This is a genomic window from Paraburkholderia rhizosphaerae, assembly GCF_004366595.1.
Classification (GTDB): domain Bacteria; phylum Pseudomonadota; class Gammaproteobacteria; order Burkholderiales; family Burkholderiaceae; genus Paraburkholderia; species Paraburkholderia rhizosphaerae.
The window spans coordinates 1-54,918 of the sequence record NZ_SORE01000022.1 but is presented as its reverse complement, the minus strand read 5'-3'; the positions used below and the strand labels follow the sequence as shown (position 1 = coordinate 54,918).

The 54,918-nt window shown below is 62.2% G+C and carries 58 protein-coding genes and 2 pseudogenes (1 of these 60 only partly in view); 28 read left to right on the top strand and 32 right to left on the bottom strand.

Annotated features, from left to right (window positions below; translation table 11 throughout):
- Positions 1-449 carry the 5' portion of a hypothetical protein gene (locus BX592_RS24995; RefSeq protein WP_134195641.1) on the bottom strand. It extends 340 nt beyond the left edge of the window, so only the first 449 of its 789 coding nucleotides appear in the window; the start codon lies at positions 447-449; the stop codon falls past the left edge of the window.
- A 429-nt stretch (positions 450-878) separates the two neighbouring features.
- On the opposite strand from BX592_RS24995, the gene BX592_RS24990 reads away from it, so the two are divergent.
- Positions 879-1,970, top strand: coding sequence for a hypothetical protein (locus tag BX592_RS24990; RefSeq protein ID WP_134195639.1), 1,092 nt, complete (start codon positions 879-881; stop codon positions 1,968-1,970).
- A 173-nt stretch (positions 1,971-2,143) separates the two neighbouring features.
- Here BX592_RS24990 and BX592_RS24985 read toward each other — a convergent pair whose 3' ends face one another.
- From BX592_RS24985 to BX592_RS24970, 4 genes are all read right to left on the bottom strand, one after another.
- Positions 2,144-2,365 carry a hypothetical protein gene (locus BX592_RS24985; protein ID WP_134195637.1) on the bottom strand — a complete coding sequence of 74 codons (222 nt, stop codon included), beginning with the start codon at positions 2,363-2,365 and terminating at the stop codon, positions 2,144-2,146.
- 225 nt (positions 2,366-2,590) lie between these two features.
- Positions 2,591-3,322: an SDR family NAD(P)-dependent oxidoreductase gene (locus BX592_RS24980; protein WP_134195790.1), complete on the bottom strand. Its 732-nt coding sequence runs from the start codon at positions 3,320-3,322 to the stop codon at positions 2,591-2,593.
- Positions 3,323-3,336: 14 nt separating this feature from the next.
- Entirely contained in the window at positions 3,337-4,650 is a 1,314-nt protein-coding gene (locus tag BX592_RS24975; RefSeq protein WP_134195635.1) for an MFS transporter, read from the bottom strand.
- 61 nt (positions 4,651-4,711) lie between these two features.
- Positions 4,712-5,239, bottom strand: a complete 528-nt coding sequence (locus tag BX592_RS24970) for a 2,4'-dihydroxyacetophenone dioxygenase family protein (protein ID WP_134195634.1) — start codon at positions 5,237-5,239, stop codon at positions 4,712-4,714.
- A 243-nt stretch (positions 5,240-5,482) separates the two neighbouring features.
- Between BX592_RS24970 and BX592_RS24965 the strand changes: the two genes are divergently transcribed.
- On the top strand, positions 5,483-6,064 hold the full coding sequence (locus tag BX592_RS24965) for a gamma carbonic anhydrase family protein (protein ID WP_134195632.1): 582 nt from the start codon (positions 5,483-5,485) through the stop codon (positions 6,062-6,064).
- A 24-nt stretch (positions 6,065-6,088) separates the two neighbouring features.
- On the opposite strand, the gene BX592_RS24960 is transcribed toward BX592_RS24965, so the two are convergent.
- Together BX592_RS24960 and BX592_RS24955 are read right to left on the bottom strand one after the other, a co-directional pair.
- Positions 6,089-7,033 (bottom strand): DMT family transporter, encoded by a 945-nt coding sequence (locus tag BX592_RS24960; RefSeq protein ID WP_134195630.1) that lies wholly within the window; start codon positions 7,031-7,033, stop codon positions 6,089-6,091.
- Between the two features lie 119 nt (positions 7,034-7,152).
- A complete protein-coding gene (locus BX592_RS24955; RefSeq protein WP_134195628.1) occupies positions 7,153-8,061 on the bottom strand; it encodes a LysR family transcriptional regulator in 909 nt (302 codons plus the stop codon).
- A 209-nt stretch (positions 8,062-8,270) separates the two neighbouring features.
- On the opposite strand from BX592_RS24955, the gene BX592_RS24950 reads away from it, so the two are divergent.
- The 4 genes from BX592_RS24950 (at position 8,271) to BX592_RS24935 (ending at position 11,223) form a co-directional block, all read left to right on the top strand.
- Positions 8,271-9,008 carry an SDR family oxidoreductase gene (locus tag BX592_RS24950; RefSeq protein ID WP_134195626.1) on the top strand — a complete coding sequence of 246 codons (738 nt, stop codon included), beginning with the start codon at positions 8,271-8,273 and terminating at the stop codon, positions 9,006-9,008.
- A complete protein-coding gene (locus tag BX592_RS24945; protein ID WP_243849719.1) occupies positions 9,005-9,313 on the top strand; it encodes a tautomerase family protein in 309 nt (102 codons plus the stop codon). The genes BX592_RS24950 and BX592_RS24945 overlap by 4 nt, the downstream gene beginning before the upstream one ends.
- Before the next feature lie 270 nt (positions 9,314-9,583).
- The gene (locus tag BX592_RS24940; RefSeq protein ID WP_134195624.1) at positions 9,584-10,672 is read left to right on the top strand and encodes a catalase family peroxidase; all 1,089 of its coding nucleotides are present in this window, start codon (positions 9,584-9,586) and stop codon (positions 10,670-10,672) included.
- Complete coding sequence (locus BX592_RS24935; RefSeq protein ID WP_134195622.1) at positions 10,669-11,223, top strand: cytochrome b; 555 nt, start codon at positions 10,669-10,671, stop codon at positions 11,221-11,223. The genes BX592_RS24940 and BX592_RS24935 overlap by 4 nt, the downstream gene beginning before the upstream one ends.
- Before the next feature lie 57 nt (positions 11,224-11,280).
- Here the strand turns inward: BX592_RS24935 and BX592_RS24930 are convergent.
- Positions 11,281-12,162 (bottom strand): annotated as a pseudogene (locus tag BX592_RS24930) (sterol desaturase family protein); the annotation flags it as partial.
- A 370-nt stretch (positions 12,163-12,532) separates the two neighbouring features.
- Entirely contained in the window at positions 12,533-13,144 is a 612-nt protein-coding gene (locus BX592_RS24925) for a histidine phosphatase family protein (RefSeq protein ID WP_134195620.1), read from the bottom strand.
- A gap of 371 nt (positions 13,145-13,515) precedes the next feature.
- Between BX592_RS24925 and BX592_RS24920 the strand changes: the two genes are divergently transcribed.
- On the top strand, positions 13,516-13,950 hold the full coding sequence (locus tag BX592_RS24920) for a carboxypeptidase-like regulatory domain-containing protein (RefSeq protein WP_134195618.1): 435 nt from the start codon (positions 13,516-13,518) through the stop codon (positions 13,948-13,950).
- A 34-nt stretch (positions 13,951-13,984) separates the two neighbouring features.
- A complete protein-coding gene (locus BX592_RS24915) occupies positions 13,985-14,380 on the top strand; it encodes a hypothetical protein (RefSeq protein ID WP_134195617.1) in 396 nt (131 codons plus the stop codon).
- A 52-nt stretch (positions 14,381-14,432) separates the two neighbouring features.
- Here BX592_RS24915 and BX592_RS24910 read toward each other — a convergent pair whose 3' ends face one another.
- Positions 14,433-15,317 (bottom strand): DUF2182 domain-containing protein, encoded by an 885-nt coding sequence (locus BX592_RS24910; protein ID WP_134195615.1) that lies wholly within the window; start codon positions 15,315-15,317, stop codon positions 14,433-14,435.
- A 3-nt stretch (positions 15,318-15,320) separates the two neighbouring features.
- On the bottom strand, positions 15,321-16,109 hold the full coding sequence (locus BX592_RS24905; RefSeq protein ID WP_134195613.1) for a DUF899 domain-containing protein: 789 nt from the start codon (positions 16,107-16,109) through the stop codon (positions 15,321-15,323).
- A 131-nt stretch (positions 16,110-16,240) separates the two neighbouring features.
- Here BX592_RS24905 and BX592_RS24900 point away from each other — a divergent pair, with 131 nt between their 5' ends.
- The gene (locus tag BX592_RS24900; protein ID WP_134195611.1) at positions 16,241-17,452 is read left to right on the top strand and encodes a helix-turn-helix domain-containing protein; all 1,212 of its coding nucleotides are present in this window, start codon (positions 16,241-16,243) and stop codon (positions 17,450-17,452) included.
- 82 nt (positions 17,453-17,534) lie between these two features.
- Here the strand turns inward: BX592_RS24900 and BX592_RS24895 are convergent, their stop codons facing one another.
- Positions 17,535-17,909, bottom strand: coding sequence for an ASCH domain-containing protein (locus BX592_RS24895; RefSeq protein WP_134195609.1), 375 nt, complete (start codon positions 17,907-17,909; stop codon positions 17,535-17,537).
- A gap of 326 nt (positions 17,910-18,235) precedes the next feature.
- Positions 18,236-18,970: a GNAT family N-acetyltransferase gene (locus tag BX592_RS24890; RefSeq protein WP_243849718.1), complete on the bottom strand. Its 735-nt coding sequence runs from the start codon at positions 18,968-18,970 to the stop codon at positions 18,236-18,238.
- A 321-nt stretch (positions 18,971-19,291) separates the two neighbouring features.
- Here BX592_RS24890 and BX592_RS24885 point away from each other — a divergent pair, with 321 nt between their 5' ends.
- On the top strand, positions 19,292-20,554 hold the full coding sequence (locus BX592_RS24885) for an MFS transporter (protein ID WP_134195607.1): 1,263 nt from the start codon (positions 19,292-19,294) through the stop codon (positions 20,552-20,554).
- A 215-nt stretch (positions 20,555-20,769) separates the two neighbouring features.
- A complete protein-coding gene (locus BX592_RS24880; protein ID WP_134195605.1) occupies positions 20,770-21,405 on the top strand; it encodes an outer membrane protein assembly factor BamB family protein in 636 nt (211 codons plus the stop codon).
- Between the two features lie 204 nt (positions 21,406-21,609).
- On the opposite strand, the gene BX592_RS24875 is transcribed toward BX592_RS24880, so the two are convergent.
- Together BX592_RS24875 and BX592_RS24870 are read right to left on the bottom strand one after the other, a co-directional pair.
- Positions 21,610-22,515 carry a TauD/TfdA dioxygenase family protein gene (locus BX592_RS24875; RefSeq protein ID WP_134195603.1) on the bottom strand — a complete coding sequence of 302 codons (906 nt, stop codon included), beginning with the start codon at positions 22,513-22,515 and terminating at the stop codon, positions 21,610-21,612.
- A 233-nt stretch (positions 22,516-22,748) separates the two neighbouring features.
- The gene (locus tag BX592_RS24870; protein WP_134195601.1) at positions 22,749-24,509 is read right to left on the bottom strand and encodes a SulP family inorganic anion transporter; all 1,761 of its coding nucleotides are present in this window, start codon (positions 24,507-24,509) and stop codon (positions 22,749-22,751) included.
- 684 nt (positions 24,510-25,193) lie between these two features.
- Here BX592_RS24870 and BX592_RS24865 point away from each other — a divergent pair.
- Positions 25,194-26,354: a YncE family protein gene (locus tag BX592_RS24865; protein WP_134195599.1), complete on the top strand. Its 1,161-nt coding sequence runs from the start codon at positions 25,194-25,196 to the stop codon at positions 26,352-26,354.
- Positions 26,355-26,560: 206 nt separating this feature from the next.
- The gene (locus BX592_RS24860) at positions 26,561-27,502 is read left to right on the top strand and encodes a histone deacetylase family protein (RefSeq protein ID WP_134195597.1); all 942 of its coding nucleotides are present in this window, start codon (positions 26,561-26,563) and stop codon (positions 27,500-27,502) included.
- A gap of 36 nt (positions 27,503-27,538) precedes the next feature.
- Here the strand turns inward: BX592_RS24860 and BX592_RS24855 are convergent, their stop codons facing one another.
- Positions 27,539-28,519: a hypothetical protein gene (locus BX592_RS24855; RefSeq protein WP_134195595.1), complete on the bottom strand. Its 981-nt coding sequence runs from the start codon at positions 28,517-28,519 to the stop codon at positions 27,539-27,541.
- 287 nt (positions 28,520-28,806) lie between these two features.
- On the opposite strand from BX592_RS24855, the gene BX592_RS24850 reads away from it, so the two are divergent.
- Positions 28,807-29,559, top strand: coding sequence for an SDR family NAD(P)-dependent oxidoreductase (locus BX592_RS24850; protein ID WP_134195594.1), 753 nt, complete (start codon positions 28,807-28,809; stop codon positions 29,557-29,559).
- A gap of 67 nt (positions 29,560-29,626) precedes the next feature.
- Here BX592_RS24850 and BX592_RS24845 read toward each other — a convergent pair.
- Positions 29,627-29,815 (bottom strand): annotated as a pseudogene (locus tag BX592_RS24845) (LysR substrate-binding domain-containing protein); the annotation flags it as partial.
- Positions 29,816-30,074: 259 nt separating this feature from the next.
- The gene (locus BX592_RS24835) at positions 30,075-30,965 is read right to left on the bottom strand and encodes a LysR substrate-binding domain-containing protein (protein WP_134195593.1); all 891 of its coding nucleotides are present in this window, start codon (positions 30,963-30,965) and stop codon (positions 30,075-30,077) included.
- Between the two features lie 173 nt (positions 30,966-31,138).
- Between BX592_RS24835 and BX592_RS24830 the strand changes: the two genes are divergently transcribed.
- Together BX592_RS24830 and BX592_RS24825 are read left to right on the top strand one after the other, a co-directional pair.
- Positions 31,139-31,531, top strand: coding sequence for a tautomerase family protein (locus tag BX592_RS24830; protein WP_134195592.1), 393 nt, complete (start codon positions 31,139-31,141; stop codon positions 31,529-31,531).
- Between the two features lie 15 nt (positions 31,532-31,546).
- A complete protein-coding gene (locus tag BX592_RS24825) occupies positions 31,547-32,155 on the top strand; it encodes a DUF4865 family protein (RefSeq protein ID WP_134195591.1) in 609 nt (202 codons plus the stop codon).
- Positions 32,156-32,217: 62 nt separating this feature from the next.
- Here BX592_RS24825 and BX592_RS24820 read toward each other — a convergent pair whose 3' ends face one another.
- Positions 32,218-33,153, bottom strand: a complete 936-nt coding sequence (locus BX592_RS24820; protein ID WP_166676454.1) for an AraC family transcriptional regulator — start codon at positions 33,151-33,153, stop codon at positions 32,218-32,220.
- Positions 33,154-33,482: 329 nt separating this feature from the next.
- Complete coding sequence (locus BX592_RS24815; protein WP_134195589.1) at positions 33,483-34,358, bottom strand: MarR family winged helix-turn-helix transcriptional regulator; 876 nt, start codon at positions 34,356-34,358, stop codon at positions 33,483-33,485.
- 363 nt (positions 34,359-34,721) lie between these two features.
- On the opposite strand from BX592_RS24815, the gene BX592_RS24810 reads away from it, so the two are divergent.
- Together BX592_RS24810 and BX592_RS24805 are read left to right on the top strand one after the other, a co-directional pair.
- On the top strand, positions 34,722-35,978 hold the full coding sequence (locus tag BX592_RS24810; RefSeq protein WP_134195587.1) for an oxalate decarboxylase family bicupin: 1,257 nt from the start codon (positions 34,722-34,724) through the stop codon (positions 35,976-35,978).
- Positions 35,979-36,035: 57 nt separating this feature from the next.
- A complete protein-coding gene (locus tag BX592_RS24805) occupies positions 36,036-37,349 on the top strand; it encodes an Nramp family divalent metal transporter (protein WP_134195585.1) in 1,314 nt (437 codons plus the stop codon).
- Between the two features lie 40 nt (positions 37,350-37,389).
- On the opposite strand, the gene BX592_RS24800 is transcribed toward BX592_RS24805, so the two are convergent.
- Entirely contained in the window at positions 37,390-37,638 is a 249-nt protein-coding gene (locus tag BX592_RS24800) for a hypothetical protein (RefSeq protein WP_134195583.1), read from the bottom strand.
- 106 nt (positions 37,639-37,744) lie between these two features.
- Here BX592_RS24800 and BX592_RS24795 point away from each other — a divergent pair, with 106 nt between their 5' ends.
- Positions 37,745-38,623 carry a LysR family transcriptional regulator gene (locus tag BX592_RS24795; RefSeq protein WP_134195582.1) on the top strand — a complete coding sequence of 293 codons (879 nt, stop codon included), beginning with the start codon at positions 37,745-37,747 and terminating at the stop codon, positions 38,621-38,623.
- A gap of 13 nt (positions 38,624-38,636) precedes the next feature.
- On the opposite strand, the gene BX592_RS24790 is transcribed toward BX592_RS24795, so the two are convergent.
- From BX592_RS24790 to BX592_RS24770, 5 genes are all read right to left on the bottom strand, one after another.
- Positions 38,637-39,749: a malate/lactate/ureidoglycolate dehydrogenase gene (locus BX592_RS24790; RefSeq protein ID WP_134195580.1), complete on the bottom strand. Its 1,113-nt coding sequence runs from the start codon at positions 39,747-39,749 to the stop codon at positions 38,637-38,639.
- Between the two features lie 196 nt (positions 39,750-39,945).
- Entirely contained in the window at positions 39,946-40,248 is a 303-nt protein-coding gene (locus BX592_RS24785) for a carboxymuconolactone decarboxylase family protein (protein WP_377681597.1), read from the bottom strand.
- A 265-nt stretch (positions 40,249-40,513) separates the two neighbouring features.
- Positions 40,514-41,623 carry a porin gene (locus tag BX592_RS24780; protein ID WP_134195578.1) on the bottom strand — a complete coding sequence of 370 codons (1,110 nt, stop codon included), beginning with the start codon at positions 41,621-41,623 and terminating at the stop codon, positions 40,514-40,516.
- A gap of 302 nt (positions 41,624-41,925) precedes the next feature.
- Positions 41,926-42,879 (bottom strand): LysR family transcriptional regulator, encoded by a 954-nt coding sequence (locus tag BX592_RS24775; RefSeq protein WP_243849717.1) that lies wholly within the window; start codon positions 42,877-42,879, stop codon positions 41,926-41,928.
- A gap of 103 nt (positions 42,880-42,982) precedes the next feature.
- Positions 42,983-43,510, bottom strand: coding sequence for a winged helix-turn-helix domain-containing protein (locus tag BX592_RS24770; protein WP_166676453.1), 528 nt, complete (start codon positions 43,508-43,510; stop codon positions 42,983-42,985).
- 401 nt (positions 43,511-43,911) lie between these two features.
- On the opposite strand from BX592_RS24770, the gene BX592_RS24765 reads away from it, so the two are divergent.
- The 5 genes from BX592_RS24765 (at position 43,912) to BX592_RS24745 (ending at position 46,897) form a co-directional block, all read left to right on the top strand.
- A complete protein-coding gene (locus BX592_RS24765) occupies positions 43,912-44,454 on the top strand; it encodes a DUF2589 domain-containing protein (protein WP_134195572.1) in 543 nt (180 codons plus the stop codon).
- A complete protein-coding gene (locus BX592_RS24760; protein WP_208327970.1) occupies positions 44,451-44,726 on the top strand; it encodes a hypothetical protein in 276 nt (91 codons plus the stop codon). The genes BX592_RS24765 and BX592_RS24760 overlap by 4 nt, the downstream gene beginning before the upstream one ends.
- On the top strand, positions 44,723-45,289 hold the full coding sequence (locus BX592_RS24755; RefSeq protein WP_134195570.1) for a hypothetical protein: 567 nt from the start codon (positions 44,723-44,725) through the stop codon (positions 45,287-45,289). The genes BX592_RS24760 and BX592_RS24755 overlap by 4 nt, the downstream gene beginning before the upstream one ends.
- Before the next feature lie 148 nt (positions 45,290-45,437).
- Positions 45,438-46,133 carry a DUF2589 domain-containing protein gene (locus BX592_RS24750; RefSeq protein WP_134195568.1) on the top strand — a complete coding sequence of 232 codons (696 nt, stop codon included), beginning with the start codon at positions 45,438-45,440 and terminating at the stop codon, positions 46,131-46,133.
- A gap of 113 nt (positions 46,134-46,246) precedes the next feature.
- A complete protein-coding gene (locus tag BX592_RS24745) occupies positions 46,247-46,897 on the top strand; it encodes a glycoside hydrolase family 19 protein (RefSeq protein ID WP_134195566.1) in 651 nt (216 codons plus the stop codon).
- A 93-nt stretch (positions 46,898-46,990) separates the two neighbouring features.
- Here the strand turns inward: BX592_RS24745 and BX592_RS24740 are convergent, their stop codons facing one another.
- The 3 genes from BX592_RS24740 to BX592_RS24730 form a co-directional block, all read right to left on the bottom strand.
- Positions 46,991-47,404 carry a 2-oxoglutarate dehydrogenase gene (locus tag BX592_RS24740; protein ID WP_134195564.1) on the bottom strand — a complete coding sequence of 138 codons (414 nt, stop codon included), beginning with the start codon at positions 47,402-47,404 and terminating at the stop codon, positions 46,991-46,993.
- A gap of 69 nt (positions 47,405-47,473) precedes the next feature.
- Positions 47,474-49,294, bottom strand: coding sequence for a S10 family serine carboxypeptidase-like protein (locus tag BX592_RS24735; RefSeq protein ID WP_134195562.1), 1,821 nt, complete (start codon positions 49,292-49,294; stop codon positions 47,474-47,476).
- A gap of 477 nt (positions 49,295-49,771) precedes the next feature.
- Positions 49,772-50,191, bottom strand: coding sequence for a zinc-binding dehydrogenase (locus tag BX592_RS24730; RefSeq protein ID WP_243849716.1), 420 nt, complete (start codon positions 50,189-50,191; stop codon positions 49,772-49,774).
- Positions 50,192-50,253: 62 nt separating this feature from the next.
- Between BX592_RS24730 and BX592_RS34005 the strand changes: the two genes are divergently transcribed.
- Positions 50,254-50,499 carry a hypothetical protein gene (locus BX592_RS34005; protein ID WP_243849715.1) on the top strand — a complete coding sequence of 82 codons (246 nt, stop codon included), beginning with the start codon at positions 50,254-50,256 and terminating at the stop codon, positions 50,497-50,499.
- Positions 50,500-50,512: 13 nt separating this feature from the next.
- Here BX592_RS34005 and cobF read toward each other — a convergent pair whose 3' ends face one another.
- A complete protein-coding gene (cobF, locus tag BX592_RS24720; RefSeq protein WP_134195559.1) occupies positions 50,513-51,286 on the bottom strand; it encodes a precorrin-6A synthase (deacetylating) in 774 nt (257 codons plus the stop codon).
- Between the two features lie 109 nt (positions 51,287-51,395).
- Between cobF and BX592_RS24715 the strand changes: the two genes are divergently transcribed.
- The 3 genes from BX592_RS24715 to BX592_RS24705 are packed head-to-tail and all read left to right on the top strand — an operon-like array spanning position 51,396 to position 53,593.
- Complete coding sequence (locus tag BX592_RS24715) at positions 51,396-52,637, top strand: alkaline phosphatase family protein (protein ID WP_134195557.1); 1,242 nt, start codon at positions 51,396-51,398, stop codon at positions 52,635-52,637.
- On the top strand, positions 52,634-52,885 hold the full coding sequence (locus tag BX592_RS24710; protein ID WP_134195554.1) for a hypothetical protein: 252 nt from the start codon (positions 52,634-52,636) through the stop codon (positions 52,883-52,885). Before BX592_RS24715 ends, BX592_RS24710 begins: the two co-directional genes overlap by 4 nt.
- Positions 52,886-52,894: 9 nt before the next feature.
- A complete protein-coding gene (locus tag BX592_RS24705; protein ID WP_134195552.1) occupies positions 52,895-53,593 on the top strand; it encodes a hypothetical protein in 699 nt (232 codons plus the stop codon).
- 188 nt (positions 53,594-53,781) lie between these two features.
- Here BX592_RS24705 and BX592_RS24700 read toward each other — a convergent pair whose 3' ends face one another.
- A complete protein-coding gene (locus tag BX592_RS24700; protein WP_134195550.1) occupies positions 53,782-54,669 on the bottom strand; it encodes a DMT family transporter in 888 nt (295 codons plus the stop codon).
- Positions 54,670-54,792: 123 nt separating this feature from the next.
- Positions 54,793-54,918 (bottom strand): AAA-associated domain-containing protein (locus BX592_RS24695; RefSeq protein ID WP_134195548.1); only part of this gene is annotated, 126 nt, incomplete at its 5' end.

The window sequence follows — 54,918 nt, the reverse complement described above, 5'->3', positions numbered from 1 at the left end:
GCTCGCGCCAACACGGTTTCCGCGTAAGCCGGATCGCGCAGGCGGCTATCGCCGCAACGGAGCGTCGCGTCGTGTACCTCGACTTGCCGGCAAGCGTCGGCCCATGCGGCGGTCTCGAACAGACCCTCGGGATCTTTCCGGCTCGCCAGCGAATCGAACACCGGAAATTCCATCGCACGTTGATACGCTTCCGATAGCGTGGCACTTTGCGACGTCGCAGCCGGTACCCAAGGCGTCGCGCGCGGCGCGGCGAGTTGTTCCAGCACGTCCACAGTTGCTTGCCGCCCGAACAGCGCCGCGCCGGCCTGATCTGCGCCGGGGAAAGCGCGCGGCGACACGATGCCCGACGACGCAGTTTGCCACGCGGGTTGCGCACGATTGCCGGGCGCCCGACGCTCCATCCACAACGTTGTCAACGCAATCACCATCGCCGCGGTCAACACGGCCACGACCATCCATGCGCAATTCTTTAAACCATTCTTATCGACACAGTTAGCATTCTTCTCCCTCAATTTAGGCGCCCCTATGAAGTTCCTGCATCTTATTTACAAGTCGCGCTTGTAAATCCAGACACCTTAACTATACTGCTCCACAAATTGATTAGCACATTTTTTTAAGGCATATATCAAATAATAAATTGACGTAAACACCTTCATATCCCGCAATACCCGATTGCAAACCACCTCACTGGTTTCCACCCGTACGTTGAGCTGGATCCCCGCCCTGTCTATCGACCCGATCATCGGAGGTTCTCTGATTATTCCCGATCAAATCGAATCATTAACGAATATCTTTTAATTCGTATCCAGTAAATCGATATCCGGATATTTGCTATCGGCACGGCGCGTTTTGGCCATGCCTTCACGCAGGAGGCAATCATGAAATCACTTGTCGTCGCAATTTGCTTGCTTATGTCCGCAACACTGCCCGCCGCGCATGCGCAGAGCACTTTTCTACTCGACTCGCACCTCGGCACCAACCAGGCCGGGGCGCTACTGAAGGTGGACGGATCAGGCAACCGGACTATCGTGAGCGATTTTGGCAATGCGGCCCAAGGGCCGGTGTCTGGCGGCAACCTGTTTGCTGTCGGCTCTGTACCCGACGGCCTGCTCGGACTCACAGGCTATACGGTGGTGGCCGTGGATATGTCCAGCCGCGCGCTCTATGGCGTGAATCCCACTACCGGAGCGCGCACGCTGATCACTGACTTCAATAATCCAGGCCAGGGCCCGCTGGGCCTTCAACCGGTGGCGGTAGTCGGTAGCAACGGGCTGCTCGGGCTCGGCACCGCGCTATATGTGGCCGACAAATCCGCAGGTACAAACAACAATGGCGCGATCTTCAAGGTCAACCCGGCTACCGGTCAACGCACTGTGCTCAGCGACTTCGGCAACCAGGCACAGGGCACTGCAGGCGCAAACCCGACGTCGATCACCTTGCACGCCAGCCTGCTCGGCGTGCCTGACAAGATCATCGTGCTAGCCAACACGAGCAGCGGCGCAAGGACTTCGGCGATCATTTCCGTAGACGCTAACGGGAACCGCACGCTGCTCAGCGATCTTGGCAATACCAGTCAAGGGACCGTAGCAAACTCGCCGGTACAGGTATCGCTGTATTCCGGTTTGCTTGGCTCGCCCGGCCCGCTCTACCTGACCGACGCCCGGGGAGGGACCAACAGCAAAGGCTCAGTGCTCAGTGTCAGTCCGCAGAACGGCAACCGGACCGTAACCACGGACTACGGCAACGCGGCACAAGGGCCGACCAGCGCCGGGCCGACCGCAATCTGGGCGAATGCGCAAAACGCACTGGTGGTGAACCTCGAGCCTCCGCCGAACAATCCGTTCGGACCTCGTGTGGCCAAACTGTTCACCGTGACTCCTTCCTCAGGTCAGCGCTCGCTCACGAGTGACTGCGGCAATCCATCTCAAGGCCCGTGCGCTTCGCCGGTGGGCGTGACGCAAGTGCCGTGACTTCACCAGGCGCGCGTCGACGGCATACCCGGTGCGTCACAGCAGCGATACCGCGGGTCGATCGGAACGCACGGCGCGCGACGGTCGGCCGGCCTACGCTGCGCAAGGCGGACGCCCAATGGATGCTCATGACCGCCTGCGCGCGCGCAGAGCGGGTAAGCATCCGCGTGAAATTACCTGCCGGTGTCGGGATTCAAACCATTGCGAAGCCGGTCGATGCGGATCGCGAGCTGTCGAAGACGCTCGATGTGTGTCGGCGCTGTTGCGCGCGCCTTTAACCCTTCTATTCGACGCTCCCAGTATTTGATATCGATGTGGTCCGCGACTGTCAGCATCCGGACGATTTGCTCGAGGTGTGCAACTTCGCCTTCCATGATCTGGTCCATCGGATTCATTGTGTAGGGGCGCTCCCTCCTGTCAATTGTTCTGGCCTTCTCCGATGCGTCCATCAATGTTGGCAAACTACCTGGTACGACCTTAACGGAATCTTAAGTATCGGGTTTGCATTGCATCACGTGATGCAAACGCGTTATTCGATGCACGCACAACGACTGAGCGTGCTTGCGCGTGCAATTCAACATTACGTATAACACGCGGCGATATAAGCAATACCGTTGGCGTCACGCGACGAGATAGCCGCCGTCGACCGGCAGCACCGTCCCGGTAATGAACGATGCACCCGGAGAGCATAAGAATGCGACCGCCGGCCCGATATCGGCCGGCGTACCCCAGCGTTTCATAGGCGTGCGATCGAGAATCGCCTGCGAGCGCGCGTCGTCATCCTGAAGGGCCTGCGTGAGCGGCGTCGCAATCCAGCCGGGAGCGACCGCGTTGACCCGAATGCGGTCCGGCGCGTACGCGATCGCAAGCGATCGCGTCAATTGCGCGACGCCACCTTTACTCGCGCTATAACCCGGCACAAGACCGCCGCCGAAAAAGCTCAGCATCGACGCGGTATTGACGATTGCGCCGCCGCTCGCGCGCAACAATGGCCGCGCGGCCGCGCACGCGCGCATCGTGCCGGTGAGGTTCACATCGAGGACCTGCGCGAACACATCCGGGTCGAGTTCTTCGCCGCGGCGAATCACACCCGCGCAATTCACCAGCACATCCACGGACGACAATGCACCGAACAGCGCATCGACGCTCTGTCGCGACGAGACGTCCAGCTCCACCGTGTCGATCCCGCTCGATGCAAGCGCGCTTCGCTGCCCGGCAGTCGGCGCCAGTGCCGCCGCGATCACGCGCGCGCCGAGCGCCGCGAACTCGCGCGCGACGCCCGCGCCGATACCCTGCGTGCCGCCGGTCACCACAACGGTCTTGCCGGCAAACAGAGCCGGTTGAAACGTCATCGCACGTTGCGCATTCATGGTTGCGTTATCCTGGGTTGCGCGGCCGAGCCAAGCTCGACCGTATCGGCGATCGGCAGACGCACGACGAACATATAGACGAGCGCCGCCGCGAACGATACGCCCGCGCTGATCAGAAACGCATTGACGAACGAATGCGTGCGGTCGACGACCACGCCGGTGATAAACGGTGCAAACGACCCGCCGAAATAACCGCCGAAGTTCTGGATGCTGCCAAGCGATGCAACCAGATGCCGCGGCGCGGCGACGCTGACCAGCGCCCATGCGGCGCCGCTCGCGAGATTGACGAAGTACATCGCCGCCGACAGATAAACAATCGCGAGCGTCAGGTTCGGCGTATACGCAGCGGGCACGGTGAACACCGCAGCGCCGATCAGCCCGCAGCAGATCGGCCATTTGCGGCTGCGCATGCGCGCCATGCCGCGTGCCATCAGCCCATCGGCGATAAAACCGCTCGACAGCATGCCGAGCGTGCCGAACAGATACGGAATCGATACGACCCAGCCAGTCTTTGCGATCGTCAGATGCCGCTCATGCTCGAGATACGCGGGTAGCCACGTCAGATACAGCCACACCATATAAATCACGCCCATAAAGCCGAAAATCATGCCCCACGTGGTCGCGTTGCCGAACAGGCCGCGCCACTCGGCAAAGGTCATCTTGCGCTCGGCGCGCGCGAGCGGTTCCTCTTCGGTCAGATGCCGCACTTCGTGCGGTTCGAGCGTGATGTCCGCGCGATTGCGATAGACCAGGTACCAGCCGATCGCGACCGCAATACCCAGCACGCCCATCACGACAAACATCCAGCGCCAGCCGAATGCGAGCAGCAGCACCGTCAGTATCGGCGGCGCGAGTGCGGGGCCGATCGTCGATGAGGTCGTAAAGATGCCGGTCGGCCGGCCGCGTTCGCGCAACGCATACCATTCGCTGACCACTTTTGCGCCAGCCGGGAATTGCGGCGCTTCGCCGATACCGAGCGCAATGCGCGCCGCGAGAAATTGCGGCAGCGTCTGCACGAGACCGCCGCACAGTTGCGCGCAAGACCAGACAAACATGCCAAGGCCGAGCATCAGCCGCGCACCGAAGCGGTCGAGCAGCGCGCCGACCGGCAACTGCGAAAACGCATACGCGAATGAAAACGCCGATAACAGCAAACCCATTTGTGACGCCGTGAGCCCCAACTCCGCGCTAACCGAATGATTCGCGATCGACAGCGTGCTGCGATCCAGATAGTTGACGATACCGGCGAGCGTCAGAAATATAAGCGCGATCCATTGAATGCGCCGAAGACGTGAAGTCTTGGGTTGCATCGGGCGTCTCCGTTTTTTGTGGGGGTTTTTTCGTCAGGTCGCTTCGAGGACAGGTTCAGGGTTACCTGATGAACTGGTCGACAAACGCCGCGCCGAGCCCGACTTCCTGATAGTGCGCGCGGCACATGTCGAGTTTGGTGAACACATCTTCATAGCCGGTGTAATTGCCATGCGGATCGCAGTAGTACATCACGCCGTTCACCTGAAAGTACGTGATCATCTCTTCGACATCGTCGGGCACATAGAGCGTATGGGTTTCGCCTGGCGGCTCGAACACATAGCTACCTTCGGTCGCGACCCAGTCATGTTCCAGATACAGCCAACGGCCTTTCAGCACGAAACCGTGCACCGCCTGCGGATGACGGTGACGGCTCAGCACGCCTGATTTCCGCACACGCAGCAGGTTCATCCAGTAGCCGGACGATACGTTCAGGCACAGCGGCCGGAACCAGACATTTTCGGCTTGCGGCACCCACAGACGCTCATCTTGCGGAATAGCGGGATTAACGACGATTTCGCGCAATGCTTCGCGTGGATTCGGAAGCTGATAAGGCGTCATGTCATTGGCGCTTTTAGCGGGGGCCGGCATCGCGTCTCCTTGACCGTTCACCATCGCGCATGTTGTGCAACGGTGTCCAGATTGTGAACTGCGCATTGTTTTGTCAGACAATGGTTGACCGGTTTGCCATGCCTGTCAACCCGCGGCAATGCGGATAAGCGTATAGTCGCGCCTGCTTGATCGCGATGAAATGCGTTCGAAAAGCAGGACTGAATCATGCTCATCAGGTAGCCTGTCAAGCCGTTTCGCTACACCACTCGACGGAGATCCGATATGCGTCAGATTCACCCGAGCGCGTATGTTGCCCCCAACGCGGTGATCGACGGCGATGTGACGATCGGCGCCGAAACGGTCGTATCGTACGGCGCGGTGCTCGTCGCCGACGGCGGCCGCATAGTGATCGGTCACAACACGGTCGTGATGGAGCAAGCGGTGATACGCAGTTCAGCGCATCACGACTGCGTGATCGGCCATCACGTGATGGTCGGCCCGCATACGCATCTGGCCGGATGCACGGTCGGCGATGAATGCTTTATCGCGACCGGTGCATCCGTATTCAACGGCGCATCGCTGGGCAAACTGAGCGAGGTGCGCATCAACGGTGTCGTCCATCTGCGGACCAGGCTGCCGGAAAACAGCACGGTGCCGATCGGCTGGATCGCCGTCGGCGACCCTGCACAACTCTTCTCGCCCGATCGTCACGACGAGATCTGGGCGGTTCAGCAGCAACTGGATTTTCCGCGCAATGTGTTCGGTGTTTCGCGCGGCGGTTCGTCGACAGACAGTCCCGTCAAGCAGATCACCGGCAAATACGGCCGTTACCTGCTGCGCACGCGGAACCGGCGCGACGATTGATGCGCGAGCAACGATGTTGAAGGTTCAGGACGTGCCCGCGCTGCGCGCGACGCGCATAAAAACCTGACGCAACCACCCTTGCCCGTTGACGATCAGTAACCCGGTCAATACGAAAGCGGAGCCGACAAGAAACGCGATGGACACCCGCTCATGCAGCAACACGATGCCGAACGCGACGCCGAATAGCGGCGTCATGAACGACAACACACCGAGCTTCGCCGCGAAGTAGCGCCGCAAGAGCCAGAACCACGTCAGATAGCTTGCGAAGGAGATCGCGATAGCCTGAAAGGCGAGGCTCGCCCACGCGAGCGGCGTGCCGTGGAACCAGGTCTGCCCAGTCAGATACGAATACGGCAGCAGCGCAATAAACGCGACCGCCAGCTGGTAGAACAGCGTTTGCGACGGCGGCGCTTCGCTTAGGCGGCTCACGCGGATCGCAACCGTCGTCAGTCCCCACGCGGCCCCGGCGCACAACCCCAACAGGTCGCCGAGCAGCCCTTCGGAAGTCACGAGGTTCGCATCGTTTGCGCCCAGCGCGGGCACCAGAAATGTCACCGCAACGCCCAAAAACGCGAGGCCAATGCCCGCCCATTGCAACAGCGTCAGCCTTTCATCGGGAATTCGCAGATGCAGTCCGATCGCCGCAAACATCGGCGCGGTATAAATCAACACTGCCATATGCGATGCATTGGTGCGGCGCAAACCTTCGGCAATAAACAGGAACTCGAGCGCAAACAGAACGCCCGCCACGAGGCCGGAGCGCAGTGCGATACCGGGCAGCCAGCGCTCGCGCGCGATCAGGTGACTGAAGAGCCACACCAGCAGCGCAGCGACGCCCGAGCGCAGCGCCGCTTGCAGCACCGGCGACACGTCCGCGACGACGGACTTGATTGCGACCTGCTGCAGGCCCCATGCGATGCACATCACAATCATTAATGTCGCGGCCAGTCCATCGATAGGCTTTCTCATCCGTGTATGACCTGTAGTGACCTGTCGTTTCAGCAGCTTCGGGTTGGCTTCTGTTCGCAGACCCGAAAGCATAAAGCTTATGCGCGATCGACGCGATACGCGGTGCAACGACCGCCTCGCTATCGAAGCGCGCCGAATTTCTGCTCGTATAGCTCGCATAGCCAGTCGACGAACACACGGACACGCGGCGATAACTGCCGCCGGTACGGATACAGCGCGGACACCACCATCTCCGGGCTCGCCCATTGCGCGAGCACTTCGACGAGACGCCCATCACGCAGTTCATCGTCGACGTGAAAGCGCGGCACCTGGATCAGCCCGCACCCGCGCATCGCGCAGACGACGTTGTTTTCCGCGTCGCTCACCGACATCCAGCCACCGATCGTGTACTCGCGAATCGCGCCGTCGACGACGAGTTCGAACGGATAGTCGTTCGCGGCGCCGCTCGCGAAAAAACGCACGGCCTGATGGTCGCCGAGTTGGTCCGGGTGGTCGGGCGCGCCATGGCGAGCGAGATAGTCGGGGCTTGCGCAGATGACCTGCGGCATCGAAGCGAGGCGCCGCGCCACGAGGCTCGAATCGCGCGGATTGCCCGCGCGGATCACGCAGTCGACGCCCTCGCGCACGAGATCGACGAGCCGGTCGCCGCTGCTGACGACCAGTTCGACATTCGGATAGCGCTGCCGGAACTCGTCGATTCGCGCGAGCACGATACGTGTCGCATGCGTGCCATGCATATCGACGCGCAGCACGCCGCGCGGATTTGACGCGACATGGCGCAACGACGCTTCGGCGTCGTCCAGTTCGCCAAGCACCAGCACGCAGCGTTCGTAGAACGCCTGTCCATCGAGCGTCGGCCGCACCTGGCGCGTGGTCCGCTCGAGTAGCCGCGTGCCCAGACGCGTCTCGAGCTCCTTGATCGCATAAGTGGCCGTCGCGCGCGGAATGCCGAGCATATCCGCGGCACGGCTGAAGCTTTGCACTTCAACGATCCGGGTAAATAGCTGCAGCGCATCGAGTCGATCCATGGCGGTCTTTATTCAGGCTAATTGAATGAATGGGCAGGACGGCACGCCATTTATCAGAATTTTGGAATGCTGGCCCGATACCGCTACGCCGATTATTGAGCGTCATTGAATTTTATTCGCAATTCCGGACGCTTTATCGCGACCGGTTAAATGTCAACAATGCTCACCTGACGGGCGCCACGCCCACTTTCATGGATCAGGAGCAGGGCATGAACACTCACCAGCAGGCCGCGATCGTCACCGGCGGCTCACGCGGAATCGGCCAGGCGATCGCGATGCGTCTCGCCGCAGACGGCTTCGCGGTCGCGATTCAATATGCGTGCAACGCGGTCAGCGCGCAGGAAACGGTCGGCGCGATCAAGGCGGTCGGCGGCAACGCAATCGCCGTGCAGGGCGATGTCGGCAACCCGCAGGACGTCGAGCGCCTGTTCGTCGAGACAAGCCGCGCATTCGGCCCGGTTGCCGTGGTCGTGAATAGCGCCGGCATCATGCCGATCGCGAAGATGGACGTCAATCTTGTCAGAACATTCGACCAGACGATCGCGACCAACCTGCGCGGCGCGTTCATCGTGATGGCACAAGCGGCCGCGCGTGTGGACGACGGAGCACGGATTATCGTGCTGACGTCGAGCGTGATCGCGAAGTCGTTTCCAGGCTACGGCCCGTATATCGCCAGTAAGGCGGCCGTGGAAGCGATGGTGCCGGTCCTCGCAAACGAACTGCGCGACCGCGCGATCACCGTCAACGCGATCGCGCCGGGGCCGGTCGGCACCGAGCTGTTTTTCAACGGCAAAACCGAAGAGCAGATCGCACGCCTCGCGAAACTCGCGCCGCTCGAACGGATCGGCACGCCTGACGAAATCGCCTCGGCGGTGTCGTTCCTCGCCGGTCCGGATGGCGCGTGGGTCAACGCGCAGGTCGTGCGCGTGAACGGCGGCTATGCATGACCGCCGGCGCACCGGACGCACACGCCAAGACCCTTAAGCCGCGCGAAACGCGCATTTTTTATGTAGACCCGCTGAAGGAGAGAAGTATGCCGTTTGCCAATTTCAAGTTCCCCGAAGGCCTCGTCGACGCCGCCTGCAAGGAGGAGATCATTCATCGCACCACCGCAATGTTCGTTGAATACTTCGGCGAACGCGTGCGGCCGTACACGATGGTGCTCGTCGAAGAAGTCGCCGACGGCGGCTGGGGCCGTGCGGACGAGACCCTCACGCTCGCAAAGATGGGACGAGCGCCGAACCCGAAATAGACCGTCGTCCGCTCAGCACGAGCCCGTGTGCCGTTTCCTTCGGGAGGCCGGCACCCGGGTCGCATGCGTCGCACGGGCCGCCCATGGGACGCACGGCGCAGCCATCCCCGCACTCCCGCATAAAAAGAAAATTGGCCGTGCTAACTCGGACATGCTAAAAATTTTAGGGCTGCATACTCACACGCAATCCGGCGCGGCCCCGTGCGCGGCACGATAGCGCTGCGCCCTTTTTGCGCTTCCCCACCCTTCCGCTCTCACGGAGGTCGCCCGATGACGTCTCCCGGTCCGTCGCGCAATCCCTTGCCCGCGCTCGCGGCGATTGCGCTCATTGTCGTCGTGCTGCTGCTGCTGTTCGCGTGGGTGGGCGGCTGGCTCACGCCAAACCGCACCAGTGGCTCGACCCTGGTCAATATTCTTCAGTACAACGCCGGAAGAATCTATCCCGGGTTCCGGCGCGCCCATACCAAGGGCATTTGCGTGAGCGGTCACTTCGAATCGAACGGCGCGGGCATCGCGCTGTCGCGCGCGGCGCTGTTTACCAAGTCCGTCGCGCCGGTGATCGGGCGCTTCAATACCGGCGCCGGGATGCCCGAGAGCAACGATGACGACCAGATCTTCCATGGGCTCGGCATGCGCTTCCAGCTACCGGACGGCGAAGAGTGGCGGATGGCGCTCGACCAGACGCCGATTTTCGTCGTATCGAACCCAAAAGACTTTGTTGCACTGCAGATTGCGTCGAAGCCGGACCCAGCGACGCAGAAGCCGGACCCGGACAAGATGAAGGCATTTTTGTCGACGCATCCGGAGACGCAGCGCTTCCTCGAATACATCGGCAAAACGCCGATGCCATCGAGCTTTTCAAACGGCACCTACTACAGCATCAACGCGTTCCGCTTCACCGACGCGACCGGCACGGTGCGCTACGTGCGCTGGCAGTTCGAACCCGAGCAGCCGTTCACGGCGCTCGACAAGAGCAAGGCAGCGGCGCTCGGACCGAACTTCCTGTTCAACGACTTGTTGCAGCGGATTCACAACGGTCCGGTGAAGTGGCACATGATCCTCGTGCCCGCCAATGAAGGCGACGAGACCAACAATGCGACCGTCGCCTGGAGCCCCGACCATCAGCGCATCGATGCGGGCACGCTGGTGTTCGATCAGATCGCGACCGAAGAGGAAGGTCACTGCCGCGACTACAACTACGATCCGCTGATTCTGCCCAGGGGCGTTGCGCGCTCCGAAGACCCGCTGCTACCCGCGCGCTCGGCTGCTTATTCGGTGTCTTTCCAGCGGCGCGCGGCAGAAGGCCCGCGCCCCGATGCGATCACGATCGAACTTCAACACAACGGAGGAGCTCAATGAGCGCGCCGCAGACTACGTTGCACGAACACTTCGTCTTGCCGGCGCGCATTCTGCACTGGCTGATGGCGTTGCTGATTCTCGTGATGCTGTATGTCGGCGTCGGCATGGTGTCGACGGTGAGCGTGCGTTACCCCGCTCTGCTCGCATGGCACCGGCCGATCGGCATCGCGATCCTGATCCTTGCGCTGATCCGGCTCGCGATCCGGATCACGCATCGCCCGCCGCCGCTGCCCGCCGACTTGCCGGGCATTCAGGCGGCCGCGGCGAAGGGGTCACACTACGCGCTCTATGCACTGATGATCGCGATGCCGCTGATCGGCTGGGCGATGCAATCGGCGGGCGGCTACCCGGTGATCATGTGGAAAGGTTTCGACCTGCCGCCGATCCTGCCGCACGATATCGTCGTGTATGGTCAGCTGCGGCGTCTGCATGGACTGCTCGGCTACGCCTTCTTCCTGCTGATTCTCGGCCACCTCGGTGCCGCGCTGGTGCATGCGTGGATTCGCCGCGACGGGGTGTTCCAGAGCATGTCGGGCGGCAGCCATCCGTAAAATCTCCGCGCCGCGCGCCAGCGCCCGGGCCCGTCGATCGACCAGCGCCTGTTCGGCGGCGCGGCGCCGCATATCTTCGGTGGTCTCGCCGTTGCCGTCGGGCAGCCAGCCCGGCGGACGGAAGATATGGTTGAGCCCGGTCCACACATTCTTTGCGTGCACGACGTCGCGCACCAGCGTCACCCAATGCTCGAATTCGACGGTCAACGGATTGCGGGTGCGGGTCGGCGTGACGAGGCCGTAACGGCACGGCAGATCGTTGCGCTCGGCGATGTACGTGCCGAACAGGCGGTCGAAGATGATCAGCGCGCCGCCGTAGTTCGCATCGAGGTACTCGAGATTCGATGCATGATGCACGCGATGCGACGACGGCGTGTTGATCACATATTCGAGCCAGCCAAGCTTCGGCGTCCACGTGTTGTGAATCCAGAACTGATACCAGAGGTTGATCGCCAGCGTGATCATCACGATCTCCGGACGCACACCGAGCCAGACCATCGGCATAAAGAAGAACGCGGAGCCGGACAGCCTGGTGGTCCAGCCGAGCCGGTAAGCGGTGCCAAGCGACAACTGGTTCGGCGAATGATGCACCGCGTGCGTCGCCCACATCAAACGCATCCGGTGCGACGTACGGTGGTACCAGTAGTAGCAGAACTCCTGCACGAGAAACACGACAATCAGCGTCGGCACCGTGTGCATCGTGACCGTATGGATGCGGTGGCGCCACGCGAGAGCGAACAACGGTGTCGTGAGCGACAGCGGTACGAGGTCGATCAGTTTGCGGCCGACCAGATCGATCAGCGACAGCCGCATTTCGTTCCAGTCGAACGGTTCGCCGCGGCCGCGGCGGCTGCGCCGGTTCAGCACGAAGGCTTCGACCAGCGACAGGCCGACGAACACCAGCGAGACGATATACGTGAGTTTCAAAGTGTGAGCCATGATGATCAGCGAGCGAAGTTTCAGGGCCGGGGAATTTCGCGTCGGCCGGCTGGATCGTTGCGTGCGCCGTCGCGTCCCACGCAGGCACTCTATAAAGCGCGGCGGTTAAAGACCATCGGCAAACTATGTCGGGATATGTCATCGCTTCCGCCCCGCACGCGCGCAAGGTTGCGCGAGGCCACCGGCGCCGCGGTGACATACGGCGACATATTTCGGTAACGCGATGACCCCGCGCGAACCGAGCCGGCGTGCGCGTGCATTCGGCGCCACGCGCGCCGCTATCGCGCTCGCGTGGGCTGATGAATGGGATTGACGTGTGACGTGCCGGAGAATCGGCGCAAGGAAGGCGACGCAGTCAGCCCGCGATCAGTTAGCCAGGCAGCGATGGCAGCCGGTTCCACTGCCGTATCGCGCGCGTATCGCGCTCAAAACCGAGAATGCTGACCGACGCGGTGTCGAGATACAGATGCGCGCCGAACTTGACGGAGTTCGCGACCCAGCATCCGGCCAGCGACCGCAAGAAATGCGAATGCGAAAAGAGCGCGATGCGTCCAGGCATCGCCAGCAAGCGATCGATCAACGCCATCGCGCGCGCCTGAACCTGCTCCGCGCTTTCGCCTTGCGGAATCGGCGAATGCCAGACCGCCCAGTCAGGCACGCTGTCGCGAATCTCGTGGGTCGTGCGTCCTTCGTAGATGCCGTAGTCCCACTCGCGCAGATCGGGCTCCACTTCGACGCGCTCGCCTAGCCCAGCGAGTTTGCAGGTGTCGAGCGCGCGCGTACGCGGACTCGACAGCACCGTGTCGAAGTGCACCGCTTGCAGCAATGGCACAAGTGCACGCGCCTGTTCGCGCCCGTGCCCGGTAAGCGGAATGTCGGTGCGTCCGGTGTGCCTGCCATTCAGGCTCCACTCGGTTTCGCCATGACGGATCAGCCAGATTTCACGGTGATTGGCCGTTTCGTTTGCAACTGCGGTGTTCATCGGTTGACTCCGTAAAGCACCGCGTCGTGACAGCGGTGTAAGCAGATCGCACAGGGAATCTCGCGGACCTCGATTTTATGCCAGCGGCCGATTCGCCGTCGTCACGCGCGCGAACACCCGGCGTGGATTGGCGCCGAACGGGCCGCGCGATCTCGTCGCGTCGATCACGTGCGGTCTTTCGAACGTGTTCGATGCCGGCTGGATCGGCGGGTTCCTTGCAGAGAATCTGCGCGAGCAACAGATCGGTTAAGCGGGAAAACGCTTCGTGCTTATTCAAAAGACTTCGCCTGCAACGTTCTGAGACACTGCACGCCGATCAACGGTTACACCCTATCGACACGAAGTGAACGCGTTATCTCAAGGAGTGCAACATGCAGCCAAGGACCATCCGGCATTCGACCGCCACCGCGCTTGCCGCGTCCCTCGTACTCGCGGTATCGAGCCGCGCGTTCGCGCAAAGCCCCGCATTGCCGCCGGTCCAGACTCAAGGCGATGTCAGCTTCGTCTCCGGCGGCATCGGTCACGACGAAGCCGAAGCCATGCGTCACGATGAAAACCAGTGGCCGCTTTCGATGGGCTTCTTCGGGCCGACCGGCGACTATCTCGCGGATGTGCAGGTGCGCGTCGCGGACGCGAAGGGTGACGAAGTGATGCATGCCGATTCGCGTGGCCCGTATATGCTGGTCAAACTGCCCGCGGGGAGCTATACCGTTTACGCGCGCTATAAGACTGATGAGCAGCATCGCGCGGTCAACGTGGCCGGCAACGGGCATCAGCGCGTTTCATTCCGCTTTAACGTCCAATAACGAGTCATGTCGTATCCGTCGCCCGGAGGGCATCATGCTGAACCGAGTCAGGATGACAATCGCGATGATCTGTTGCGGCGTGCTGGCCGCGTGCGCATCGCCTCAGGAACGCGCCAGCGAGAAGGACGACATGCTGGCCGCCGCGGGCTTCACGATACTGCCCGCCAATACGCCCGAGCGGCGGGAGCAATTGCAGACGCTGCCGCCGAATCGCGTCGTGCAGAAGACGCAGGGCTCGCACGTCGTGTTCCTTTACGCGGACCCTTACGCGTGCGGATGCCTCTACATCGGCGACCAGAACGCATGGGATACGTATCGGCGACAGCAGTTCCAGGCGAACCTCGCGCGTGAGCAGCAGATGACCGCGCAAATGAACGAGGAAGCGGCGTGGAATTGGGGGCCGTGGGGACCGGGGTGGTGGCGGTATTGATGCACGTCGACGCGATGCGATGCGATGCGCATGTGCGCGGGTCGCGCAGGCACTAGCCATTTGCGGCGACGGCGCTAACCACGGTGCGCGCCAGCATCAGCACGCCGATGCCGATCGCCGCGGCGCCGATCATGCGTGCGACGCGCACGCCGTTCGGCGCAACGCGCTCAGCGGTAATGGCGACCGCGACCGCCGTCATCACGCGCAGATCCATCACGCCGGCTGCAAGTAGCACGGCCGTCGGCCCCGCGCAACAGCATATACAGTGCAGCCCCAGACGCACACCCGATCGCCACGCCGCACGCGCCTCCATCGGCAACGCGCCAGCGCCGCCCGATGCGCAAGCCGATGGCCCGCTCAGTGCGCCGCGGCAGCACGCGAGAAGACGCGCCTTCCACGCGCTGAACTGCAGCATGCCGGCGATCAGCACAACGAGTCCGGTCGCAGCGGGAACGGCGCGCGCAAGCGCCGCCCACTGCATGTCGAGCGCGGCGAGCGCCGCGCCCGGCGGAAACACCGCGACGCCCAGCATCGCCCATACGAAGAAGTAGCCGACGCCGATCCACACCGTCAAGCGCGCCGCACGCGCGCTGCCGAGCCGGCCCGCGGCCTCGTGGTAGCGCCACAGCGTCGGCGCGAGCGACGGCAGCATCATTGCGACCATCATCACGATCCACATGCCGACGAACGACGCGGCGGCGCGCGGCCACGTCTGTCCGCACATCCGCGACCATCCGGGCGATATCGACCAGCCGCCCGGCATCGGCATGTCGCCGGCCGCCGACATCGACAGGCAGACGACCGCCGTCAACACCGCGCTCGCGACGAACAGCATCGCGGAAAGACCGAAGAACACGCGGCGTGAAACGGGTGCGGCGATTGCGCGTGCCGTGTGCGCAAGGTGCGGCCGTGCATCGGTTGTGCGGACAACGTTCATGATTCAGCCCGCCGATGTTGCGCGTTGCCGCGACGGGCCGTACTCGTCGTGCCGGCGCCACCAGATGCCCGCTTCGTTGCGCCCACGCGGTGCGCGGTCGAGCCACTGGTACATGCTCCATACGCCATCCAGCCCGCGCGCATAGGTCGAATACGTGTGGTACACGACACCGTCTTCGAGCACGAAGGTGCTCAGGCCCGGCCGGTCTTGCGCATAGGTTGTCGCATCGGTGCCGCAGCGAGCCGCGAACTCGACGACCGGCGCCGGCGGCGGCTTGATGTCCAGCGCGTGCGCGCCGCGCGCATAGTTGTAGTCGACCGTTCCTTCACGCTGCTGCTGCTCGGTGAACGACACGTTGAAGTCGAAATTGAAGTCGCTATCGAGCGACGATGCCCACGGGAACGACCAGCCCATCCTCTGCCGGTACGCGTGCAGCGTTGCAAGCGGCGCGCGCGACACCGCCATCAGCGTGACATCGTGATGCGCAAGGTGCACCGCGATGCCGTCGAAGCCATCGGCGATGGCGGAGCACGACGGGCAGCCCGCCTTGTAGTCGGGCCCGTACATGAAGTGATAGACGATCAGCTGCGAGCGGCCGTTGAAGAGTTCCGCCAGCGTCACGCGGCCTGCGTCGGTGTCGAACCGGTACGTCTTATCGATGCGTACCCACGGCAGTGCCTGGCGTCGCTGGGCGAGTTCGTCGCCGCGCCGTGTGTGCTCCTTTTCCGCATCGAGCAGTTCGAGGCGCGCGGCGAGCCATTGATCGCGTGTTCCAGTCGGATGCGTCGTCATGTTTCGTCCCTCCTTTAGGTATCCTTGATCGGATGTCCGGTTGGCGAACCAGCGTGGTTGCTGTTCGTGAAGCCAGATTAGTCCGCGGGGTTCGCATGGAGGGAGTGACAAGTGTGTCGGGATTCGCATCGATGGATTCGTTGATCACGTCCGCCGCGCGCGCGTTGGCCGCGGGCGATCCGCTTGGCGCGCTCAATCGCGTCGCGTTGCGCGATGACCCGCCTGCGCTTGCGCTGCGCGGCATCGCAATGGCGCAACTCGGTGAACTGGCGCGCGCGAAGGCGCTGTTACGCAGTGCGGCCCGGGGCTTCGGCGCGAAAGAAGCGGTCGCGCGTGCACGCTGCGTGGTCGCCGAAGCAGAGATTGCCCTTGCGTCGCGCGATCTCGGCTGGCCCGCGAAAATGCTCGACACGGCACGCGCGACACTCGACGCGCACGGCGACCGCGTGAACGCCGCGCACGCGCACTATCTCGCGGTACGGCGGCTGCTGTTGATCGGGCGCCTGGATGACGCGGAGCAGTCGCTCGCCGGGCTCGACCCGACGCTGCTGCCGCCGGCGTTGAGAGCGGCGCATGAACTGGTGGTCGCGGGTATCGCGATGCGGCGGCTGCGTAGTCAGCCGGCGCGTGCGGCGCTCGCGCGCGCGGAACGCGCCGCGCGAGAGGCCGGCATTCCCGCGCTGAGTGCGGAGGTCGAAAGCGCGGCGCGGATGCTCGACGCGCCGGCGGCGCGGCGGATTGCGCGCGGCGAGGAGCGGCTGCTGTTGCTCGACGATGTGGAGGCGCTGCTCGCATCGCCGGCGCTGGTCGTCGACGCGTGCCGCTATGTGGTGCGCGACGCGCATACGGTGGTGTCGCTCGCGCGGCGTCCGGTGTTGTTGACGCTCGTGCGCGCGCTCGCGGAAGCATGGCCCGCCGACGTGCCACGCGACACGCTGATCGCGCGAGCATTCCGCACCCGGCATGCGGACGAAACGCATCGCGCGCGGCTGCGCGTCGAGCTGGGCCGGTTGCGCTCGATGCTGCGCACGCTCGCCGGCGTGAACGCGACCGCGCGCGGGTTCGTGCTGGCGCCGCGCGAGCCGCGCGAGGTGATCGTGCTGACGCAACCGGTCGAAGGCGAACACGCGGCGATGCTCGCATTTCTGTCGGACGGCGAAGCGTGGTCGAGTTCGGCGCTCGCGCTCGCGCTGGGCGCGAGCCAGCGCACTGTGCAGCGGGCGCTCGAGTCGCTGGTGCAGGCGGACAAGGTGCAGTCGTTCGGCCACGGGCGGGCCCGGCGCTGGATGACGACGGGCGTGCCGGGGTTTTCGGCGTTGTTGTTGTTGCCGGGGTTGCCGTAAGGTTAGATGGGCGCGGCGGGCGACCGGCCGCCATGTTGACACGGGCCAGCCGCCCCATCCGGGCGGCTGGCCGATTGCGCGACTACGTCAAATAGCAAAAGGATTGAGGCGCGACGCCGCTTTCGAGCACCGACGGCAACTCGAGTGGCTTCTCATAGCGTCGCGCATCCTTCACTTTGATCGCATGTGCGACCTCGCGCCCGTCGAAATATTCGTTGAAGCGCTGTTTCGTGATCCCGGCAAACTCCTTGGTGCGCGACCACAGATTACGTGGGGACGCAGAGATGACGCCATCGATGTCGAACTCACCCACAACTTTCCCGACCGGCTTTGTTGCATAGATCACAACAGTTTTGACGCCGGGCGCCTTCGGAATCGCTTTCCGGAATTCGAAATGCTTCTCCCCCAGCAGGATTTTTTCGGCGAATTCGGGCTTAATGGATAACAAGACTTTCATGGACGCCCCCGCTTTTGATGATGTTTATAAACTGCGTATGGGTAAGAGGCAAGAAGCCCCAGTACGCGTTCGCGTCTAGCCCGAAATTTTCAATCAACGCACCGCGCGTGATCCGTTTCTTCAACGCGATATTGTATGTAAAGCGGATGATGTGCGGGTACCGTTTGTTGCTCCAGAACCGACTCAACTCCTGTTCCGTGAACACACTGTACGGGCGACAATAACCAAGAAACGCGTCGCGCGATGCAAAAGAATGAATCGAGCGGGCTTCCTCGACAACGCAGACCGACGTCGCAACGGAACGATGGTGAGCCGGACCGAGTCCGTCAGTGGTTCTGTAGATCAGAAGCACGTCGCCGTGCCTGAGTCCATCGACACCCCGTCATCGCCGTGAGATAGACCTTGTGAATGCTGTTCGTATGGGAGATGTCCTGCACGATGTCTGCGGTCTCCGTCTTGAGGATTGAGTCCGGAAGTAGTCGTGTGTGCCATTCAGGTTTGAGTGAAAGCAGGTACGCTCGTTGACCCGGAAGACTCACAATCGGATAGCGTGCGACGATGCCGTGATGCTGGTCGTAAAGCCGCTTGACCAGCACCGACTCGATACCATTGGCGGATTTCTTCGACGCGCGCTTGATGAACCCATAGCGACACAATAGCGCGATCAACGGGGCGTGCACGTCGAAGACCGTCACGTAAATCTCCTGAACACCTTCGTACGTCGCATGGTCGAAGATCTTCTTGATGAATCGCTCGCCAAGTTTGGTGCCGTGCGCGTTGATCTTAAGGGTTCCAACTTTTAGACGCCTCGCGGACGCTAAAACCGGATTTACGTCGGAAACCATCCCATCCTCGACTTTGAGGTACAGGAACCCATCAACGGCACCTTGTTCGGTTGTGAATACATAAGCATTCTCTTGAGCCTTTCTTGTAAACCATTCCGTAAACTCAGAATAACTTGCTTTCAAAGAATCAAAGAAAGGATCCGTTAGGTCGACGTCTTTAAAACACTTACGCTCCAAGCGCATTATTCCTCCCACCGTTTGATCTGCAATCCTCATATGTATATTGTGGGAAAACGCATCGCGTTAATAGCTATTTGCTGCAGCAAGGATTAAATAGATAGCCGCCTATTGGGGCCATTGCGAAGTCGATGTTCAATCTGGTTTGTCTGCGCGTGGAGGGGGGCCTCTCCAAGCCCGATTCATCACAATTCAAGATACCCCGCATCACATCAATTCATTTTTTAAGATTGGTGTTTACGCCTATCCTACGTAGGTCGTCCGCACGCAGAGGTCCACCAACGCGCGCGGCAAGCATTGATGAAGTGACCGACGGCTCTGCGTCCTGACTCGTCGCAAACCGGCCAACACGAGGGTCTTATGGCTCTGTCCGCCAACAGTCTGAAACCGGCGATTTCGTCACCGCGCGAGCCCGCCAGTTACGTGATCCGAAACCAGCCCTACTGGCAGCGCAATCTCACGATCTGCGTTTTCGGCTCGTTCACTACGCTGGTGAGCCTGAGCATGCTGCTGCCGTTCCTGCCGTTGTACGTCGCGCAGCTAGGCGTGAAATCGCCGGCCGCGGTCGTGCAGTGGTCCGGCGTCGCTTTCGGCGCGACGTTCTTCGGCACCGCGATCACCGCGCCGGTCTGGGGACGGCTCGCCGATCGCTACGGACGCAAACCGATGCTCGTGCGCGCCGCCGTCGGCATGGCGATCGTGATGTCGCTAATCGGCGTCGCGCACAGCGTCGCCGAACTGGTCGCGCTACGTCTGGCGGCCGGATTAATCGGCGGCTATGCGTCCGCTTCGATCGTGATGATCGGCACACAGGCGCCGCGCGAACGCGCCGGCTGGGCGCTCGGCGTGCTGTCCACCGGTGCGCTGTCGGGCAATCTGATCGGTCCGCTGGTCGGTGGCTTTTTGCCCGATCTGGTCGGCATCCGCGGCACGTTCTTCGTCGGCGGCGCGATGATCGCGGTCGCCGCCGCCGCGACGGTCCTGTTCGTGCGCGAAGATTTCGACCGGCACGCGGACACCAGGCCCCACCCGGGCGCAACCGATAACGTCAAACCGAACGCCCACCGCGCGATCATCGCGACGCTGCTCGTCACCGCGATGATGGTGCTGTTCGCCAACATGTCGATCGAGCCGATCATCACCGTGTATGTCGCCCAGTTGGGCGTACCGCACGAACATCTCGCGCGCACCGCCGGCGTGATCATGGCTGCCGCCGCGTTCGGCAGCATGCTGACCGCACCGCGCCTGGGCGCACTGGCCGATCGTATCGGCAGCTGGAACGTGATCGTCGGCTGCCTCGCGGTCACCGGGCTCATCATGATTCCTCAGGCGTTCGTCACGCACTGGTGGCAGCTTGCGCTGTTGCGCGGGTTGATGGGCATGACGATCGCGGGCCTGTTGCCGGCGATCGCGAAGATGGTGCGCCATCTGGTCGACGACCATCATTCCGGCAAGACGCTCGGCTATCTGCAATCGGCGCAGTTCTCCGGGCAGGTGATCGGCCCGCTCGTCGGTGCGCAGATCGGCGCGCACGCGGGTCTGCATCAGGTGTTCTTCGTGACCGGCACGCTGCTCGTGTTGTGCGCGGCGTTGAACTACGGGATGCGCGCGCGTCACGCGTAGCACCTGCTGCCGTGCTGCGCTGCCGTGTCGCGCTGCCGTGCTGCGTTGCCGTCTCGCGGTGCTGCCGTCTGTCCGTGCCGCGGCCGCCGCGCCGCGTTGCGGTTGTCGAATCACGACGGCCTTGTTACTCCCCTGCGTGGCTGTCGAACAGCTAGGATGCGTGCATCGGGCATCCACGTTCCGTTCGACTAGCATCGCAAGCCAAGGGAGGCATCATGAAACGATCAGCAGCCGAAGTGGTTCACGAATACGGTCCTTTTCCGGGCGTCGATAAGGTGGGAGGCGTCACCTACGACGGTCAGCGGGTATGGATGGCCGCCGGCGACGCGCTGAAGGCGTTCGATCCGGCGAGCGGCGAAACCACGCGCTCGATCGACGTCGCCGCGGATGCGGGCACTGCGTTCGACGGCCGGCATCTGTTTCAGATCGCCGATAGCCGCATCCAGAAGATCGATCCGGACACCGGCCGCGTACTCGCGACCATTCCCGCGCCAGGCGCGGGCGGCGATTCGGGGCTTGCGTGGGCCGAAGGCACGCTATGGGTCGGCGTGTACCGGGAACGCAAGATCCATCAGATCGATCCGCAGACGGGCGCGATCTTGCGCACGATCGAATCGAATCGCTTCGTCACCGGTGTCACCTGGGTTGATTCGGAACTCTGGCACGGCACCTGGGAAGGTGACGAGAGCGAACTGCGACATATCGATTCGCAAACCGGAGAAGTGCTCGAGAAGCTCGAGATGCCGGCGGGTATCGGTGTGTCAGGGCTCGAGTCGAATGGTGCGGATCTGTTCTACTGCGGCGGGGGGACCAGCGGCAAGGTGCGGGCGGTGCGGAAACCGAAGAAGTGACCGGCGGCGACGCGCGTGATCTTCGCCTTTAAATAACGTTATACGAAACGCCTGGTTTGAGTGAGTGAGACGAATCGATAGAATGAATTCGTCTCCTCTGTGTTTCCAGTCAGTCCTGGACATGGGATTGGTCCCGGCATCAACCTATGCCGGGACTTTTTTTCAACACCTGACCAACATCGACAGCAACAGCAGCCGCACCGCTCAAAACGGCACATCCCCTTCGATGGTGGTCCGATACAGCTTGCGCCGCAGATGATCCGGCGTCCCCGCCGCGAGATGCATCAGCGAGCGGTTGTCCCAGAACACCATATCGTGGTCGCGCCATTGATGGCGATACACGAATTCCGCCCGCACGCTGTGTGCGAACAGTTCGTCAAGCAGCGCGCGGCTTTCGTCTTCCGGCAGTCCGACGATACGCGTCGTGAAATGCTCGCTGACGAAAATGGCCTTGCGCCCCGTCTCCGGGCGCGTACGCACGACCGGGTGTACCACCGGCTTCACTTCCGCGATCTGCTGCGGCGTCAGGTTCGGCCGCCATGGGCTACGCGCCTGCAGTTCCGCATAGCGCGCGAGATACGTATGCTCGGCACGCAACCCCGCGACCTTGTCGCGCAACTGCGTGGGCAACGCGTCATACGCGAGGTGCATGTTCGCGAACAGCGTATCGCCGCCCTCAGCCGGCAACTCCTGCGCATGCAACAGCGAACCGAGGCTCGGCTTTTCCTTGTACGACAGATCCGAATGCCAGAAATGGCCCGCGTCGCCGAGGCCGATCGGCTTGCCGTTTTCGACGATGTTCGACACGATCAGCGTCTCCGGGTGACCGGGCAGCGCAAACTGGTGCAGCACGTGTTTTTGCAGCGGACCGAAGCGGCGGCTAAATGCGACATGCTGGTCCGGCGTGATGCGCTGGTCGCGGAACACCAGCACGTGGTAATCGAGGTGCGCGCGGTGAAGGCGCGCGAAGTCGTCGTCGGCGAGCGGTTGAGACAGATCGAGACCGATCACCTCGGCACCGAGCGGCGCATCGAACGCAACGATGTCGAAATCCTGCTGAAGCCGGGTCGATCGATTCGCGGGCTCCGCGGCAATAGCGGGCGTGGACACGAAAGACACTCCGTCGAAAGAAAACCGTGAATCTACGGCGGCGTGTTGCCGTGCGTCAACGATACAAATCGGATACGTTTATACGCGAATGTCATAAGGGCAAACCCGGGGCAAACCCGGGGCAAACCCGGCGCAAACCCGGCGCAAACCGGCGCAAACCGGCGCAAATACGCGGCCAAGCCATGCCACGGGGCGCACCGCGCAGGTGCCTTCCCCGTTGCCCCGCGAACCGTTCAATCGTCCCAGTCGCGCCACTCGACATCGGCGTGCTGCTCGAGATACGCGTCGACCGCGACGCCGATAGTCGGGAATGCACGCTCGGCAATCAACCCCGCCGACACGCCATAGCGGATCAACAAATCCTTCACGGGACCTTTCATCTCGGCGAAATACAGCTCGATTTGCTGTTCATTCAGTTCCGCTCGCAGGTCCCGCAGAATGCCGGCCGCGGTCACATCGACATCGGTGATCGGCTCGGCCGCAACGACCACCCAACGCGTCGGCGTGCTCGCCGCCGCGATCGCGCGCCATACATGGTCGCGAAAAATGTCCGCGTTCGCGAAAAATAATGGCGCGTCCCAGCGAAACAGCACCAGCCCAGGAATGTGGCGCGCTTCCGGATGCCGCGACACATCGTGATAGCCCTTGCGCCCTTCGACACGCCCAAGCACCGCATCGTACGGCCGCCACGCGCGCCAGACGAACGCCAGCAGCGCAAGCCCGATCGCGATAAAGATGCCTTGAATGACGCCGACCAGCGCAACGCCCGCGAAGCATGCGACCGATTGCAGAAACTCGCTGGGCCGCAGGCGCAGCAACGCGAGCACCGAGCGAATTTCGAACAGCCCGAGCGCCGCCGCGATCACCACCGCGGCGAGCGCGGCCGTGGGCAACGTGCGCAGCAACGTCGGCGCGAACATCAGCAACGCGGCCACGCACAGCGCGGCGATCACGCCGGTCAACTGCGAGCAGGCACCCGACGATTCGGCGACCGCGGTGCGCGACGAACTGCTGGTCACCGGGAAGCCCTGAAACAGCCCGGCGACGATATTCGCCGCGCCGAGCGCCACCAGTTCCTGGTCGCGGTCCACCTGCTGACGGGTGCGGCCGGCGAACACGCGCGACAGCACGCTGATATCGGCGAGCGAGATCAGCGCCACCGCGACCGCGCCCGGCAACAGATCGATCATTTGTTGAAGCGACACCCACGGCACCGCGGGCTGCGGCAAGCCGCGCGGCACCGCGCCGACAATCGGCACCCCCGCGGTGCGGTCCAGCTTGAGCACCGCGACGGCCACCGCGGCACCGACCACCGCGACGAGAATGCCCGGAACGCGCGGCACCCACCGCTTGCAACTGAAGATCACGATCAGACTGGCGACGCCGAGCGCGCACGCGACCTCGTTGGTCTTACCGTCCAGCACACCGCGCACAAAGCCGATCGCCTCTTGCGTCAGACTGCTGCCGTCCACGCCGAAGCCGAGCAGCTTCGGCGCCTGTCCGATCACGACCGTCAGCGCCACGCCATTCAGATAGCCTTCGCGGATCGGTTTCGATAGCAGATCGGTGACGAAGCCGAGCCGGAAGAGCCCCACCAGCACACAGAGCATGCCCGACAGAATGGCCAGCATGCCGGCCATCACGATCAGCCGCTCGGGCTGCGATCCGGCAATCGGCAGCACAATCGATGCGATCAGCGCGCCCAGCGCCGAATCGGGCCCAAGCACGAGAAACCGGCTCGGTCCGAACAGGGCATAGGCAAGCGTGCAGGCGATGGTTGCATAGAGGCCGACAATTGGCGGTAAGTGCGCGGCTTCCGCGTAGCCCATGCCGGCCGGCACGAGTACCGACGTCAGCACGAGGCCAGCGACGACATCGCTGCGCAACCAGCTGCGCTGGTATTCGCGCACCGTCGTGAGCCCCGGCACCCGCCGCAGCCAACGGTGGTGCGGGGCCGTGTGCGGCGACGAAGCACGCTGGGTCGTTCGGCTCATTCGACTTCTCCTGCGGCAGACCGGGCGTCTGATTCCTGGTCGAATCGGCAAACGTTCATGCAGGCCTAACAGAATACGACTAGAACATAAGCTTCGAAAGTTCGAAAGATCAAAAGCCTGTTCGTCGCCTCCGTGCTTCATGGGGCGAGACCTCGCCAGCCACATGAGAAAGACCGCATGAACCTCGGATGCAATGGTGACGCGCCACATCCGGTAAGCGTCAACGCGATAAAAAATGATTGGCGATGCCAGGCATACGTCCAACCCTCCGCTCCCGTACGCCCCGGCATGCTTTCAAAACAGGTGCACGCAACTTACTGCTCGCGCCAGGCTTAAGTCGCTCTTAAGCGGACACCGCGCATTGTTCGACCGGCAATAACTGTTCGCCGGCCGACTCGACAGTTTGTCAGCCTTTCTCCGGCGAACCAGGTCCCACACCGTCTTCGAACCATCACGCGCCGCGTCGCCCGATTGCCTCGGGCGACAGGATGCGTGCGCCCGTTAGAAACGAAGATTCATGTGGCCAGTTTTTTATTTCCTTTCTATGAGGATGACTGATGAGCTAAACACCTGAATTTCAAATCTGTAATACCCGGACGTTGATCACAGCCAGTGACAACCATCCGCGAAACGCCATTCCCCACCGTTTTGATCGACGGTTCGCAAAAAACTCTGGAGACAAAGATGCAAAGACGGAACCTTCGTCAGATTCTGCTTGTTGCCGTTTGCTCAATCACAACCTGCCTGCTGGCGGCATGCGGCTCGGACAACAACAATAACAACACCCCGCCATCCGCCAATAATTCGAGCGGCCCGCATCTCGTTACGAATATTGCGGTGCCGAACGCGGCCAGTCCTGCTTTCAGCTTCGATATCAGTTTTGCGGACCACGGCCGCTACTTCCTCGCCGACCGGAACAACAAGGCGGTCGACGTCGTCGATACGAGCAAAAACCAGTTGATCGCGCAGATTCCCGGCAACTTCACCGGCATCGGCGCGACCACCGAAAACTCGGGTCCGGACGGCCTGGTGGGCTTACCCGGCACAAGCACGCTGTACGTCGGCGATGTGAACGCGGTCAAGATTCTTGACACGACTGCGCAGACACTGACCAAAACCATTCCACTCACCACCTCCGGCAATCGCGTCGACGAAGGCTGCTTCGATCCGACCGATCACCTGGTGCTGATGGCCAACCCCGGCGATTCGCCGCCGTTTATCAGCTTCATTAGCACGGACACGCAGACGGTCGTCACGCAGTTGTCGTTTCCCGGCTCATCGGGGCTCGAAGCCTGCGAATATGACGCGGGCACGCAGAGTTTCCTGATCAACAACGACGGCACTGCCGCCAATCCGGACGGCGAACTCGACGTGATTCCGGCAAGTTCGGTGCTGACCGGCCATCCGGCGGTGACCAAGGCCTTCGCACTGGGCAACTGCTCGCCGGCGGGCCTCGCGCTCGGTCCGAACCAGGACGTGATGGTCGGATGCGATCCCGCCGCGGGCAATCCGCTGATCACGCTGATCCTCGACCGCACGAACGGCACGCTGCTCTCGAAGCTGCCGTTCGGCGGCGTCGACCAGATTGCTTATGACGCAACGTCGAATCGCTACTTCCTGCCCGCGCGGCACTGGACGGCGAACGGCATCGCGGCGGCGTCGGGCTTCACGCCGCAGATGGCCGTCATCGACGGCACCAGCCGCGCAATCGTCGCGCAGATTCCGGTCGGCACCGGCGCGCATTCGGTTGCTGTCGACGGCCCGTCGGGCCAGGTCTATGTGCCGTTCCAGGCCGGTAGTGGCGCGTTCCCGAACGGCGGCATTTCCGTCTTCACCGTCCGCTAGCCGCGCCGCGGACAGCGTCGCGCGGTCGATGCCGCGCGACGCATCCCGCACTACATGACGCACCGGACGCGGCAACGAACCTTGCCGCATCCGGTGCGATGCATCGTCCATAAACGGAAGCCTATAGCCTGCCAAAGTTTGTTTGATTATTCGCGAGGCCGCGCGCCGCCCTACACTGTTGGATTACCTTCCGCCGGTGGCCGTCCATGTCCTCGACCCTGATCTACACACACGACGCCTGTTTGAACCATCAACCCGGCCCGGGCCATCCGGAGTCGCCGGAACGGTTAAAGACGGTGCTGCGCACGCTGCGCGCGCCGGAGTTTGCCGCGCTCGAGTGGCGCGACGCGCCGCTTGGCACGCTCGATCAGGTCGAACTGGTGCACAGCCGCGACTTTATCGACGAAGTCGCGGAAATCGCGCCGAAACAGGGTTATGCGCCGCTCGATGCCGGTGACACCGTGATGTCGCCCGGTTCGTGGGACGCGGTGATGCGCTGCGTTGGCGCAGCGTGCGCGGGCGTCGATGCGGTGCTCAACGGCGACGCACGCAACGTGTTCTGCGCGACACGGCCGTGCGGACACCACGCGGAACCGTCGCGCGCAATGGGCTTTTGCATCTTCAATCAGGCAGCGATCGCGGCCGCCTACGCGTACGAAGTGCACAAGCTCGAGCGCGTCGCAGTGGTCGACTTCGACGTGCATCACGGCAACGGCACGCAGGCCGCGTTTTTCGATCGTCCGGAGTTGTTCTATGCGTCGAGCCATCAGTCGCCGCTCTATCCGGGCACGGGTGCCGCGTCCGAGACCGGCGTCGCGCATAACATCGTCAATGTGCCGCTGCCGCCGGGCTGCGATTCGGCGCTGTTCCGCTCACGCATCGCGGCCGGGATGCTGCCGCAAGTACGCGACTTCAGCCCGGAGCTGATCATTATCTCCGCGGGGTTCGACGCGCACCGGCTCGATCCGCTCGCCGGACTCGGCCTCGACGATGACGATTTCCATTGGGTGACGCGCGAACTCGTGAAGATCGCCGATGAGACCTGCCAGGGACGCGTGGTGTCGATCCTCGAAGGCGGCTATAGCATGGAAGGCCTCGCGAACGGCACGCGTGCGCATGTGCGCGCGCTGATGGGCGCGGAGATCTGAAGCTTCGCCACGCCGCCGCATCGGCTCGCTGACAGCCTAAAAACTGACCGCGAGCCCGAGCGACACGCCTTGCACATTGTGTCCAAATACATATCGGACGATCGCGCGCGTGCGCGTGATGATGATCGGATACGTGCTGCTGTCGAGTTCGAGCCCCACACCCAGCGAAACGAGATCGTTAAAACCCAGCACGCCCGCGCTAGCGCCGAAGTAGTGCGAGTAAGCGCCTTCCAGCACATAGCGAACCGGCTTGTCCAATGCATGCCATCCGGTCGGCGCGCGCCAGCGCATCCATAGGCTCAGTTGCTGCGCGGTAGCCGAGCCCTGCACCGCTTCCGACGAGCCGCCGAAGCTGCGCAGATAGATGTCGGTCGCACGCAGTTCCACGTCGATTTCGTGATCGACCCGATAGTGCTCGTAGTCGAGCACCAGCGAACCGCCATAGCCGTATGCATTCAGATAGCCGTCATCCAGAAACGACAGGTTGCTGTCGGTCACACGATTGATCACGCTCTGCCCGACCCGCAGGTCGCTCGCCACCCGCCCGAGCGTACCGTTGATAATCGGGCGAAACACCAGATCGTTGGTGATCCGGAAATCCCATCCGACGCCGACCGTCCCGCTGAACGTATTCCATCGGGTCGGCAACGGACGCTCCTCGGCGCCGTCGCTCGCAATGAAGGTCGGATCGTAACGGCTGTACGCGAGCGTGCCTTCCAGATAAAGCGGGAATGATCGGCTGAGCGTGAATCCGCCGCCCAACTGGGTCTGCCAGAAGCCGGGGTCGCCGGTCGCGCCATTGTTGATCGACAGCGAACTGGTCGTCACGTCGGGCACCGTCGTATAGGACATCACCGCGAGCACGGCGTCCGCGTGCCGCTTGACGTTGCCGCCGATCACCGTATTGCCGGACAACCCATTGGATGGCGCCGCCTGCGCATACGACGCGCGAGGAAGCACGCTTAAAAGAGCAAACGCAGCGCCGGCGCACGCAAACCTGGCGAGTCGAACGCGCATCGCGAATCCCCTCTTATGGTTAGCTGCCTGAACTGCTTCGAGTTTTGTGTTTCAGCCCGCGTCATTCGTCATGCGATTGGGATATCGTGCGCTCACCGATGGCGGCCGGTGTCAGAGCGACGGCGTATCGAGAATATAGACATGAAGCCCGCTGCGAGCCAAGCGCGTTTTGCGCGGCTCGCGAAACCGCGCTCGGCATTCAGAACGCATCGCCTGCTCAATCAGCGAGGCCCGCCGATTGCGGCGATACTGACACTGATGTCAATCATCGCCTCGGAGGCACATTCATGAGTTTCGATTTCAACGGCAAGCGCGTGGTCGTCGCGGGCGGGTCGCGCGGCATCGGCCGCGGTATCGCGCTGGCGTTTGCGCAGGCCGGCGCCGCTGTGTCCGTTTGCGCACGCAATGCGGATAGCCTGAAAACCGTCGATGCCGAATTGCGCGCACACGGTCACCTGGTTCATACCGCGTCGTGCGATCTGGCGGTCGGCGCGCAGATCAATGCTTATATCGACGCGGCGGGCCACGCGCTCGGCGGTATCGATATTCTGGTGAACAACGCATCGGGCTTCGGCGGCGGCGATACCGAGGCCGGCTGGGAAGCAGGCATCAACGTCGACCTGATGGCCACGGTACGCGCGGGGCACGCGGCACTGCCGTTTCTGCGGCAATCCAGCAGCGGCGCGATAGTCAATATCACGTCGATCGCGGCACTGCATCCGAGCATCCGGACCGCGTCGTACGCGGCGGTCAAGGCGGCAGTCGCGCACTATACGGCCTCACATGCGCTGGCGCTCGCGCCGGATCGCATCCGGGTAAACGCGGTCGCGCCGGGTTCGATCGAATTTCCAGGCGGCTCGTGGGAGCAGCGCAAAGCCACCGATCCGAAGCTATACGAAAGCATTTTGCGCAGCATTCCGTTCGGCCGGCTCGGCACACCGGACGAAATCGCCAATGTTGTGCTGTTCCTCGCCAGCCCCTACGCCGGATGGATCACCGGCCAGATGCTGGTGGTCGACGGCGGGCAGGTGCTGACGTAACGCGCGTGTCACACGACGCGGACAACGACAGCGGTGCGTGCCCGACGATCCGCGACCCGCGCGTGCACTACACCGAAGCCGCGATCCGCTCGCGCAGCCACTGATGCGCGGGGTCGCGGTGCGACCGCTCATGCCAGAGCATCGACATCTGGTAGCCCGGCACGTCGACGGGCGGCGCGACGACCCGCAGCGCCGCGCAATCGCGAACCAGCCGCGACGGCAGCATTGCAACGAGATCGCTGTTTGCGAGCACCGACTCGACGATGCGGGGTTCGCCGCGCTGCGCGATGCACTCGGTGAACGTCTCGACACGCTGTTCTCAGCGCAGCCGATTCCGTTTCGGCGGCAAAACGGCGGCGACTACGTCATTCCAGCGCTGACGTTGCGCGCGGATATCACGTCAGAGAAAGTCGGCTTCGCCGCGCACGTTGCTGACCCGGTCGAACAAGCCGCCGACGCAACGGTGGATCAAGCGACCGTGACCGGATCGACGCAGCGCCGTCGGCGCCGCCGGGTCAAACCGAGTTGATCTCTTCGAGCACCGTCTCGAGCACGATCTCGGTCAGGCGGCGTACAACCGGCTGCGCTTCCGGTTCGGTTCGATGCAGCGACAACGGGATCGGCGGCAGCACCGGCAAGCCGGTTGCCAGCGGATCGAGCACGACAAGGCTGCGCGGCATCGCAATCGTCGTGCGCACGGTGATGCCGAGCCCCGCTTCGGTTGCCGCCCAGAGCCCGGAGAGGCTCGGGCTCGTGAATACCAGCCGCCACGGAATACTCGCCTCGTCGAGCGCGGCAATGCCCGCGGCGCGAAACGAGCACGGCGGGTCGAACGCGATCAGCGGCAACGGCTCCCCGCCGAGGCTGCGAACGTTACCGGACTCCGGTAGACCGACCCATGCGATCGCGAGGTTTGCGACCCATTCCGCGTGCGGCGCAGCACTGCTGTTTCCCCACGCGAGCGCGACGTCGAGATCGCCTTTTAGCGTCTTTTCGATCAACCGCGCGCTGCCGTCGACCTGCACTTCGACGCGCGCTTTCGGATGAGCCCTCGCGAAGCGTCCAAGCACGGCGGGCAGGAAAGTATCGGCGAAGTCCTGCGGCAAACCGAGCCGCACCCATCCTTCGAGGTCCGCGCCGCGAATCGTTTCCACCGCTTCGTCGTTCAGCTCGAGTAGACGCTTCGCATAGCTGAGTAGCGATTCTCCGGCCGTGGTCAACGCAAGGCCGCGACCGGATTTCTGCACCAGTGGCGTGCCGATCTGATCTTCGAGCTTGCGCAATTGCGTACTCACCGCCGATTGCGAACGGCCAAGCCGGTCTGCCGCCCGTGCGAAACTGCCAAGTTCGAAGCCCATTACGAACGTGCGCAACACATCCATGTCGAGGTTCGTGCGGGCCGCCATAGTTCGATTTTTCCGATGTGACAGTTTGAAAGTTTGCGATTTTCCGAAACCGTGTTGTTCCGTATGCTCGACGCCATAAAGTGCGCAGGACCTTATCGCATTCTATGCGTTCAAGGCGCCCGGTTCGGCTGTTAAGTGCGCAAACCTATTGCTATTCGCGAACGGAGGCTGTCATGCCACTCGTACGTATTTCGCTGCTTAGGGGACGTTCCGCCGACCAGTTGCGCGCCATCGCCGATAGTATTCATCAGTCTCTTGTCGACACCTATAACGTGCCGCCGGGCGATCGCTTCCAGATCATCGAGCAGCGCGAGCCCGGCGAGATCATTTACGACGCACACTATCTCGGTATCGAACGGACGGATGACGTGGTGTTCATTCATATCGTCGCCGGACGCTGGCGGGATACAGCGACCAGGCAGGCTCTCTATCGCGCGCTCGCAAGCCGCCTGGCGGCTCACGCCGGCATTCGGCCTGAAGACGTCCAGGTCATTCTTTCGCCCAACGAGAAAGACGATTGGTCGTTCGGCAATGGCCTTGCGTCTTACGTCGAGAACGCCCGCTAATGCGAGGAGCTGCTCATGTTCATCATGCAATATCAGATTACGCTGCCTGCCGACTATGACATCGATGTGATCCGCCAGCGCGTCGCAAGCAAAGGACCGTCGTTCGATACATTCGAAGGACTTGGGCTCAAGTGCTTTCTGATTCGCGAACGCGGCAGGTTCGGCGCGCACAGCAACCAGTACGCGCCGGTGTATCTCTGGCCGCACGTCGATGCGATGTGGAGTTTTCTCGCGGGACCCGGGTTCGGTGGGATCAAGGACTCGTTTGGCGTGCCGCCAGTGGAATCATGGCCGGGCTTTGCCTTTGCGCGTTTGGGCCGCCTGACCGACCCCACTGCAATCGCCGCGCTCACGCGCGAAGACGAAACCTTGCAGCCTGAAACAAACCTGATCGAGCGGCGCAGGCGCGAGATCGACATGGCCGCGGAGGCAGTCGAACGTACCCCGGGGCTGCTCGCGCGTGCAGTCGGGCTCGACCCGCGCAGCTGGCGGCTGGTTCGATTCGACTATTGGGCGCGAACCCAAGCTGACTTACCGGCACCATTGCGCAGTTACGAGGTGCTGCACGTGTCGGCTCCCGCATTCGCGGAACTGAACGGCGCCACCATCGCGCAGAACGGGTAAGCGCCGCGGGATTCAGACCGCTTAACGATGCCAATCGTGTCAAAAATCGCGTGACGGTTCCGTTACGCTTCGTTTGGCTCGTCGACTTCGTCGGCTTTTTCGGCCTCCTCGCGTCCGGCCGCCGCGCGCTCTTCCGACGCCCCATGACGGGACGTATATTCGCGCGGAGTCATTCCGTGCTTCGCCTTGAACAGGCGGCTAAAGTGCGCGGGGCTGGCAAAGCCACAGCGGCTCGCCACGTCCTGAATCGCCAGAGTCGGTGTTTCCGCCAGCAGACGGCCGGCGTGCTCGAGTCGCAAATCGTACGCGTAGCGCATCGGCGACAAGCCACGCTGCCTGAACGCGCGCGTCAGCGAGCTAACCGACACGCTCAGTTCCTTCGCGATGGACGCAATGCTCAGGTCGACATCGGCGAGATGGCTAGTGATCAGCCGGGTCGCGCGCAGCACGATTGTCCTCGTGCTGCGGCCGCTGTCGAGCGCCCCGCTGTTTTCGATCATCACATCCATCAGATCGAGAAAATGACTGCCGAGCCGTATGAGCAACGCATCGCTCGTGTTGTCGATATAGCGGGTAAAGGTGAGCAGAAGCGCGCGAATCGCCGCAACGTCCTCGGTCTCGTGAACCGGATAGCACGCGCGCGAAAAGCGATATCCGACGCCTCGATCATTGAGCGCCTGCTTCGAGATATGCAGCACCGACACATGTGCGGACTCGCGAAGCGACCGGCTGAATTCGAATGAGGGATCGAGCAGCAGCATATCGCCAGCGCCGAAACTCAGCGCTTCGCCGTTCTGTTCAATTGTCATCCGGCCACGGCGGACGATTTCCAGCCTCAGATAACGCTCGCTGCGCCGCTCGCTCGCCTCCACCGTGTCGCCGGAGCCTTCTCCGCCAAGTTCGACATGGGTGATAAAAATTTGTCCCGCGCGGCCGGACAATGCTACGGCACTTGAACACGCGACGCGTGAATGACTTGACTGATCTGCTTTGGGCATCCTTTCGATCCATGGTTTGACGACCGAAAGGGCGGTGCTGCCCGGCGCCTGCGCTGCGTGCCGGTAAAGCTTGTGCGTCATTTCGTCGAGATTCGTCAGAACTTCTAAACCCTGACCGAACGGTGCGCATTGCGTTGAACGAAATGCGGTACCCATCCGTGTACCCGTCCGGTCGCCGCCTGCCATCGACAAGCAGCCGCATAACTGCCAAACGCGCGATGACGACGATATGACCAAAGTATCTTCCCAAGAAGATACTCAGTCAAGGCAACAAGCTGTTGCGACAGATGCGAATCAATGACTCGACCTGCGATGCGCCGGCGCGAAATTCAGATGTTCACCGAAATAATCCGCCTGAGATACGAGTCGGCCTCGCTGAACTGGTCGTCGCTCATACCGATCGCGGCACGCAGCACGGTCAGTCCGTCGGCGATGCGAACCATCGCGTCGTCCGCCGCCGCCACACCCGCGTCGGTCAGCACGATGTTCGAAGCGCGCAGGTCTTCGGGGTCGGCTGCGCGAGCGACCAGTTTCATGCGCTCCAGCCGGTCGATCCGTTTGCTCATCGCGCCCGACGTGACCAGCAACGACTTGAACAGTTCCGTCGGACGCATCGCGTACGGCGCGCCGGCCCGGCGCAACGCAAGCAGCACATGCAGTTCGCCGACGTCGACGCCCACTGCCTGGGAAATCGCGGTCAGGCGCCGCTCATGCATGTAATGCGCCTGCTTGATGCGCAGAAACAGCCCGACCAGACTCAGATCGAGGTCCGGCCGTTCGCGCGCCCATGCCAATGCGACTTCATCGAGCCGATCGGTTTGCACACGCTTTTTAGGCCGGTTTCTGAGCCCGGGCTGGCCCGCTACGCCGCCGGACACGCCATGACCTTTGCTGGCCCACCATTCGTGCGAACGCGCGACGGCTTGCGAGTAATCGAGGACCGTGTGCCCGTCGGCGTCCACACTATCGTCCGCTTTACCAAGCAGAATTTCCTCATAGCGCCCCGCCCCGACAAACAGGCGAGCGTGCCAGGTCGACGAGCGCGCGCCCTTGTAGTAGCCCAGATGCCGGCCCGTATCGAGCGCGCGCCAATACGGTTTGCGGCGCGTCCGCAGCGCGGCGCGCGACATCGGCGTGGCAAGCGATGCATCGTCTTCGTGAGCGGCGCCCGCTTGATCCGACGCCGTGCGGTGATTGCCTCTCATGCTTGCTGATACTCCTTGTTTCAATCGCTGAATCGGTCAGATCCCCGATATTACCCAACTCACCCAAGTCTTTCAAAGGCAATCGCGCACAGCCGGCGATATAGCCATACGCTAACGCAGCGATAGTTTCTCCCCCGGCATGTCTCGGCGTATAAGCGCCCGGCACCGCGAACACGGCGGCTCGACGCCCTCGTATCGCTTTGCCTTCCGATCGTATAAGCGGTCGATATCTTGATGTCCATCGACCGTCCTTTGGTCCGATAGGCGACCCATGGCCGTGTTCATAAGATCGATCCCCATGCGCATCCCCGCGGCGCTTCACGCAATCGCGGAGTTCATCTGAATGACGTATGGAGGTTGTAAATGACAGACATGTCGAGACGCAAGGCGCTGATCGGCGCCGCCACGACCGCGCTTGCAGCGGGCGTCGCAGTCACCGCGAAGGCCGCGTCCTTCGGTAACCCTGATCGGCCGGGCGAAGGTGCGATCAACGCGCGCAATCCGCAGGATCTGACCGACCCGGGACCGCAGAACCCCGCCCTCGCGAACCAGTTCCCGTCGATTCAGAATCCGCCGGCCACCGACGTCAACGGCATGCCGATGTACTGGTCGTCGTTTAACACCGCGCACAAGCGCATCCAGAATGGCGGCTGGGCGCGCGAGGTCACGCAGGCCGACTTCGGAATTTCGACGGAAATCTCGGGTGTGAATATGCGCCTGTCCGCGGGCGGTATCCGAGAAATGCACTGGCACCAGCAAGCGGAATGGGCAATCATGCTCGACGGCAACTGCCGCATCACGACGCTCGACGAGCAAGGGCGTGCGTCGGTGCGCGACGTGAAGGCGGGCGACCTGTGGTACTTCCCGCCCGGTCTGCCGCATTCGCTGCAGGGCACCGGCAGCAATGGCTGCGAGTTTCTGATTGCGTTCGATAACGGCGCGGCTTCGGAATTCAACACGCTGCTGGTGACCGACTGGATCGCGCATACGCCGCCCGAAGTGCTCGCGGCGAACTTCGGTGTGCCGGTCGAGGCATTCAAAAACGTCCCGCTGCATAACCTGTGGATTTTCCAGGGCACCGAACCGGGTTCGCTCGAGGCCGCGCAACGCGCGGTCGCGTCGAAGAAGGGGGCACCCGTGCTGCCAGTCACATTCTCGCTGGCGGATTCGAAGCCCGCGCGCATCACGCGTGGCGGCCACGTGCAGATCGCCGACAGCACCAACTTTCATATCTCGCAGAATATCGCGGCCGCACTGGTGACCGTGCATCCGGGTGGCCTGCGCGAACTGCACTGGCATCCGAACGCTGACGAATGGCAGTACTACGTCAAGGGCAAAGGCCGCGTGACGGTGTTCGATACGGGCCCGAAGGCACTGACCGCCGACTTCGCGGCCGGCGATATCGGTTATGTGCGCAAGGGTCTGGGCCACTACGTGCAGAACACGGGCGACACCGACCTGATCTTTGTCGAAGTGTTCAAGGCAAACCACTTCGCCGAAGTGTCGCTGTCGGACTGGATCACGCATACGCCGCCGGAAATGGTGATGCAGACGTTGAACATCAGCGCCGAAACGCTTGCGCAGTTCCCACGCGACCGGCCGGACATCATGCCGGAATGAGGTCGGCAGCGATCCGTGACAAACCGCGAGTCCACAACGAAACCGGAGTACCCGTCCATGCAGATTCTGCCCCTCTCGCGTCCCGGTGCAGCGACCGCGGCCGTGGCCGTCGGCCTCACGCAACGCACCGAATTCTCGGTACGCGCCGCATTGGAAGGACGCAGCACAGGGCTCGGCGCATTCCTGCCATTTGTCGGCCCGGCATTGATCGCGTCGGTCGGTTATATGGACCCCGGCAACTTCGCGACCAATATCGGCGCCGGCGCGCGATACGGTTACGAACTGCTGTGGGTCGTGCTGATTTCGAGCGCAGTCGCGATGCTGTTTCAGGCGCTATCCGCGCGACTTGGCATCGTCACCGGCCTGAACCTCGCCGAACTGTGCCGCGACCACTTTCCGCGGCGACTGACGCTCGCGATGTGGATCGCCTCCGAGGTCGCCGCGATGGCGACCGATCTCGCGGAGTTTCTCGGCGGCGCGCTGGCGCTGTCACTGCTGTTTCATCTGCCGATGCTTGCGTCGATGGCGGTGATCGCGATAGTGACCGCCGCGATCCTGTCGTTGGAAAAGCGCGGCTTCCGGCCGCTCGAAATCGCGATAGCAGCTCTGGTGACCGTGATCGGCGCCACCTATCTGTGCGAGCTTTTTATCGCGCCGCCCGACTGGCCCGCGGTGATCGCTCATACGTTTGTCCCGCACCTGCAGGACAAAGGCGCGTTGACGCTCGCCGTCGGCATTGTCGGCGCGACGATCATGCCGCACACGCTTTACCTGCACTCGGGGCTCACGCAAAAACGCGTGGTCGCGCAACATGCCGGCGAGCGCCGCACGTTGATCCGCTACTCGAATCGCGAAGTGATGCTCGCGCTCGGTGCGGCGGCATTCGTGAACATGGCGATGGTGATCATGTCGGCAACCGTCTTTCATCACGCGGCGCCCGACACCAGCGATATCGACGCGGCGTACCGCACACTGATTCCGCTGCTCGGCTCGGGCGCGGCCATTCTGTTTCTCGTCGCATTGCTTGCGTCCGGCGTGTCGAGTTCGGTAGTCGGCACGATGGCCGGACAGGTGATCATGCAGGGCTTCGTCAGGTTCCGCATCCCGGTGACGGTGCGCCGGCTCGTCACCGTGGTGCCGTCATTTGCGGTGGTGGCGCTCGGCTGCAATGTGACCCACGCGATGGTGATCAGCCAGGTCGTGCTGAGCATGGCGTTGCCGATGCCGATGATCGCGCTGCTGATTCTGTCGAGGAAGCGCTCGGTGATGGGCGCATTCGCGATCGGCAAACGCACCGTCGCGTTCGCGGGCGCCGCGGCATTGCTGATTGTGGGGCTCAACGTCGTGCTGATTTACCAGGCGGTCGCGTAAGTGTCGCCCGATCACATGTATGCGCTCACGACTCGCGGTCCTACGGCGGTTCCACGCGTGTTTTCACCAACGCGAAACTGATCGGAATCGCACCGCGCGCGGCGACCGGGTTCTGCTCGGACGGTGTCGGTCGTTCGCGCGCGACGGCCGCCGTCGCAAGCCCAATGCTTGCCCGCGCGGCATGATCCGGCGAAACGGCGACGCGCAACACCTTGTTACACGCGGCGGGTCTATGCAAAGCAGACGGAACGGCCGCGACACGCGGCGGCGCAACGGAAGACAGCTTCATAACGCAAATCCCGTTTGGTGATATCGATCATTGAACCGCATTGCGATCCATCAGTAAAATGAATTGTTTGATCGATTCGATCACTATCGGGAATGTAAATTAGCGAATGGAAATCCGATTGCTCCGCGCGTTTCTGACCGTCGCCAGCATGAAACACTTCGGGCGCGCGGCCGATGCGCTCGCGCTTAGCCAGCCGGCGCTCAGCAAGCAGATCGCGGCGCTCGAGGCGAGCGTCGGCGCGAAACTGTTCGAGCGCGGCAGGCACGGCGCCGAACTGACCGTGTTCGGCGATACGTTTCTGGCCGACGCGCAGGCACTGGTGCGCGATGCCGATGCCGTGCTCGCACGGGCACGCGAAGCCAGTAGCGGCAAACGCGGCTTTCTGCGGGTCGGGCTGGGGTTGTCGACGCTGACCGTCGCGCCTCGTTTGATCGCCGGGTTCCGGCAGCAACATCCGGACGTTAGCGTGACGCTGAACGATCTGTCGTCGGCTGAGCAAACGCGGCGTCTGCTTAGTGGTCAGCTGGAGGTCGGGTTTTTGCGTCTGCCGGCCGCGCATGGGTTGTCCACATTCCGCGTAATCGACGAGACGCTGGCGCTCGCGGTGCCGCAGCATGTGAGGTGGAAGCGCCTGCCGTCGAACCTGCAAGCGCTGAACGCACTCGGTTTGATCGCGCTATCGCGGCGCCAGGGCCCGGGGCTCGCCGCGCAAATCGACGCATGGTGCGGCGAGCATCAATTCATGCCGCAAATCGTGCAACAGGCCGACGATATCCAGTCCATTCTGGCGGCAATCGCAGCCGGCGTCGGCGCGGCTTTTTTGCCGTCGCGTACGCAATATCTGCTACGCGACGCGCGGATCATTCCGTTGCCCGGCGCAGCCGCACGCTGGCAAATCGGGCTCGCCTGGCAAAGCAGCCGCGATCACGCGGTTGTGAAGCGGTTTGTCGATTTCGTGCGCGCCAATCTTACGCGCACGGTTTGACGCGTGCCGATGTTCAACGAGCCTCGTATTTCGCGATCGCCGCGTCGGTCATGCCCGCTGCGCGCGCCGCGTCGATGATTTGCGACCAGCTCGTGACGTCGACCGGAATGCCCTTTTCAGCGCGCTCGCGGCGCGTTGCGTTCTCACGTTCACCGGGCAGCAGGATCTCTTGCGCACCTTCGGCCCGCCGCGCGGCCTTCAACCAGTCGACGAACGCGTCGGCTTCCTGATTCTTGTCGGGGGCGTCAAACGCAGCCGGGTCGACGATCACCGACATCATGCAGTTGACGATCGCGTTGCTGGTCACGACGGTTTCGCTGTGCGTCGTAAACCCGCCGGTCAACGCGCCCGCGAAAATCTCGCACATCGCCGCCAGCCCCGACCCTTTGTGACCCGCGACATCGCCGCCGAATGCGAGCAGCGCGCCATGCTGTCCTTCGCTAAACAATGCGCCAGGGTCGCGGGTCGGCCGCCCGTCGAGATCGATCAATGCGCCCGCCGGCGTGTCGACTCCCTTGTTGAACGCGACGCGTACCTTGCCCGCCGCGATCGCACTGGTCGCGAAATCGAGCACCAGCGGCGCACGCCCCTCGCGCGGAAACGCCGCGCAGAACGGATTAGTGCCGAAGCGCCGGTCGATGCCGCCAAATGGCGCGACCAACGGGTCGCCCGCGACATTGACGAAGTGAAAGGACACGAGCCCAGCCTTCGCGCATTGCTCAGCCCAATGCCCGATACGCCCGATATGATGCGCATTGCGCAGCCCAACCGCGCACACGCCAAGCCGCTTCGCGCGTTCGATGCCGTGCTCCATCGCTTCGAACGCGACCACCTGACCGAACCCTCGCGCGCCTTCGATCGTCAGCACCGCGCCCGCATCGCGCACAAGTTGTGCGTGCGTATTGAGCTTCAACTCGCCTTCGCGGCACGCGCGCATATAGCGCGGTATCATGCCGACGCCGTGCGAGTCGTGTCCCGCGCAATTCGCTTCGACGAGGTGATCGGCGACGAGCGCCGCTTCGCGCGGCGTGCTGCCCGCGGCTTGCCAGATCGCAACGGCCAATGCGTGAAGCACGTCCGCGCCGATCGTCACTTCGGCATACGATGTAAGGTCAGGTTTGGCCATGAGCTGGACAAAAGAATGGATGAGTCGATCCGGGAACGCGTCGGCTCACGCAGGATCGTGAGGTTCGAATTCAACTTAAACGAGCGCTGCAAGGTGGTCAACCGGGTAATCCCCGACACCGCGTGATGCGGTTGTATCGATGTTTGACGTGCCTGGTAAGCTTGTGGCCGCTCGTGAGCCTGCCGGAATTCCGCGCTTACCGGTCGCCGGAAAGCTGCTCGAATGCGTCCATGACGCGCCCGGAATACGCGAGCGTCGCGCCCGCGTTCATCGCGACCGCGACGCCCAGCGCCTCCGCAATCTCCGCTTGCGTCACACCGAGCTCAATCGCCTTTTTGACATGATTCGCGATGCAGCTATCGCATCGCGTTGTGACTGCCACGGCCAACGCGATCAGTTCGCGCGTTTTCGCGTCAAGGTGCCCACTGTGCGGGCCGGCGTCATGCAACTGACGATACCCGGCGATAGTGTCCGGCGTCAGCTCCTTCAGCCCCTTCATGCTCTGCCCGATCTTTGGCAGGAACGACTTCCAGTCGATCAACATCGCTGCTCCCGATACGCGTGAGTTGTACGGGTGACGAAGCGTGCGCCGATGACGATCGCGGGACAATATGCGGATCGGCGGCACGATCCACTCTGCATGATGACGCGCAAGCGCATGCAGATTACCGGTCGTCAGCATCGCTGACGACCACATGGCCGCACATTATGAAAAGTTCACGCAATGCGCGGCAATGGATGCGCCGACGCCGCGTGAGCGAGTGTTAGAAAGAGTGCTGAATACCCGCGTAGATACCGGACTGGCTGTGACCCGCCAGCGGATTATCCGTCGCCACCGTGTCACCCGCGCTGTTCGCGTTGAGCGCAAAGTTCGCGGTGCTGCTGTTCTGCACTGTCGCGATCTGGAAGTCGAGCAACGTGCGCTTCGACAGGTTATACGTGCCGCCCAGCGTGTAGAGCGTCGCGTTGCCCGCGCCCTTGTTCGCGTTCACGTGATACACCGCCGCGATCACCGCCGCGGCCGGCGACACCTGCCACGTCACGCCGCCCCATTCATGATCGAGACTCGTCGGCGAAACCCCGGTCGTCGCGGGCGCACCGGAAGTGCGGATCGCCTGATAGGCGGCCTGTATCTTGAACGCGCCGAAAAACACGTTGACCGCAGCCGTATACTCGCGCGAGGCCGTGAACGGATCGTCCAGCAGGCCGTTCTGCGCATCGCGGATCTCGTCGTAAATCGCGCGCGCCTGCACGTGAGCGGTCGTGTACGTGAGTTGCAAACCCGCCCAACGCCCTTGCGGTGTCGTGCCGTTGCCGTTCCAGTTGGTCGCGTTCGACAACGCGTATTGCCCGAATGCGTCGAAGCCGGACAGATTCGGCGTCTGGTACGAAATCGTATTGCTCGAATGCAGCCAGTTCCGCCCGCGCACGAGCGATGCCGACGACCAGTTCGACTGGCCAAACGGGTCGAAGTCCCACACCCCGTTCGAGATAAACAGTTCGCGCCCGAGCAGCAGCGTACCGAAGCGCTGGCTCGCCACACCGACGGTTGCGTAGCGATCGAATAGCCCGTCGCTGCTGCCCTGGCCGTTGATCGTGTTGAACGCGCCTTCGAGATGGAATACCGCCGCATAACCGCCGCCGAGATCTTCCGTGCCCTTCAGGCCCCACAAGCTGGTTCCCCAGTCACCGCTTTCCGCGCGAAAGCGCGATGTCTCATGCGTCGCCGCTCCATTCGCGGAGGGACCGGCAGGCACGCCGTTCATATACTCGATACCGGCATCGAGCCGGCCGTACAACGTAACCGACGACTGCGCCTGAGCAGCCGACACGCAAAGCAATGCGAGAGCGCCTACTACCGCTTTTTTATTCATATACGTCTCCTGGGCGCACGGCTTGTGGAGTGCTTTTTTTATCCAATACCGATGCGCAATTCGACCTTATAACTGGTCAGTTCGTTTAAATATCCGGATTACAGGTTTTCTGTAAATTTCGGCTCATATATTGGTATTTTCGTTAATTGCGAAAGCACACCAGGTTAAATGGCCTTCGAAATAAAACAAGCCGGAATTCTACACATTTTATCGCGCATGCGTGGTGGATTACGCAATTGTCCGAATTCGCCGAATTTATTAAATTCTGGCCCTTTCGTGACAAAAAGATCGTGGAACGCGCATCAAAGCACGTCGCTCGCCGCTTTCATTTCTCCGGCGCGGGCGGCCGTCGGCAATGCGTCAATCAGCTGCTCTTCGATCATGACGGTTCGCACGAATTCGGCGAATGCGCTAACCGCGCGCGGGATGTGCCGCCGGGTCAGATAGGTGAAATAGACGCGCACATCGCGGTACGCGTAGCCCGGCAGCACCTCGCACAACTTGCCGGTCCGCAGGCTGCATTCCAGCATGAAGGTCGGCAGCAGCGCGATGCCAAGTCCCGCCACCGCGGCACCCAGTTGCGCATGGGAGGTACTCACGTGGAAACGGCCCTTGACCGGAATCTGCTCGAGACCATACGGGCCGTCGAGCCGCCAGACGACTCGCGCGCCATTCGGGCGCGGCGACACGATGCAATCGTGTGAAACAAGATCGGCCGGCGATAGGGGTATCCCGCGCGCGCGTAAATACGAGGAGCTTGCGACCAGCTTTTTCTGCGTTGCACCGAACGGCCGTGCAACCAGCGTCGGCTCATCGACCTGCCCCGTGCGGATTGCAACATCGATATTTTCGCTGAGCATATCGGTCGAACCATCTCGCGGCTCGAATTCGAGTGACACATTCGGATACTTCGCCAGAAACTGCGCAATCCGTTCAAGCGGAAACCAATGAAAGAAATCGGCGGGCGCCGCGACGCGGATTCGCCCGCAAACCGACTCGCCGGCATCGAGCATCTTTCTGGCCGATTCCGCCAGTGCATCGACCTGTTCCGCGCACCGCTGGAAAAAGTCCTGACCCGCACCGGTGAGTGCGAGTCGCCGCGTCGAACGCTGCATCAGCCGCACGCCGAGATTGCGCTCGAGTTGCTGAATGCGACGGCTGCACGTGCTCGCCGGGATGCCTAGCCGGCGACCGGCTTCCGCGAGACTGCCCGCACGAATCACTTGCACAAACAACGCGACGTCATTGAGATCCATTGCTCGCCACATCCCGGTCTGCGAATCAGTCTCATTCTATCGCCGCAGTGCGAAATAGATGCTTCCCTAACGTCTGAACAAAAGAATTGGCAGTGCGGATCTGTTAATGGTCGAGAATCAGCCAATCGTCGAAGCTGAAACCGCGCACGCGCACCGTATTTAACGGCAATGACGTGCCGAGCCTGTCGCGCACTTTCTTGCGCAGGCGCATCACCGTCGTATCGAGCCGGTTCTGGTCGTAGCTCAGATAGTGCTCGCCGAATTCGTCAATTATTCTTTTTCTCGAAACGACCTCACCTTTTTCGGACAACGCAAACACTTTGACCAGTGCGAACTCGAGGCTCGTCAGCCTGGTGCAACTTCTGTTCGGCGCGACCAGCGTATGTTGATGCAATGACAGCCGCCATGGCGGATTGGTGCCGCGTGCAAGACTGGCGATATAAAGCGGAAACGGATGTTTGTCATCGACCTGCCAGATCGTCACCGTCTTGCACAGTGCGCCGCCCGCAGAGTCCACATGTAACGCATCGGCTGCATGACCATCATTGACCTGGTAACCTGCATTACTAAACAAATGGAAAACTTCGCTTCGCTTGCGCACATCGTCATCGAGCAAAAGTAACGCCATCATATTTACCCCGATTGTGTTGGCAGACGCACTTATGTTCGCGGACGGAAAAATCGGCAACATGACCATTTATGACATCCGCTGATTGGCGAATTAGACGCGGGAATAGTCCGTGTCCTTAAATTGATGTTCGATATCCTTTCGATATAAATACCACTTCGTCAGCTATACGTAACGGCATCGGATAGCCGAATGACATAATCGGGGAGTTATGCCTTCCCGGGTAATAAGCGACGAATAGAGGCGGGCAACGGGAGATCGGATTCGATGCAGATCGAATGCGATGCGTGACGAATACCGATCAGAAACGATCAGGATCGGCAATGTGGCGCCCGTTACCGTGAGGATCTCAAGCAGACAGTCCACCGTATTCCCGACACTCGCTTTCGCCCGAAGGAGCGGCTATGGCCACTTCAAGCAGTCTCGAAGACATCGTGCGAGCGATCGCGCAATCGATCATGCAGGCGCAGCATATGGTCGAGAAAGAGCAGGTATCCAATTTCGCGACATTCTTTACCGACGATCGCGAACCGACCACCATCGACATCTGCCTGCCCGCGACGCACAGCACCGCAAAGCCGGACGACAAGGTGCATTACCGGCTGCCGCTGCTGGCGCTCGTGCCGCACAGTTCACTGGTGATTGGGGAAGCGGAAGTCGATCTGGACCTGGAGCTCGGTGACTTCGAGGAGGTCGATCGCGACAGCGATAGCGACAACGACGCAATCCTGAACCAGACGGGCAAGGCGGCGCCAGCACAGAAGAAGGCGATGCTCATGGTAAGCGCCAGCGGCGCCAAAAGCGCGAACCGCAGCCTCGCGCATATCAAGCTCAAGCTGCAGGCGGCGGAAAAGACGGAGGGCCTCGCGCGGCTGCTCGACGACGTAATCAAGTGTCAGGGCATGACCGGCTTGATCAATCCATCCGCCAAGGAGCCCGGACCGTGACAACCGAGCGTTTTCATCTAAGCGATATGCGCTTCGTCAAACGGATCGTGGTCGGCAACGATAACCCGCAGAACATCCGTACCGAGACCGAAGTTCAGGAAGCGATGGATCTGGTCAACCGCTGCTTGAGCGGCACGCCGCGCGGGATCATTCTCGGCATCGAAAAGAGTTTTGGGCTGTACAACATCGGCGAACACCAGGTCGTGCTTCAGTATGTGGTCTATCACATCGGCTTTACCCGCAAGCCGATCTTTCTGACCTCGCCATCGTGACCACCAAAGTGCTTACGGTCGACGCGCTGTGCGATGCGCTGACCGATATGCTTCGCGAAGTCAACGCATCGCTTGCGAGCGAAGCGCTTGCGTCATCGTGTTGCGGCGGCACCGCGTCGCTCGATCAGTGCAGCCTCCTTACGAACTGCTCGTTGCAGCACACCTATCGTTACCAGCTCAACGCGTTGTCATTCAGCTTGCCTTGTTGTGCAGTCACGCGCCGCATCGACCACGCACAGCACATCGTGCTCGCCCTGCGTATTCCCGCGTGGTGGCAGCGCATCGGACGCTCACCGGTGTACCGGCAGCTGCATATTGATGTGCGTCCGGATGCGACCGCGCTGCGCTTCACCCCGATTCAGCGCTCAGCGATGCCACATCGCGGCAAACAACGGACCTTGCTTCTGTCGCAAAACCAGAAGCTGATATTGGCGTTATCCACTGACGCCACGAAAGCCACCCGGGACGAAGCTCCGCGCGCGACAACGAAGCACGCGTTCCATCACCGCATCGCGCAGTGGCTGCGCGGGAAGCCTGCATCCGACGCTCCCGACGTCCGCTGAAAATCAGGCCGACACCAACAGGAACTGTCACGAATAGCCTTTCTTAGCGATCCTAATATCGTGACAGGCGCTCCACCGCGCTGCCGATGCCGGACGTCGAGCACACGAAGGCATCGATTTCCTGGACCGAACTGTTAAAGGAATCTCCATGCCAGAGCTTATTGAAATGGCATCCCAATTCAAGGGATTGCCGATGTCCGACCTGATCGGTAGCCCGCTGACGGCAGCGTGCGACGCGCAGATCAAACTCGCCAATGCAACCGCCGATTTCATCAAATACGTCGGGTTTCTGCCGCCGCCCACCAACGACCCGAAAGGGGTCGGCGATACGCGTATTGCTCACTTCGCGTTCAGGCGCCCGATTGCGGATCCCGGCGACGCGACTAAAACCATCGACGAAAATGTCACGCTAGATGTGCCGCTGCTCGCGATCGTCAAAGTTCCCGCGCTAGGGATCACGAAAGTGGACATCACGTTCGACATGGAAGTGAAGTCGTCGTTTGCGTCGAAGGAGTCCACCGATGCGTCCGCCAAGTTGTCCGCGGACGCGAAGATCGGCTGGGGCCCGATTAGGGCGACCGTGCATATCGAGGGTTCGGTCGCGACGCACAAGGAAAACACCCGCTCATCCGACAACTCGGCGAAATACCACGTTCAGGTGCTAGCCGAAGATTCCGGCATGCCCGAGGGGTTGGCACGCGTGCTGGACATTCTGCAAACGGCAATACAGCCCAAGACGACTGGCACGGCGCCGAACGCACCGGTGAATAACGCGAACAATCCGCCTGGTCCGCCTACCCCGCCGTCCCCGGTTAATCCGCCGAACCCGAACGACAACCCCTAACCGCGGCGAGCCCATCGCTGACGGACGACTGCGGCAGGACGCCGCTCAAACGCTTCGACTCAACCTTCACAGTGGCGTTCGATCGGGCGCCACTGTGATCAGGATTGCCTATCATGTCCGAAATCACGCTCGAACAATTGACCCGTCTGCTGACCGTACCCGATGCGGGCGCGCAGGCGCAGAAATGGCTCGATCCACTGAATCATGCAATGGCCGAATGGTCGATCGACACACCTTACCGTCAGGCGGCTTTTCTCGCGCAGACGCTGCACGAATCAGGGCAGTTCCGCTATCTGTCGGAGAACCTGTATTACTCGGCGCAGCGGTTGCGCCAGGTTTGGCCCGCGCGCTTTCCAGGCGAAGAGAAAGCGCTGCAGTATGCGGGCAATCCGCAAAAGCTCGCGAACCTGATCTACGCGGACCGGCTCGGCAACGGTAACGAAGCGAGCGGCGATGGCTGGAGCTACCGCGGCCGCGGACTGATCCAGCTGACCGGTCGCGACAACTATCAGCGCTGCGCGCACGGACTGCAACTGGACCTGCTCAGGCAACCGGACCTGCTGCAGGAGCCCGACGGCGCGGCGCGTTCAGCCGGGTGGTTCTGGTTTGAAAACAAGCTTAACGAACTCGCTGACCCAAAGCCTGGGCACGATCCGGCTGAAGACTTCGCGACAATATCAAAGCGCATTAATGGCGGAACCATCGGAATGCAGGCGCGCATCGAGTATTGGGACAAAGCAAAAGCAGCGCTTGGCATCGGTTGATAACGACTGCCGCCGTTAGCGCGCGCACCGAATCACGCGTCGGTCCCTAAGGCCGGCAGTCGTCGGTTGGTCAAATGAACGCAAGCTGTTTGGTCACTGCCCCTGTTGCCGCTGCAGATACTGCCGGACATCGTTCATCGTGACTCTGCCCGTATGCGCTGTGTCGATCTGATCGAAGTGCTTCGCAATAAAACCCAGGCCTTTGCTTTGCGCTTGCGCCTGCGTAATCGAAGCACCGTTGGCCAGAGCCGAATTGGCGCCGAGCCGCGCTTCGATGCGCTGCTGCGCCTGTTGCTGCAATTGCGTGCCGCTGGATGGCGCGATCGACGCGGGGCGGTTACTCGGGAAAAATGGCCCGTCGACACCATGGCCGCCCTTTGGCAGCGTGACCGGCGCAACGGCCTGCGCCGCGAATGCCTGTGAGTCGAACACGACTGTACCCAGCAGGCCGAGAACTAAAGGAACCGTAAGCGACGCGGCGCGCCGCAGCATAGCGATCGTAGACATGAATCCCTCGCATCGATGGCTGGAAGGCTACCTCCGAAGTTCGCCCCCGGAGGCTCGTCTGTTTAGAGGTTACTGGGTCGTCGTCGCCTGCGCGGTCGCGGTCGGTGTACCTGCCGGGCTCTCGTCGTGCCACGGCGCGGGCAGTGTCCTGAGCGACAGCGCAAAGGGAATCGGCTGCCCCTGATAGTAGTCGACCAGATCCGCCTTCATCTTTGGCCGCGCGGTGTCATCCAGATAGATCATGTGGCCGCCGGGGAAAAAGTTGACCTGCAGGTTCGGATTCAGCCCGTGTACCGATTGCAGCCGCGCGAGTTCCTTCTCGGTGGTGAAGAACGGCGTCGCGAGGTCGTGATAGCCATTCTCGGCGAGCACCTTCAGTTGCGGGTTCAACGTTAGTGCGCCGAGCAGATCGGGCAGCGTGTCCGGTAACGGCTGACCATCGTGCGAGAAGTCCCAGATCTCGATGATGCTGTCGTTCAGCGGCACATACGTCGCGTTGGGTGCGGTGTAGCCGAGGTAATCGGGTAGCTGCGTCGCGAGCGCGGTCGTGAACGGCTGCGAGATCAGGATATCCGACGGATCGGAGTCGGTTTGCAGGCGCGGATCGGAATTGGGCAGCGATACGCGTCCATCGTAGCGGCCGATTGTCGTGCCCGGTATCAGTGATGTGTTAAACGGGTTCTCGTTGAAATAGCCATTCAGCGCCTGCAGCGTCAAACCCGAAGGAAAGCGCCACAATTGCAGCACGAGCGGCGACGGGAAGACCGGCGTGCCGAGCGCATCGGGAATGCCGAGCTGGCTCAATACCCACGTCTGCGCGTAGCGCCTGAACAGGTTGTACTGGCTCGTCGCGAATAACTCGGTTTGCAACGCGTAGAGCCCCGGGTCGAGCGGCGCGGGCGACGCCTGCTTGTAGTACGCCGCGACCGCCGCATAGCCCGGGAAATAACCTGCGAGCGTATCGGTGTCGAGTTGCAGGCCTAGCGTGTTCAGCGTAATCGCGGTTGCTTCGATCGCATCGGCGAAGTAGTTCAGGATCGACGATTGCAGCACGATTCCGGTCAGATGCACGCCAGCCGTTTCGAGCGCCAGTGCAAGCATATCGGTGCGCGGCGTGCCATACGATTCGCCGTACAGATAGATCGGTGAAGTGCCGCGATTGTTTGCCGCGAGATAGCGGATGATAAAGTCGCGCATCACGTCGACGTCAGGATCGCTGCCCCAGAATACGCGGTTCGTGTTCGGCAGAATCGCTTCCGAAAGGCCGGTTCCCGGTGGGTCGATAAACACCATATCGGTGGTGTCGATCAGACTCTCGGTGTTGTTGACCAGCGGGTAGTTCGGCCAGTTGGTCAACAGCGGGTCGGGGGTCGCGACACGTGTGGGCGCAAACGAACCCAGGCGCAGCCAGATCGACGAAGAACCGGGGCCACCGTTATAGACGAAGGTGACAGGCCGCGGCTTGCCGTTCGTCGACGGCGCGGTGTACGCAACGTACGACATCGTTGCTTCGGGGTTGCCTTGGGCATCTGAGGCGGTCAAGTGTCCGGTCGTCGTCGTGTAGTTGATTCTGGTCTTACCGGATGTCCACTGGTAATGCATGACTGCCGCCTTTTCGGCAACCTGTGCAGCGGGCAGACCGTCATTCGCACTCGTCGAGTAGGGGATCGGATCGTTATACGGCTGGTTGGCCGCTTGTGGCTGCGCGTTGGTTTGCGGGTTTGCGTTCGCATTCGCCTGCTGCATCGCGCTCGCGACTGCCGACGAGGGATTGCCGTCGCCGCCTCCACACGCGGCCAACATCAGCACGGCTGCAACCAATACGCCCGGCAACGCTAGCCGCGTCGACCCGCGCAAGCGGCCACTGCAAGAGCTACGGTTTGATTTCATGTCTGCCCCTGAGTTGAGTGAGCTACCGCTCCACCACGGCCGCATTCGCACCATGTGCGAATGCAAGACAGGAACCCGCATCCGGTTCAAACGCGTTGCAAGCGGCCGACGGCACTGGGAGTAAATCTAACAATCGTCTTTCTATCGCCTGACATTGACAATACGTCGACAACGAATTGCATAAATAAGGAATACCAATCACATAACCGGCTATCGAATAGTTTTTATGCGTATTTGTTCGAGAAGTATTTGGTAATGAAAGAGGGCAAAGGAAAAATAGGTGGTCGCTGCGGGCTTTGTCAAGCCGCGCCTTTGCGCCTATGCGCGCCGGATGTTGCTGATGTGAAATGACTGCGGCAATAAAAAAGCCCTGCTAAAGCAGCGCCATTCAATCCGTAAATATTGCTACCGGAATTCCCATAACGGTGACTGGTATAAGTCAATCCGTCTACAAGCGGACACATGCGATTGCGAACCTCAAGCGGCACATTCGTTCGAATAGTGGCGATCGGGAATTGCGACGATGTTCCCGACAAACGACTTCGACATGAAGCGCCGCTGCGCTTCGTGAAACTGCGACAGCGGATAGGTCGCCGCGAGCACCGGTTTGATCGCGCCGCGCCGGATATAGTCGAGCACGCGCGCGAACGCCGCGCGCGTGCCTTGCGACGACCCATTGAGTTGCAGTTGCTTCAGGTACATCGTCCGCAGGTCGAGTTGAACTACCGGTCCGGCGATCGCACCGGCCGTCGTATAGCGGCCTTCCGGCTTGAGCACGTTCAGCAGATTCGCGAACCATGCGCCGCCCACCAGGTCCGCAACCACATCGACCGGTCTTCCGCCCATCATCGCGCCAACATCCGCGACCGCACGCCGCGGCTCGACGACCGCACGCACGACAAGCGCGTCGGCCTCGTGATTCTCGCACCGACCATACGACCGTGCCGGATTTCGCGCGCATGGTGGCGTCCGCGCGCATCGGCATCTACGTGAACCGGATTCCTTACGCGAATCCGCCCAGTCCGACGCGCTATTTACTCATGCACTACACTGCGCGCCGCGAGCGTCGCCGCACGCATCGAAGCGGCAATCGGCAAACCGGTGGTGACAGCAATCTTGCGACCGCGTGGATGTGTCTGCGTCTATGCGGGGATCACGAGCCGCGGCCGCAATGGGGCCACCTGATGACTTTGCCGCTCGCATAGCAAACCCCGGCGCTCACTCGTGCGCGCCGCCGCGTCGCCGTTTCAGTAGATACGTGTCCATGATCCATCCGTGCCGCTGCCGCGCATCGGCACGCACGCGCTCGATTTCGTCGATCACGTCGCCAAGTTTTCCGGCTACCAGGATTTCGTCCGCCGTGCCGACATATGCACCCCAGTAGATATCGAGCGCTTCGTTCGATACCTGCCGGTACGCGTTCTGCGCATCGAGCATCACGACGGCGCTATCGATGCCGTCCGGAAAGGCTTCGCAGAGAGTTCGTCCGTTCGTGATCACAAGCGGTCGGCCGATCGCGTTGAGTGCGACCCGATGCTTTGCCGCAAGCGCCTGTACGCTGCTGATGCCAGGAATGACCTGATAGTCGAACGCATGCTGGCCGCTTCGCGCAATCGCGTCGACGATGCGCATCGTGCTGTCGTAAAGCGACGGGTCGCCCCATACGAGAAACGCGCCGCATTCGCCGTCGTGAAGCTCGTGCGCAATGAGCCGCTCAAAAACCTGCTGTTTGTCGCGATTCAGATCTTCGACCGTGCCGACGTAATCCGCTTCGCCGGCTTTACGCTCAGGGCTCGGCACGTCGACGACGCGATAGTCACGGTCCTTGACGTAGCGTTCGATAATTTCCTTTCGCAACGCAACCAGTTTTCCCTTCGCCGGGCCTTTGTCCATCACGAAGAACACATCGACCTGATTGAGCGCATTGACGGCCTGCATGGTCACGTATTCAGGGTCACCTGCGCCGATGCCGATAATCAGCAGCTTTTTCATCTCCGTCTCCGGGTTGCGCGCGACGCGCTGAAAGCCGGCTATCACGGCTTTGCGCGAATATCTTCGGGACAGTACACTAGCACGCGCTCCAACCTTGGGAGAATGCTCGATGAGTGCTAATGCAACGGCAACATCCGCACCGGCTCGGATTCAGCATGTATTCGTGCTGATGCTCGAGAACCGGTCGTTCGATCACCTGTTCGCGCTATCCGGCATCCCCGGCATCGTCGCCGCCACATCCGCGAAGTCGAACACCTACGGCGGTACGGTTTATCCGTTCGGCGGCAACGCACCAGAGCGTCTGCCCACCGATCCCGGCCACGAGTTTCCCGACACCGTCGAGCAGCTTTGCGGTGCAGGCGTGCAGTTCCGCAAAGAGCAGCCCTTTCCTCCCATCGACAATTCCGGTTTCGTCGCGAACTATGCGACTACGCGAACCGAGGGGCCGCTGCCGCCGCCGCAGGACATCGGCGACGTGATGCGCGGCGCCGACACTCGCACCCAGGCGCCGATGCTTTACACGCTCGCGACCGAATTCGTGCTGTGCGACGGCTGGCATTCATCGATGCCCGGGCCGACGTGGCCGAACCGTTTTTTCGTGCATGGCGCGTCATCCGCGGGCCTCGATCACACACCGACCGACACCGAAATGGTCGAATGGGAGTCGGTCGACGGCTTCACCTACCCGAAAGGTTCAATCTACGACGCACTCGGCGACGGCAACTATCGCTTGTATCAGGATGAGTCCGGCGCGCTGTCCGGCCGCATACCGCAAGTCTCATCGATCCGGAACATCGATTTCTTCGACGTCGACGACCTGTCGCATTTTGAAGCCGATCTTGCGCAAGGCTACACCGCACGCTATACGTTTATCGAGCCGAACTACGGCGATATCGTGAACCAGAGTTACGAAGACGGTAGCTCGCAGCACCCGAGAGACGGTCTCGCGCGCGGCGATCAGCTCGCCGCACGCGTGTACAACGCGATCCGCCAGTCGCCACTCTGGGAGAGTAGTCTGCTCGTGATTCTGCATGACGAACATGGCGGCCTGTACGACTCCGTGAAACCGGGCAGTGCGCCGCCACCGAATGACGGCGCTTCGGCGAAACTGAACGCGTCCGGCTTCGGCTTCAACGTCTATGGGGTTCGTGTGCCCGCGATAGTCGTGTCCCCGTGGGTCGCGAAGGGCTTCGTCGATCACACGGTGTACGATCATAGTTCGGTACTCGCGACCCTCGAGCGGCTGTTCGACCTTGCGCCGCTCACGGACCGCGACCGCTACGCGAACGACCTGTTGCCGCTTTTCACCTCCACTTGCCGGACCGACTGTCCGCAAAGGATCGGAACATGAGCCAGACCGGTACCGTCGACCCACGCGACGCCGAGCCCGTGCCCGATGGCACGAGCCTGATGGCATATCTGCATGTGCTGAAGAAAGCGCACGGCGCGCTGGTCGGACACGTGAATGCACAGCAGCGGTTTCGCCAGATTGTTACCCGCGCTCACGCGAGGCAATACATCGAGGAATTGATGCCGCAACTGCTGCATGAGCGTGAAAAGCGCCGGCAGCACCGGCGGCGGCGGGCTACCGGTCGCTGAGTCGCCGCCATGAACAGCTGGGCACGCTGCGCCACTCGCCCGGTTCGCACCGCTCTCTGTGCGGCATCCGCTGCCGCGCTCACCTCGTGCGGCGGCAGCTTCTGCGTCGGCGTCGATGGTTGCGGCGGCACCAATCCACTACCCAACGTCACGTTGACCGGCACGGCGGCAACCGGCCGTGCGCTCGCCAGCGCCGCGGTCAGCGTCAGTTGCACGCAGGGCACGGGCACCGCGCTATCGGACGGCGGCGGCAACTACAGCATCACGCTGAGCGCGGCGCTTCCGTGTGTGCTTACCGTGACCTCCGGCGCCACCACGCTGCATACGGTCGCGTTTTCCGGCGGGACATTCAATACGACGCCGGAAACCGAACTGATGCTGGTCTATCTGGCCGCGCAACTCGGTACGACCGAAAACGCGCTGCTTACCGGCTTTCCGACCAACGCGACGTTCCAGCAGGCGCTTGCGAACGCGACGAATGTACTGGCCGCGCAAACGGCGGTGGTCGCGAATCTGCAGCAGCACTACTCGGTCACGCTATCGGTACCCGCGTTTTTGACGACACCGTTTATCGCCGGACAAGCGGGTATCGACAGCGACCTCGATGCGCTGACGACAGCCGGCGTGATCGACGCGAATGGCATGCCCGATCCGGCCGCCGTGTCGCTGCTATCGGCGGCAGGCACTGCGCGTCCGCTTGGGCAATGACCGGTCGCTGAAGCGGGCGCTACTTGACGGCGGCTGACCCCGCGTTTGCACGCCACAGCGGCACGCCTGCCCGCCCGTGCGAGAGCGCGGTGTCGACGGCCAGGGCTATCTGACGACGATGCGCTGAGCACCCAGCGCCAGGCATAGGGGCCGGCCGCTCGCACAACGGCCGGCCGATCCGGCAAATGTCAGCGCTTCTGTCGCAGCGCGAGCGCGACGCCGCTCAACGTCAGCACCATCGCGAGCACGGTGCGCGCGCCCAGCGGTTCGCCGATCGACAGCGCCGCGGCGACGATGCCGAGCACCGGCACCAGCAGCATGCCGATCGATGCAATCTCCGCAGGCAGCCTGCGCAGCGTTTCAAACCACGCGAGATAGCACACGCACATCGGCACCAGCGCCATATAGATCAGCACCGCCCAGCCGTCCGCGTGCAGCGCGCCAACCCGTGGGCGTTCCACCGCCAGCCCGAACAGCACCATCGGCACGCACGCGATGATCACTTGCCACGCAACCAGCGCGAGCGGCGCGATCGGCATCGGCTCGCGATTCGCGACGGTACCGAATGCGAACAGGATCGCGGCCAGCAGCGCACAGACCACGCCCACGAGCCGGTTCGCATCGAGAGCAATGCCATGGCCGCCGAGCAGCACGGCGACGCCCGCGAGACCCAGCACGAGTGCGCAAAAGCCACCTGCCGATGGACGGCGCGATAGTATCGGCCACGCGAACAGCATCGCCCAGAGCGGCATCGTGTACACGAGCAACGCCGCCTCGTTGACCGGTAGCCACACCATCGAGAGCGTCGACAGCCCCATCCACGCGAGCACGTTGGTGCCGGCCGCGAGCAACAGCCGCGGCACCCATCGGACGGGCACCCGCATCGATTCGCCGCGTGCGATGACGATCACGAACAGCAGCAGCGCGGCGGCGACACCCGCCACACCGCGCGAAAAAAGCGGCGGCCATTCGCGCAGCAGTACTTTCATCGCGGGCCAGTTGATCGCCCAGCCCACCGCGGTGATGAGAAGAAATAGAAGACCGGACAGACGGGACGATGCACTTTTGCTGGACATGCTTGTGATGGGCCGCGGCGCATGGTGTGTGTGCTGCGAGTCGTGCTGGGTGAAACGCGATGGTGCCATAGATGACCGATGCGCTTCATCCAGCGCGACTCAGACCGCGCGCGCGATGCGCGATCAGGCTTCGACGTCCGCGAGACCGAATATCTCCGACTGGTCGTTATACGAGAAGATCTCGCCATAGCGCCCCCAGTTGATCACCGCATCGAGCGTCTCTTGCGCCGCGCTATCCGACAGGAAGTC

What these genes read in the sequence shown, in the direction of transcription:
- BX592_RS24825 (WP_134195591.1), top strand. Translation starts at nt 31,547, where the DNA reads ATGTTCATCATGCAATATCAGATTACGCTGCCTGCCGACTATGACATC.
- BX592_RS24850 (WP_134195594.1), top strand. Translation starts at nt 28,807, where the DNA reads ATGAGTTTCGATTTCAACGGCAAGCGCGTGGTCGTCGCGGGCGGGTCG.
- BX592_RS24785 (WP_377681597.1), bottom strand. Translation starts at nt 40,248, where the DNA reads ATGAAGGGGCTGAAGGAGCTGACGCCGGACACTATCGCCGGGTATCGT.
- BX592_RS24750 (WP_134195568.1), top strand. Translation starts at nt 45,438, where the DNA reads ATGCCAGAGCTTATTGAAATGGCATCCCAATTCAAGGGATTGCCGATG.
- BX592_RS24980 (WP_134195790.1), bottom strand. Translation starts at nt 3,322, where the DNA reads ATGACGTTTCAACCGGCTCTGTTTGCCGGCAAGACCGTTGTGGTGACC.
- BX592_RS24735 (WP_134195562.1), bottom strand. Translation starts at nt 49,294, where the DNA reads ATGAAATCAAACCGTAGCTCTTGCAGTGGCCGCTTGCGCGGGTCGACG.
- BX592_RS24940 (WP_134195624.1), top strand. Translation starts at nt 9,584, where the DNA reads ATGACGTCTCCCGGTCCGTCGCGCAATCCCTTGCCCGCGCTCGCGGCG.
- cobF (WP_134195559.1), bottom strand. Translation starts at nt 51,286, where the DNA reads ATGAAAAAGCTGCTGATTATCGGCATCGGCGCAGGTGACCCTGAATAC.
- BX592_RS24700 (WP_134195550.1), bottom strand. Translation starts at nt 54,669, where the DNA reads ATGTCCAGCAAAAGTGCATCGTCCCGTCTGTCCGGTCTTCTATTTCTT.
- BX592_RS24745 (WP_134195566.1), top strand. Translation starts at nt 46,247, where the DNA reads ATGTCCGAAATCACGCTCGAACAATTGACCCGTCTGCTGACCGTACCC.
- BX592_RS34005 (WP_243849715.1), top strand. Translation starts at nt 50,254, where the DNA reads ATGGTGGCGTCCGCGCGCATCGGCATCTACGTGAACCGGATTCCTTAC.
- BX592_RS24805 (WP_134195585.1), top strand. Translation starts at nt 36,036, where the DNA reads ATGCAGATTCTGCCCCTCTCGCGTCCCGGTGCAGCGACCGCGGCCGTG.
- BX592_RS24835 (WP_134195593.1), bottom strand. Translation starts at nt 30,965, where the DNA reads ATGGCGGCCCGCACGAACCTCGACATGGATGTGTTGCGCACGTTCGTA.
- BX592_RS24855 (WP_134195595.1), bottom strand. Translation starts at nt 28,519, where the DNA reads ATGCGCGTTCGACTCGCCAGGTTTGCGTGCGCCGGCGCTGCGTTTGCT.
- BX592_RS24915 (WP_134195617.1), top strand. Translation starts at nt 13,985, where the DNA reads ATGCTGAACCGAGTCAGGATGACAATCGCGATGATCTGTTGCGGCGTG.
- BX592_RS24955 (WP_134195628.1), bottom strand. Translation starts at nt 8,061, where the DNA reads ATGGATCGACTCGATGCGCTGCAGCTATTTACCCGGATCGTTGAAGTG.
- BX592_RS24715 (WP_134195557.1), top strand. Translation starts at nt 51,396, where the DNA reads ATGAGTGCTAATGCAACGGCAACATCCGCACCGGCTCGGATTCAGCAT.
- BX592_RS24860 (WP_134195597.1), top strand. Translation starts at nt 26,561, where the DNA reads ATGTCCTCGACCCTGATCTACACACACGACGCCTGTTTGAACCATCAA.
- BX592_RS24895 (WP_134195609.1), bottom strand. Translation starts at nt 17,909, where the DNA reads ATGAAAGTCTTGTTATCCATTAAGCCCGAATTCGCCGAAAAAATCCTG.
- BX592_RS24885 (WP_134195607.1), top strand. Translation starts at nt 19,292, where the DNA reads ATGGCTCTGTCCGCCAACAGTCTGAAACCGGCGATTTCGTCACCGCGC.
- BX592_RS24970 (WP_134195634.1), bottom strand. Translation starts at nt 5,239, where the DNA reads ATGCCGGCCCCCGCTAAAAGCGCCAATGACATGACGCCTTATCAGCTT.
- BX592_RS24925 (WP_134195620.1), bottom strand. Translation starts at nt 13,144, where the DNA reads ATGAACACCGCAGTTGCAAACGAAACGGCCAATCACCGTGAAATCTGG.
- BX592_RS24780 (WP_134195578.1), bottom strand. Translation starts at nt 41,623, where the DNA reads ATGAATAAAAAAGCGGTAGTAGGCGCTCTCGCATTGCTTTGCGTGTCG.
- BX592_RS24890 (WP_243849718.1), bottom strand. Translation starts at nt 18,970, where the DNA reads ATGAGGATTGCAGATCAAACGGTGGGAGGAATAATGCGCTTGGAGCGT.
- BX592_RS24830 (WP_134195592.1), top strand. Translation starts at nt 31,139, where the DNA reads ATGCCACTCGTACGTATTTCGCTGCTTAGGGGACGTTCCGCCGACCAG.
- BX592_RS24770 (WP_166676453.1), bottom strand. Translation starts at nt 43,510, where the DNA reads ATGATGGCGTTACTTTTGCTCGATGACGATGTGCGCAAGCGAAGCGAA.
- BX592_RS24985 (WP_134195637.1), bottom strand. Translation starts at nt 2,365, where the DNA reads ATGAATCCGATGGACCAGATCATGGAAGGCGAAGTTGCACACCTCGAG.
- BX592_RS24950 (WP_134195626.1), top strand. Translation starts at nt 8,271, where the DNA reads ATGAACACTCACCAGCAGGCCGCGATCGTCACCGGCGGCTCACGCGGA.
- BX592_RS24965 (WP_134195632.1), top strand. Translation starts at nt 5,483, where the DNA reads ATGCGTCAGATTCACCCGAGCGCGTATGTTGCCCCCAACGCGGTGATC.
- BX592_RS24790 (WP_134195580.1), bottom strand. Translation starts at nt 39,749, where the DNA reads ATGGCCAAACCTGACCTTACATCGTATGCCGAAGTGACGATCGGCGCG.
- BX592_RS24905 (WP_134195613.1), bottom strand. Translation starts at nt 16,109, where the DNA reads ATGACGACGCATCCGACTGGAACACGCGATCAATGGCTCGCCGCGCGC.
- BX592_RS24975 (WP_134195635.1), bottom strand. Translation starts at nt 4,650, where the DNA reads ATGCAACCCAAGACTTCACGTCTTCGGCGCATTCAATGGATCGCGCTT.
- BX592_RS24960 (WP_134195630.1), bottom strand. Translation starts at nt 7,033, where the DNA reads ATGAGAAAGCCTATCGATGGACTGGCCGCGACATTAATGATTGTGATG.
- BX592_RS24865 (WP_134195599.1), top strand. Translation starts at nt 25,194, where the DNA reads ATGCAAAGACGGAACCTTCGTCAGATTCTGCTTGTTGCCGTTTGCTCA.
- BX592_RS24795 (WP_134195582.1), top strand. Translation starts at nt 37,745, where the DNA reads ATGGAAATCCGATTGCTCCGCGCGTTTCTGACCGTCGCCAGCATGAAA.
- BX592_RS24870 (WP_134195601.1), bottom strand. Translation starts at nt 24,509, where the DNA reads ATGAGCCGAACGACCCAGCGTGCTTCGTCGCCGCACACGGCCCCGCAC.
- BX592_RS24800 (WP_134195583.1), bottom strand. Translation starts at nt 37,638, where the DNA reads ATGAAGCTGTCTTCCGTTGCGCCGCCGCGTGTCGCGGCCGTTCCGTCT.
- BX592_RS24740 (WP_134195564.1), bottom strand. Translation starts at nt 47,404, where the DNA reads ATGTCTACGATCGCTATGCTGCGGCGCGCCGCGTCGCTTACGGTTCCT.
- BX592_RS24705 (WP_134195552.1), top strand. Translation starts at nt 52,895, where the DNA reads ATGAACAGCTGGGCACGCTGCGCCACTCGCCCGGTTCGCACCGCTCTC.
- BX592_RS24990 (WP_134195639.1), top strand. Translation starts at nt 879, where the DNA reads ATGAAATCACTTGTCGTCGCAATTTGCTTGCTTATGTCCGCAACACTG.
- BX592_RS24775 (WP_243849717.1), bottom strand. Translation starts at nt 42,879, where the DNA reads ATGGATCTCAATGACGTCGCGTTGTTTGTGCAAGTGATTCGTGCGGGC.
- BX592_RS24810 (WP_134195587.1), top strand. Translation starts at nt 34,722, where the DNA reads ATGACAGACATGTCGAGACGCAAGGCGCTGATCGGCGCCGCCACGACC.
- BX592_RS24765 (WP_134195572.1), top strand. Translation starts at nt 43,912, where the DNA reads ATGGCCACTTCAAGCAGTCTCGAAGACATCGTGCGAGCGATCGCGCAA.
- BX592_RS24815 (WP_134195589.1), bottom strand. Translation starts at nt 34,358, where the DNA reads ATGAGAGGCAATCACCGCACGGCGTCGGATCAAGCGGGCGCCGCTCAC.
- BX592_RS24900 (WP_134195611.1), top strand. Translation starts at nt 16,241, where the DNA reads ATGGATTCGTTGATCACGTCCGCCGCGCGCGCGTTGGCCGCGGGCGAT.
- BX592_RS24910 (WP_134195615.1), bottom strand. Translation starts at nt 15,317, where the DNA reads ATGAACGTTGTCCGCACAACCGATGCACGGCCGCACCTTGCGCACACG.
- BX592_RS24920 (WP_134195618.1), top strand. Translation starts at nt 13,516, where the DNA reads ATGCAGCCAAGGACCATCCGGCATTCGACCGCCACCGCGCTTGCCGCG.
- BX592_RS24880 (WP_134195605.1), top strand. Translation starts at nt 20,770, where the DNA reads ATGAAACGATCAGCAGCCGAAGTGGTTCACGAATACGGTCCTTTTCCG.
- BX592_RS24820 (WP_166676454.1), bottom strand. Translation starts at nt 33,153, where the DNA reads ATGCCCAAAGCAGATCAGTCAAGTCATTCACGCGTCGCGTGTTCAAGT.
- BX592_RS24945 (WP_243849719.1), top strand. Translation starts at nt 9,005, where the DNA reads ATGACCGCCGGCGCACCGGACGCACACGCCAAGACCCTTAAGCCGCGC.
- BX592_RS24710 (WP_134195554.1), top strand. Translation starts at nt 52,634, where the DNA reads ATGAGCCAGACCGGTACCGTCGACCCACGCGACGCCGAGCCCGTGCCC.
- BX592_RS24935 (WP_134195622.1), top strand. Translation starts at nt 10,669, where the DNA reads ATGAGCGCGCCGCAGACTACGTTGCACGAACACTTCGTCTTGCCGGCG.